The sequence below is a fragment of the Amycolatopsis sp. genome, from assembly GCF_035276945.1.
GTDB lineage: Bacteria > Actinomycetota > Actinomycetes > Mycobacteriales > Pseudonocardiaceae > Amycolatopsis_E.
The window spans coordinates 1-55,816 of the sequence record NZ_DATELF010000159.1; the positions used below are offsets into that span (position 1 = coordinate 1).

At 69.2% G+C, this 55,816-nt stretch carries 53 protein-coding genes, 1 tRNA gene, 2 pseudogenes and 1 riboswitch (1 of these 57 cut by a window edge); of the genes and pseudogenes, 33 read left to right on the forward strand and 23 right to left on the reverse strand.

Translation table 11 applies throughout. From position 1 onward, the window contains the following. Positions 1-233, forward strand: a pseudogene (locus VJT49_RS35620) (transposase); the annotation flags it as partial. An 831-nt stretch (positions 234-1,064) separates the two neighbouring features. Then, complete coding sequence (locus tag VJT49_RS28725) at positions 1,065-3,242, forward strand: hypothetical protein (RefSeq protein WP_324168079.1); 2,178 nt, start codon at positions 1,065-1,067, stop codon at positions 3,240-3,242. 15 nt (positions 3,243-3,257) lie between these two features. Here VJT49_RS28725 and VJT49_RS28730 read toward each other — a convergent pair whose 3' ends face one another. From VJT49_RS28730 to VJT49_RS28740, 3 genes are all read right to left on the reverse strand, one after another. Further along, entirely contained in the window at positions 3,258-4,310 is a 1,053-nt protein-coding gene (locus tag VJT49_RS28730) for an ISL3 family transposase (RefSeq protein WP_324168081.1), read from the reverse strand. Further along, positions 4,286-4,639: a hypothetical protein gene (locus VJT49_RS28735; RefSeq protein WP_324168082.1), complete on the reverse strand. Its 354-nt coding sequence runs from the start codon at positions 4,637-4,639 to the stop codon at positions 4,286-4,288. Before VJT49_RS28735 ends, VJT49_RS28730 begins: the two co-directional genes overlap by 25 nt. An 899-nt stretch (positions 4,640-5,538) precedes the next feature. Further along, positions 5,539-5,615 (reverse strand) — tRNA-Leu (locus VJT49_RS28740). A 262-nt stretch (positions 5,616-5,877) separates the two neighbouring features. Between VJT49_RS28740 and VJT49_RS28745 the strand changes: the two genes are divergently transcribed. From VJT49_RS28745 to VJT49_RS28770, 6 genes are all read left to right on the forward strand, one after another. Next, on the forward strand, positions 5,878-6,495 hold the full coding sequence (locus VJT49_RS28745; RefSeq protein WP_324168083.1) for an ANTAR domain-containing response regulator: 618 nt from the start codon (positions 5,878-5,880) through the stop codon (positions 6,493-6,495). A gap of 268 nt (positions 6,496-6,763) precedes the next feature. After that, on the forward strand, positions 6,764-7,939 hold the full coding sequence (locus VJT49_RS28750) for a branched-chain amino acid ABC transporter substrate-binding protein (RefSeq protein WP_324168161.1): 1,176 nt from the start codon (positions 6,764-6,766) through the stop codon (positions 7,937-7,939). A 76-nt stretch (positions 7,940-8,015) separates the two neighbouring features. Then, a complete protein-coding gene (locus tag VJT49_RS28755) occupies positions 8,016-9,011 on the forward strand; it encodes a branched-chain amino acid ABC transporter permease (protein ID WP_324168084.1) in 996 nt (331 codons plus the stop codon). 235 nt (positions 9,012-9,246) lie between these two features. Continuing rightward, the gene (locus tag VJT49_RS28760; protein ID WP_324168085.1) at positions 9,247-10,326 is read left to right on the forward strand and encodes a branched-chain amino acid ABC transporter permease; all 1,080 of its coding nucleotides are present in this window, start codon (positions 9,247-9,249) and stop codon (positions 10,324-10,326) included. Positions 10,327-10,438: 112 nt separating this feature from the next. After that, positions 10,439-11,356 (forward strand): ABC transporter ATP-binding protein, encoded by a 918-nt coding sequence (locus VJT49_RS28765; RefSeq protein WP_324168086.1) that lies wholly within the window; start codon positions 10,439-10,441, stop codon positions 11,354-11,356. After that, positions 11,343-12,056: an ABC transporter ATP-binding protein gene (locus VJT49_RS28770; protein ID WP_324168087.1), complete on the forward strand. Its 714-nt coding sequence runs from the start codon at positions 11,343-11,345 to the stop codon at positions 12,054-12,056. Before VJT49_RS28765 ends, VJT49_RS28770 begins: the two co-directional genes overlap by 14 nt. 163 nt (positions 12,057-12,219) lie before the next feature. Here VJT49_RS28770 and VJT49_RS28775 read toward each other — a convergent pair whose 3' ends face one another. After that, the gene (locus VJT49_RS28775; protein WP_324168088.1) at positions 12,220-12,657 is read right to left on the reverse strand and encodes a hotdog fold thioesterase; all 438 of its coding nucleotides are present in this window, start codon (positions 12,655-12,657) and stop codon (positions 12,220-12,222) included. Between the two features lie 63 nt (positions 12,658-12,720). Here VJT49_RS28775 and polA point away from each other — a divergent pair, with 63 nt between their 5' ends. Next, on the forward strand, positions 12,721-15,453 hold the full coding sequence (gene polA / locus VJT49_RS28780; protein WP_324168090.1) for a DNA polymerase I: 2,733 nt from the start codon (positions 12,721-12,723) through the stop codon (positions 15,451-15,453). Between the two features lie 372 nt (positions 15,454-15,825). Continuing rightward, on the forward strand, positions 15,826-16,440 hold the full coding sequence (locus tag VJT49_RS28785; RefSeq protein WP_324168091.1) for a hypothetical protein: 615 nt from the start codon (positions 15,826-15,828) through the stop codon (positions 16,438-16,440). 72 nt (positions 16,441-16,512) lie between these two features. Here VJT49_RS28785 and VJT49_RS28790 read toward each other — a convergent pair whose 3' ends face one another. From VJT49_RS28790 to VJT49_RS28810, 5 genes are all read right to left on the reverse strand, one after another. After that, positions 16,513-17,079 (reverse strand): TetR/AcrR family transcriptional regulator, encoded by a 567-nt coding sequence (locus tag VJT49_RS28790; RefSeq protein WP_324168092.1) that lies wholly within the window; start codon positions 17,077-17,079, stop codon positions 16,513-16,515. Further along, positions 17,076-18,956 carry a YhgE/Pip domain-containing protein gene (locus VJT49_RS28795; RefSeq protein ID WP_324168093.1) on the reverse strand — a complete coding sequence of 627 codons (1,881 nt, stop codon included), beginning with the start codon at positions 18,954-18,956 and terminating at the stop codon, positions 17,076-17,078. The genes VJT49_RS28790 and VJT49_RS28795 overlap by 4 nt, the downstream gene beginning before the upstream one ends. Then, complete coding sequence (locus VJT49_RS28800) at positions 18,953-19,591, reverse strand: ABC transporter ATP-binding protein (RefSeq protein ID WP_324168094.1); 639 nt, start codon at positions 19,589-19,591, stop codon at positions 18,953-18,955. The genes VJT49_RS28795 and VJT49_RS28800 overlap by 4 nt, the downstream gene beginning before the upstream one ends. 274 nt (positions 19,592-19,865) lie before the next feature. Then, positions 19,866-20,783, reverse strand: coding sequence for a GNAT family N-acetyltransferase (locus tag VJT49_RS28805; RefSeq protein WP_324168095.1), 918 nt, complete (start codon positions 20,781-20,783; stop codon positions 19,866-19,868). After that, positions 20,780-21,619: a class I SAM-dependent methyltransferase gene (locus tag VJT49_RS28810; RefSeq protein WP_324168096.1), complete on the reverse strand. Its 840-nt coding sequence runs from the start codon at positions 21,617-21,619 to the stop codon at positions 20,780-20,782. Before VJT49_RS28810 ends, VJT49_RS28805 begins: the two co-directional genes overlap by 4 nt. 273 nt (positions 21,620-21,892) lie before the next feature. Between VJT49_RS28810 and rpsA the strand changes: the two genes are divergently transcribed. After that, positions 21,893-23,401, forward strand: a complete 1,509-nt coding sequence (gene rpsA / locus VJT49_RS28815) for a 30S ribosomal protein S1 (RefSeq protein ID WP_324168097.1) — start codon at positions 21,893-21,895, stop codon at positions 23,399-23,401. 54 nt (positions 23,402-23,455) lie between these two features. On the opposite strand, the gene VJT49_RS28820 is transcribed toward rpsA, so the two are convergent. After that, positions 23,456-24,088 (reverse strand): TetR/AcrR family transcriptional regulator, encoded by a 633-nt coding sequence (locus VJT49_RS28820; protein ID WP_324168098.1) that lies wholly within the window; start codon positions 24,086-24,088, stop codon positions 23,456-23,458. A 194-nt stretch (positions 24,089-24,282) separates the two neighbouring features. Between VJT49_RS28820 and folP the strand changes: the two genes are divergently transcribed. Together folP and VJT49_RS28830 are read left to right on the forward strand one after the other, a co-directional pair. Then, on the forward strand, positions 24,283-25,095 hold the full coding sequence (folP, locus tag VJT49_RS28825; RefSeq protein ID WP_324168162.1) for a dihydropteroate synthase: 813 nt from the start codon (positions 24,283-24,285) through the stop codon (positions 25,093-25,095). 273 nt (positions 25,096-25,368) lie between these two features. Next, positions 25,369-27,480 carry a putative bifunctional diguanylate cyclase/phosphodiesterase gene (locus tag VJT49_RS28830; RefSeq protein ID WP_324168099.1) on the forward strand — a complete coding sequence of 704 codons (2,112 nt, stop codon included), beginning with the start codon at positions 25,369-25,371 and terminating at the stop codon, positions 27,478-27,480. A 1-nt stretch (position 27,481) separates the two neighbouring features. Here the strand turns inward: VJT49_RS28830 and VJT49_RS28835 are convergent, their stop codons facing one another. Both VJT49_RS28835 and VJT49_RS28840 read right to left on the reverse strand, forming a co-directional pair. Beyond that, a complete protein-coding gene (locus tag VJT49_RS28835; RefSeq protein WP_324168100.1) occupies positions 27,482-27,970 on the reverse strand; it encodes a hypothetical protein in 489 nt (162 codons plus the stop codon). Between the two features lie 82 nt (positions 27,971-28,052). Further along, the gene (locus tag VJT49_RS28840; RefSeq protein WP_324168101.1) at positions 28,053-28,811 is read right to left on the reverse strand and encodes an IclR family transcriptional regulator; all 759 of its coding nucleotides are present in this window, start codon (positions 28,809-28,811) and stop codon (positions 28,053-28,055) included. 39 nt (positions 28,812-28,850) lie between these two features. Here VJT49_RS28840 and VJT49_RS28845 point away from each other — a divergent pair, with 39 nt between their 5' ends. Together VJT49_RS28845 and dmpG are read left to right on the forward strand one after the other, a co-directional pair. Further along, positions 28,851-29,750 carry an acetaldehyde dehydrogenase (acetylating) gene (locus VJT49_RS28845; RefSeq protein WP_324168102.1) on the forward strand — a complete coding sequence of 300 codons (900 nt, stop codon included), beginning with the start codon at positions 28,851-28,853 and terminating at the stop codon, positions 29,748-29,750. Positions 29,751-29,907: 157 nt separating this feature from the next. Then, positions 29,908-30,942 (forward strand): 4-hydroxy-2-oxovalerate aldolase, encoded by a 1,035-nt coding sequence (gene dmpG, locus VJT49_RS28850; protein ID WP_324168103.1) that lies wholly within the window; start codon positions 29,908-29,910, stop codon positions 30,940-30,942. Here dmpG and VJT49_RS28855 read toward each other — a convergent pair. After that, the gene (locus VJT49_RS28855) at positions 30,912-31,604 is read right to left on the reverse strand and encodes a TetR family transcriptional regulator (RefSeq protein ID WP_324168104.1); all 693 of its coding nucleotides are present in this window, start codon (positions 31,602-31,604) and stop codon (positions 30,912-30,914) included. The genes dmpG and VJT49_RS28855 overlap by 31 nt on opposite strands. A gap of 49 nt (positions 31,605-31,653) precedes the next feature. On the opposite strand from VJT49_RS28855, the gene VJT49_RS28860 reads away from it, so the two are divergent. The 3 genes from VJT49_RS28860 to VJT49_RS28870 all read left to right on the forward strand — a co-directional run bounded on the left by VJT49_RS28860 (position 31,654) and on the right by VJT49_RS28870 (position 35,069). Then, the gene (locus VJT49_RS28860) at positions 31,654-32,625 is read left to right on the forward strand and encodes an oxygenase MpaB family protein (protein ID WP_324168106.1); all 972 of its coding nucleotides are present in this window, start codon (positions 31,654-31,656) and stop codon (positions 32,623-32,625) included. Beyond that, a complete protein-coding gene (locus VJT49_RS28865; RefSeq protein ID WP_324168107.1) occupies positions 32,622-33,647 on the forward strand; it encodes an LLM class F420-dependent oxidoreductase in 1,026 nt (341 codons plus the stop codon). Before VJT49_RS28860 ends, VJT49_RS28865 begins: the two co-directional genes overlap by 4 nt. A gap of 93 nt (positions 33,648-33,740) precedes the next feature. After that, positions 33,741-35,069, forward strand: a complete 1,329-nt coding sequence (locus tag VJT49_RS28870; protein WP_324168108.1) for an MFS transporter — start codon at positions 33,741-33,743, stop codon at positions 35,067-35,069. A gap of 15 nt (positions 35,070-35,084) precedes the next feature. Here the strand turns inward: VJT49_RS28870 and VJT49_RS28875 are convergent, their stop codons facing one another. Next, positions 35,085-35,996 carry an effector-associated domain 2-containing protein gene (locus VJT49_RS28875; RefSeq protein WP_324168109.1) on the reverse strand — a complete coding sequence of 304 codons (912 nt, stop codon included), beginning with the start codon at positions 35,994-35,996 and terminating at the stop codon, positions 35,085-35,087. Between the two features lie 73 nt (positions 35,997-36,069). Here VJT49_RS28875 and VJT49_RS28880 point away from each other — a divergent pair, with 73 nt between their 5' ends. The 5 genes from VJT49_RS28880 to VJT49_RS28900 all read left to right on the forward strand — a co-directional run bounded on the left by VJT49_RS28880 (position 36,070) and on the right by VJT49_RS28900 (position 41,270). Continuing rightward, positions 36,070-36,738 carry a Crp/Fnr family transcriptional regulator gene (locus VJT49_RS28880; protein ID WP_324168110.1) on the forward strand — a complete coding sequence of 223 codons (669 nt, stop codon included), beginning with the start codon at positions 36,070-36,072 and terminating at the stop codon, positions 36,736-36,738. Positions 36,739-36,815: 77 nt separating this feature from the next. After that, the gene (locus tag VJT49_RS28885) at positions 36,816-37,073 is read left to right on the forward strand and encodes a hypothetical protein (RefSeq protein WP_324168111.1); all 258 of its coding nucleotides are present in this window, start codon (positions 36,816-36,818) and stop codon (positions 37,071-37,073) included. A gap of 301 nt (positions 37,074-37,374) precedes the next feature. Next, a complete protein-coding gene (gene cobA / locus VJT49_RS28890) occupies positions 37,375-38,589 on the forward strand; it encodes a uroporphyrinogen-III C-methyltransferase (protein WP_324168112.1) in 1,215 nt (404 codons plus the stop codon). A 112-nt stretch (positions 38,590-38,701) separates the two neighbouring features. Continuing rightward, positions 38,702-39,520, forward strand: coding sequence for a crotonase/enoyl-CoA hydratase family protein (locus VJT49_RS28895; protein WP_324168113.1), 819 nt, complete (start codon positions 38,702-38,704; stop codon positions 39,518-39,520). Between the two features lie 58 nt (positions 39,521-39,578). Further along, positions 39,579-41,270, forward strand: coding sequence for an AMP-binding protein (locus VJT49_RS28900; RefSeq protein WP_324168114.1), 1,692 nt, complete (start codon positions 39,579-39,581; stop codon positions 41,268-41,270). 1 nt (position 41,271) lies between these two features. Here the strand turns inward: VJT49_RS28900 and VJT49_RS28905 are convergent, their stop codons facing one another. Both VJT49_RS28905 and VJT49_RS28910 read right to left on the reverse strand, forming a co-directional pair. Beyond that, positions 41,272-41,619 carry a hypothetical protein gene (locus VJT49_RS28905; RefSeq protein WP_324168115.1) on the reverse strand — a complete coding sequence of 116 codons (348 nt, stop codon included), beginning with the start codon at positions 41,617-41,619 and terminating at the stop codon, positions 41,272-41,274. 105 nt (positions 41,620-41,724) lie between these two features. Further along, on the reverse strand, positions 41,725-42,216 hold the full coding sequence (locus tag VJT49_RS28910) for a hypothetical protein (RefSeq protein ID WP_324168116.1): 492 nt from the start codon (positions 42,214-42,216) through the stop codon (positions 41,725-41,727). Positions 42,217-42,351: 135 nt separating this feature from the next. Here VJT49_RS28910 and VJT49_RS28915 point away from each other — a divergent pair, with 135 nt between their 5' ends. From VJT49_RS28915 to VJT49_RS28940, 6 genes are all read left to right on the forward strand, one after another. After that, complete coding sequence (locus VJT49_RS28915) at positions 42,352-42,552, forward strand: hypothetical protein (protein ID WP_324168117.1); 201 nt, start codon at positions 42,352-42,354, stop codon at positions 42,550-42,552. 10 nt (positions 42,553-42,562) lie between these two features. Then, positions 42,563-43,186: a CDP-alcohol phosphatidyltransferase family protein gene (locus tag VJT49_RS28920; RefSeq protein ID WP_324168118.1), complete on the forward strand. Its 624-nt coding sequence runs from the start codon at positions 42,563-42,565 to the stop codon at positions 43,184-43,186. Between the two features lie 41 nt (positions 43,187-43,227). Then, complete coding sequence (gene gcvH / locus VJT49_RS28925; protein ID WP_324168119.1) at positions 43,228-43,617, forward strand: glycine cleavage system protein GcvH; 390 nt, start codon at positions 43,228-43,230, stop codon at positions 43,615-43,617. Positions 43,618-43,729: 112 nt separating this feature from the next. Next, a complete protein-coding gene (gene garA / locus VJT49_RS28930; RefSeq protein ID WP_324168120.1) occupies positions 43,730-44,194 on the forward strand; it encodes a glycogen accumulation regulator GarA in 465 nt (154 codons plus the stop codon). Continuing rightward, positions 44,191-44,940: a MerR family transcriptional regulator gene (locus VJT49_RS28935; protein ID WP_324168121.1), complete on the forward strand. Its 750-nt coding sequence runs from the start codon at positions 44,191-44,193 to the stop codon at positions 44,938-44,940. Before garA ends, VJT49_RS28935 begins: the two co-directional genes overlap by 4 nt. 246 nt (positions 44,941-45,186) lie before the next feature. Continuing rightward, the gene (locus VJT49_RS28940) at positions 45,187-45,660 is read left to right on the forward strand and encodes a bifunctional nuclease family protein (protein ID WP_324168122.1); all 474 of its coding nucleotides are present in this window, start codon (positions 45,187-45,189) and stop codon (positions 45,658-45,660) included. Positions 45,661-45,664: 4 nt separating this feature from the next. Here VJT49_RS28940 and VJT49_RS35495 read toward each other — a convergent pair whose 3' ends face one another. Together VJT49_RS35495 and VJT49_RS35500 are read right to left on the reverse strand one after the other, a co-directional pair. Beyond that, positions 45,665-45,937 (reverse strand): hypothetical protein, encoded by a 273-nt coding sequence (locus VJT49_RS35495; RefSeq protein WP_414636110.1) that lies wholly within the window; start codon positions 45,935-45,937, stop codon positions 45,665-45,667. Positions 45,938-46,124: 187 nt separating this feature from the next. Beyond that, positions 46,125-46,259: pseudogene (locus VJT49_RS35500) on the reverse strand (TetR/AcrR family transcriptional regulator); the annotation flags it as partial. 266 nt (positions 46,260-46,525) lie between these two features. Between VJT49_RS35500 and VJT49_RS28950 the strand changes: the two are divergent. Both VJT49_RS28950 and VJT49_RS28955 read left to right on the forward strand, forming a co-directional pair. Then, complete coding sequence (locus VJT49_RS28950; protein WP_324168123.1) at positions 46,526-47,092, forward strand: MerR family transcriptional regulator; 567 nt, start codon at positions 46,526-46,528, stop codon at positions 47,090-47,092. 71 nt (positions 47,093-47,163) lie between these two features. After that, positions 47,164-47,259: riboswitch (glycine riboswitch) on the forward strand. 478 nt (positions 47,260-47,737) lie between these two features. Next, a complete protein-coding gene (locus tag VJT49_RS28955) occupies positions 47,738-48,568 on the forward strand; it encodes an aldo/keto reductase (protein ID WP_324168124.1) in 831 nt (276 codons plus the stop codon). Positions 48,569-48,602: 34 nt separating this feature from the next. On the opposite strand, the gene VJT49_RS28960 is transcribed toward VJT49_RS28955, so the two are convergent. The 4 genes from VJT49_RS28960 to VJT49_RS28975 all read right to left on the reverse strand — a co-directional run bounded on the left by VJT49_RS28960 (position 48,603) and on the right by VJT49_RS28975 (position 52,860). After that, a complete protein-coding gene (locus VJT49_RS28960; protein WP_324168125.1) occupies positions 48,603-49,394 on the reverse strand; it encodes a hypothetical protein in 792 nt (263 codons plus the stop codon). 214 nt (positions 49,395-49,608) lie between these two features. Continuing rightward, complete coding sequence (locus tag VJT49_RS28965; protein ID WP_324168126.1) at positions 49,609-50,496, reverse strand: 3-methyladenine DNA glycosylase; 888 nt, start codon at positions 50,494-50,496, stop codon at positions 49,609-49,611. Beyond that, on the reverse strand, positions 50,483-51,526 hold the full coding sequence (locus VJT49_RS28970) for a hemolysin family protein (RefSeq protein ID WP_324168127.1): 1,044 nt from the start codon (positions 51,524-51,526) through the stop codon (positions 50,483-50,485). The genes VJT49_RS28965 and VJT49_RS28970 overlap by 14 nt, the downstream gene beginning before the upstream one ends. After that, a complete protein-coding gene (locus VJT49_RS28975; protein WP_324168128.1) occupies positions 51,523-52,860 on the reverse strand; it encodes a hemolysin family protein in 1,338 nt (445 codons plus the stop codon). Before VJT49_RS28975 ends, VJT49_RS28970 begins: the two co-directional genes overlap by 4 nt. A 256-nt stretch (positions 52,861-53,116) precedes the next feature. Between VJT49_RS28975 and VJT49_RS28980 the strand changes: the two genes are divergently transcribed. Next, a complete protein-coding gene (locus VJT49_RS28980; RefSeq protein WP_324168129.1) occupies positions 53,117-53,713 on the forward strand; it encodes a TetR/AcrR family transcriptional regulator in 597 nt (198 codons plus the stop codon). Here VJT49_RS28980 and VJT49_RS28985 read toward each other — a convergent pair. Further along, positions 53,710-54,303, reverse strand: a complete 594-nt coding sequence (locus VJT49_RS28985) for a helix-turn-helix domain-containing protein (protein WP_324168130.1) — start codon at positions 54,301-54,303, stop codon at positions 53,710-53,712. The two genes, VJT49_RS28980 and VJT49_RS28985, sit on opposite strands and share 4 nt — an antisense overlap. 239 nt (positions 54,304-54,542) lie before the next feature. Between VJT49_RS28985 and VJT49_RS28990 the strand changes: the two genes are divergently transcribed. Next, positions 54,543-55,816 carry the 5' portion of a glutamate-cysteine ligase family protein gene (locus VJT49_RS28990; RefSeq protein WP_414636111.1) on the forward strand. Its footprint extends 61 nt past the window's final position, so the window shows 1,274 of its 1,335 coding nt (coding positions 1-1,274); it begins with the start codon at positions 54,543-54,545; the stop codon falls past the right edge of the window.

Sequence of the window (55,816 nt, forward strand, 5' to 3'; positions counted from 1 at the left end):
GCGCTGTCCACTGGCCGAGGCCGCCCGCCCAAGCCTCGCTACCCCGACGAACCAGTCCCCCTGCGGGAACTGGCTCTGTCCGCAGGACGTGCCGCCTGCCGCCGGGTCACCTGGCGCAACGGCACCAGGAAAACCAAGGACAACCCGACCGCGGCGATGCGCTCGCACTTCCTGGCGTCCGCGTACGCCCCGCCAACCGGCACATCCCCCGCGCCGCTGACGGCAGCCTGCCGGTCGACCAAATGCGCCAGATACTCATCCACCAGCCCGAACCGCGACGCGGCCGAACCGACCAACGCCCAACCGTCATCCCGTTCCTCAAGCCGAAGACCGGCCTCGTCACTCATACGGAACAGACGTACCAGCACCGACCACACCCACCCGGCACGCTGCGGACCAGTCCAAACGCGACTATTAGCCGGTTAAGAGGGGGTCACAGGTCATGGCGACACTGAGAAATGCTGCCGCTGCGCTTCTTCGACTGAACGGCCTCAATGCAATCAAGAAAACCACCGAGTGGATCTGTCGGGACCGGAATCGGGCACTACCACTACTCGCTACCTAGAGTGACAGTACGCTACATACTGCGAACGTGACGTTGCCCTGCCCAACGAGACCTTCCGAAAAGCCATCTCAACCGTCATTGCTCCATACTTTGGCTGGCCGGTTGAATAACCCTCCGTGACCTGGCGGTCGGACACACTGAGCCTTTCCGGGTAACGGTTCGTTGCTGTGGGTGATCATGTTGTGCGGTCGTAGTCGATGTGGAGGATGACGAGGGCGGCTTTGACAATGGTGCCGATGCGCCACGGCCAGAGGCTGATGTTGCGGGGCGCCTTGAATGTGTTGCGCCAAAAGGGTGGTAGCCGCACAGGCGAGTGGGTGAGGTCGGTATGGTGAGGCGACATGAGTGGAGTGTTGTCACCACTGGGCTATTGTCGCCCTTCCAAGTCCGGGCCGATGGCGCCGTACACGCGCCGCGCGGCGCAGGTGTTGTCACGATGAGCAGACGGTCAAATAGGCGACTCAAGTCGGTCGCCTGGGGATGTGGCGCTGCGATAGGTGTGACGCTGTTCGGATTGGGTGTGGTATTAGCTGCGACAGGTTTGCCAACCGCAGTTCAATGGGGCAGTCTTGTCAGCGCGCTCGCCGGCCTGCTCGGGCTGTCGGTGGCCGCTGCCGGACTGTGGGGAAACACACGGCAGCGTCGGCAGCAGACCGCATCTGGAGCTTCCGAACACAGTCCGGAGATCCTGGAAAGGCTAGCCTCGGCGATCGAGGTCCAATGGCGCGCCGAGACGGAAGTGCGACAGTTGAATCGTTTGCTGCCACTGTCCGTGCGGTGGCGGTCCGCTGCTGCGGATCTGATGGACAGGCTCGACACTATCGCCGGAGTGGCGGTTGATCCCCGCGATGAGGAACTGATGCGACAATTCTACCTGTCCGGCGAACTCACTGAAGTGGGGGATGCGTTCGAGCGCCTTCCCAGCCACCGGCTCGTGATACTCGGAGAGCCGGGAGCTGGAAAGTCCGCCATCGCCTTGCGGTTGACCCGAGAACTGCTCCTGCGACGTCACTCTGGTGAACCAGTGCCGGTGCTACTCACACTCGGTTCATGGAATCCTGCCACAGAACATTTCTACGCCTGGGTCGCAAGGTGCCTGGAGGAAACTTACCCCGTGCTGCGTGTGGCTACGGAGTCGGGTGAGAGTGTGGCACAGCACTTCGTCAATACCCGGCGCGTGCTGCCCATCCTTGATGGCCTCGACGAGATGAGCGATGACGTTCGGGTTCAGTCGATCGGCGCGCTCAACCGGGCGCTGACCGATGATGACCCACTGGTGCTGACCAGCCGAACCCGGGAATACTACACAACCGTGAGGTCCCCCGATCCCTCACGGCCCACGTCCTTACCTCATGTGCACACGAGTGAGGTGCTCGCGGCTGCGGCGGTCATCGAATTGTTGCCGCTACTGCCCGCCGAGGTGGAAAACTATCTGGGACAAGCCACACCCGTTTCCCACGTCGATAAGTGGACCCCAGTGTTCGCGCAACTGCATCGGGAACCTACCGGGCCGTTGTGCTCGGCCTTGTCCACGCCTTTGATGACTTCTCTTGCTCGCGTTGCCTACTGCAACACTACGGCCTCCCCCGCAGAACTCCTCGACAGGCGTCTCAGCGATCGTCGGACTATCGAGGCTCATTTGCTGGACCGCCTCATCCCGTCGGTATATGAAGACCGGCCGCCCCCCTCCGGTCGCAGTTCGTGGAACGTCGCCCAAGCGAACGCGTGGCTGCGGTTTCTGGCCGTTCACCTTGACAGGCTCGGTACCAGGGAACTTGCATGGTGGGACCTTCGCAGGCTCACCCCTCGACTTTCTGGCGGGATTGGCATAGGACTCCTTACCGGTCTGTCAGCCAGTCTCCTGATCACACCGATTTATGTGCTCGCCTGGGGACTGCGATTAGGTATAGTCGGCGGGCTCACCTTCATGCTGATTTCCTCGGTGGTGTACGGTCTCATCGTTCGGTTTTCGGCAGTATCGACGCCATTGCGGGTGAATGTTCGTCAATACGTTGACCTCAGACGTCGTTTCACGGGGCTCAAGGTTGGATTGAGGGCGGGTAGTAGAGCGGCGCTCGTGTCCGGCCCTTCGGTTGGTATCGCGGTGGGTTTGGTCGACGGCTTCATCTATGGGTTGGTTGCGGGGCCAACAGCTGGGGCCGGGATCGGACTTGCCACGGGAGTCGCTGTTGGACTTGCGGACGCGTTCTCGGTCGGACTCGCCGTCGCGCTCGTGTATGTACTCGATGTCCCCGCAGATGTTTCGAGAGCAGTTAGTCCAAGTTTCCTGCACAACGTCGACCGCGTTGCTGCGCTCATTCGAGCAGTTGTGGTCGCGGTCGCTATCGGGCTGGCCACCGCGCTTGTCGCCGGACTACTTGTGGTCGAGTTCGCCAGTGGGTTTCCCGCGGGACCTCGACAGGCTAGCCTGGTTATCGGCGGATACGCTGGTGGCTTGGTGTTCGGACTTGGAGCAGGCTTGGCGGCCGGGCTCGCCACCGCTTACGGCAGGCTGACTTTGGCCCGCGTATGGCTCGCCGCTCGCCATCGCCTGCCGTGGGCTCTGATGGCGTTCCTCGATGACGCCCACCACCGTGGGGTACTGCGTCAGGTAGCCGGTACTTACGAGTTTCGCCACAGCCAATTGCAGAATCGCCTCATTGCAAGTGTCGCCTAATTGGGCTCTTCGAAGTTAGCCGGGGTCGTGTTGTTCGTTGATCACTGTTGGTGATCTTGGTGTGGTGACCGTGGGTGGTCGTCGGCTGGTGCGGGTGGTGGCGTAGCGTAGGCGTCGGCGCTGGTTGGTGGTGTTGCGGAAGCCGTAGGCCTTGCGGCCTTCCAGTTTGATGACTCGGTTGAGTCCTTCGGATTTGGCGTTGGACACGCCGAGTTCGATGGCGGTGATGATCGGGTCGCGCCAGCGGTCGATGGTCTGGGCGAGGCTGGTCAGTTCGGGGATGTGGTTGTAGGTGGCGCACCAGGTGAAGAATTCGTGGAGGTGGTGGCGGATCCGCTCCGGGGTGGGGTGGGTGCCGCAGATGGGTTCCCGCAGCCGGATCAGGTCGCGGAGTTTCTCCTTGGCGATCCAGGCCAGCAGGATCTGCTGACCGGCCGTGTCGCCGTCCAGAGTGGAGGGGATCTTGTCGAATTGGCCGGGTGTGATGTGTTCACGGTTGCGTAGCAGCAGGTTCTTGACCCCGTACTCGCCGTCCCCGGACCGGCCACGGCGGCCGTATTTCTCCCGGACCACCCGCCGACGCACATCACCGATCATCTTCGTGGCCAGTTGCACGACGTGGAACGGGTCGACCGCCGGCCGGGCGTGCGGCAGCATCCGGCGGACGGCGCTGGCGTAGATGGTGGACATGTCGATGACCACGACCTGGACCCGGGCCCGCCAGGCGGGCCCGGCGTGGTGTAGCCAGTACGCGGTGTCATCGGCGGTGCGGCCCTCGACCTGGCCGAGCAGGCCCTGATCACCAGCGAGGTCGACGAACCCGGTGTGCCAGCGGTCAGCCAGCAGCACAGTGCGGTCGGTGTCCGGGTCACGCGTGAACCGCGGCCGGCCCCGGCGGGTCTCGTCGATGCCCAGCACCTCCACCGGCTCAAGCCGGGTGTCCAGTACCGGATCGATCCGGTCGATCAACGCTTGGTGCGCGCTCGGCCAGGAGATGCCCACCTGCGTGGCCGCGGTGCACACCGGTATCCCCGCCTCGCCGATCAACTGTGCGGCATGGTCCCGCACCCGCTCGACCAGCCGGGCACCGGCGGAATCTGGGGCACCGACTCGGTAAACGTCGCACGCGCACAGTCCGGATTACCGCATCGCCATCGCCGTTTGGCCCACACCACCGCAACCCGCTCCACCCCCGCGGCCGCGGCAGCGGCCGGGCGGGGCAGCGGCCGGGGCCGGGTCAGGACATACTCATGCACCCGAGTCGAGGCCACCCCACAGTCCGGACACACCGGAACCACCCCGGGATCGGTGGCCAGCCACACCGTCACGCCACCATCGGCTTCAACATCCACCTCGACAACCACCACGCCCTGCACACCGAACAGGGTCGAGGCCATATCCTGATCCACGGTGCCCGCGACTTTCTCCCGATCATGTTTTCCTTCGCAAGATCCATGATCCCGACCGTCGCGGGCACCCCGATCACCACCTCGCCGCTACCGGCATCCCCATCCCGCCACCACCCAACCCCACACGGACACGATCCGCAGCCACCACGATGTAACACACAGTAACAGACAATCACACAACCCCGCTCAAGTTCGAACAGCCCCATATCTCGAAACCGCAGCTTGGGTCAAGGGTCGATTGACGCTGGTCAAAGCCATGCCCGGCGTGGCTCGGGCCTTCGCCGCCCGCTTCAGACGCTGATCCATCGAGGCCCGCTCGTCCCCTTCACGCCGCCAGCTTCCCCGTCGACCTGACAGGACTACCGCGCGCGCTGCCACAGGTCCCAGTGTCCGGGCGCGAGGACCCTCACCTGCTGCGAAGCACCGCGCTGCGGGGTCTCCTCGCCGCGCGATGGTGCCGTGATGCCAGTCGCGACGCCGTCAGCGCGATCCAGCCCAGCGACGCCAGCAGCGCCCTGGTCCGGCCACACCGGAGCGGCAGGCAGTGAAACAGCTCTCCGTTCGGGTACTGACGGGGGATCGTCGACCCGCCTGCGCGCCGGAGGTGGGCGCCAACGTCGAGCACCGGGCCACCCCGCCGGCCGCACCGGTGGGCCGGATTTCACCACCGCCCCGGCAGGTATGTCGCCGCCCGCTACCGTCGTCTCCGGCTCCCCGGATCATGGAACGGGCGGATGGGTACACGCCCGTCCGAGGCCACGGATCCGGAAAAAGTAGACCGCGAACAGCCGTAGCCGACCGGTTCCCGCCGTACACAACCGGACATCGCGGCGCTGATCTCCCCTCGGATCCGGCCTGCTCAGGAACCTGTTTCCGCAGGCCAGAGGTGGTGCCCCCGGAGAGATTCGAACTCTCACTACACGGGTTTTGAATCCGTTGCCTCTGCCAGTTGGGCTACGGGGGCCGGTACGAGGGCGATACTACGAGGGGCGCCATCCACGCCGGGCGGCGGGGGTAGCTCTACGTATCCGGTCAGCCGCGCCGAAGCGGGGGTGGGCGATGGGTTTGTCGTGAGGTGGGGGTGGGAGACAGCTCCGGGCTGTACACGGAACCATCCGCTCACACCACGTGGTGAACGCCATCTCAGGATGCCGCAACGTTGCCGGTAGGCTCGGGTTTCGCGGTACGCCGCATTCCTATTCCGTCGAGCACGCAGGAGGACCCCGGTGACCGAACAGGCTGCCGAGGCCAACGGTGTCGCCACCGCGCCGCAGCGTCGGGTGCTCGTCGCCGAAGACGAAGCACTGATCCGGCTTGACCTCGTCGAGATGTTGCGCGAAGAGGGCTACCAGGTGGTGGGTGAGGCCGGCGACGGCGAAGAGGCCGTCAAGCTGGCCAACGAGCTCAAGCCTGACCTGGTGATCCTGGACGTCAAGATGCCCAAGCTGGACGGCATCGAGGCGGCGTCGAAGATCACCGGTGACCGGGTCGCACCCGTCGTCATCCTTACCGCGTTCAGCCAGCGAGACCTGGTCGAACGCGCCCGGGACGCGGGCACCATGGCCTACCTTGTGAAACCGTTCGCCAAGCGCGATCTGGTTCCGGCCATCGAACTGGCGATCAGCCGGTTCGCCGAGTTGCAGGCACTCGAGGCCGAAGTCGCCGGTCTGACCGACCGGCTGGAGACCCGCAAGATCATCGACCGGGCCAAGGGGCTGCTGATGACCCAGCAGGGGCTGTCCGAGCCGGACGCCTTCCGCTGGATCCAGCGCACCGCCATGGACCGGCGCACCACGATGAAGGCGGTTGCGCAGGCCGTGGTCGAAAGTATCGGTCAGCGTTAGTTCATCACCTACTCGGACGAGTGGGTGCTTACTGGTTGTTCATCACCCGGTTGTTCCACTGTGGCAACCGGGTGTTAACCGCGCCTACACTCAAGTGACGCCCGTCATGCAGCCGAAACCAGACATTCGTAACTATATGCGACGTGACGTCATCCGGTTACTGTCAGTACCCGGGCCATGTCCCTGGGGGCAACGGTCCGCCGAACAGCGGGTCGATCGGTAACGGGAGGAATTACGAGTGTCGAAGGCACGACTTACCGGGGTCATCGTGCTGGCAGCAGTGGCCTCGCTCGCGCTGGGTGGGTGCGCGGCCCGCAACCAGGGGACGTCGGCAGGGGGCAACACCCCGTCGGCGGCCGCCCCGCAACAGGCGGCGAACGCGGCCGACCCGCGAGGCGACGGGAACGGCCGGTGTTCCGGAGTTTCGCTGGCCTACGCCGGCACCATCAACGGCAACAGTGCCGCGCTCGGGGTGAACATCCTCAAGGGCGCGGACCTGGCCATCAGGCAGCACAACCAGGCCAACCCGAACTGCCAGGTCACCCTGAAGCAGTTCGACACCGAAGGCAAACCGGACAAGGCGCCCGGTGTGGTCACCCAGGTCATCAACACGCCGGACATCCTCGGTGTCATCGGCCTGCCGTTCTCCGGTGAGTCGAAGGCGTCCGGCGACCTGTTCGACAACGCCGGCCTGGCCACCGTCACCCCGTCGGCCACCGCGGTGTCGCTGACCACGCACGGTTGGAGGACCTTCTTCCGCGGCATGGGCAATGACGGGGTGCAGGGTCCGGCGGCGGCGAAGTTCCTGACCGACACGCTGAAGGTCAACAAGGTCTGCGTGGTCGAGGACGATTCCGAGTACGGCACCGGCCTGGCCGCCTCGGTCGTGCGGTCGCTGGGTGGCAAGACCTCCTGCACGGACAAGGTCAAGAGCGGCCAGACCGACTTCTCCGCCGTGGTCAACAAGATCTCCACGGAGAACCCGGACGCCGTCTTCTACTCCGGGTACTACCAGGAGGCAGGTCCGTTCGCGCAGCAGTTGAACGACAAGGGTGTCACAGCCAGGTTCGTCGGCCCGGACGGCGTGAAGGATCCGGAGTTCATCAAGGGCGCGGGCGCGGCTGCGGCGGCGAACACCTACTTCACCTGCCCATGTGTCCCGGTGGAGAACTTCACGGACTTCGTCACCGCGTTCACCGTCAACGAGGGACAGGCGCCCGGCACCTACTCGGCCGAGGGCTACGACGTCACCACGATCCTGCTCAAGGGCCTCGACAAGGGCATCAGTGACCGAGCCGGGCTGCTCGACTTCGTCCGGAACTACGACGGCCAGGGCCTGACCAAGCACTTCAAGTGGGACGCGCAGGGCGAACTGTTCGACAAGCCGGTGTGGAGCTACAAGGTGCAGGGTGGCGCCATCGTCAACAACGGTCAGATCTCCTAGCAACGGCTGAAGAGCGGGCATGCACCCGGCCGATCGGGGACGTGCGTGCCCGCTCGATCCCAGGACAGAAAAAGCGATGAGCGCATCTGTGATGCAGGCCGAAGGCTGGATCTCCTTCGACGTCCACGGCCTGGCCGAGCAGTTCTGGAACAACACGGTGGACGGGCTGGCGCAGGGCGGCATCTACGCCCTGGTGGCGCTCGGCTACACCCTTGTCTACGGCGTGTTGAAGTTGATCAACTTCGCCCATTCCGAGGTCTTCGTCGTCGGTGCGTTCGCCGCGTGGCTGGCGTTCTATGCGCTGGGTTTCCGCGCCGGCGGAACGCCCGAGCTCTCAGCGATCGAGATCATCGGGTTCCTCGCCGTGGCGGGCCTGGCCGCGATGGCGGCGTCGGGCGCGGTCGCCGTGCTGCTGGAACGGGTGGCCTACAAGCCGTTGCGCAAGCGGAACGCGCCGCGGCTGGTGTTTCTGATCACGGCGATCGGCGCGTCGTTCGCCATCCAGCAGACGCTGAAGCTGATCTTCGGCCTCAACCCGCAGCCACAGATCCGGCTGCTGCAGCCGCACAAGGTGTTCGACGTCTTCGGTGCGGCGGTCACCAACGTCTACCTCGTCGTCTTCGTGGCGGCCATCCTGTTGTGGTTCGTCACGGACTGTTTCGTGAACAAGACCAGGTTGGGCCGGGGTATCCGCGCCGTCGCCCAGGACCGGGACACCGCCACCTTGATGGGGGTGAACTCGGAACGGGTGATCATCGTGACCTTCCTGGTCGGCGGGTTGCTGGCCGGTGCGGCGGCGCTGTTCTACCTGATGAAGATCCCGCAGGGTGCGGTCTACAACGGCGGGTTTCTCCTGGGTATCAAGGCGTTCACGGCCGCGGTGCTGGGCGGGATCGGGAATCTGCGGGGCGCGCTGGTCGGCGGGCTGCTGCTGGGCCTGGTCGAGAACTACGGGCAGTCGCTGTTCGGCGGCGAGTGGAAGGACATCGTGGCGTTCGTGGTGCTGGTGGTCGTGCTGATGTTCCGGCCGACCGGCATTCTCGGCGAGTCGCTGGGGAAGGCGCGGGTATGAGCGGCCGAAGGCCGAGTCGTGGCAGTCGAGGTGACCACAAGGCGCGCGCTTTGCCGTCAGGCCGGCTGTCGGGGCGGCAGGGCGCTCTTCCCAGCGAGGGGGCTGAGGCGATCTCGGCTCGGAAAGAGCGCCCTGTCGACATGATCAAGGGGGTCTGGGGGCTTGCCCCCGGCCGGGGTGTGGGGGCTGAGCCCCCGCGAGACACCGTCGCGCGTGAAATCGCGGAAGGGCGCGTATGAGAAACATCAGCGAGCGCTGGAACAATCTGTCCCGGCCGGCGCAGTGGGCGGTCCTCGTCCCGCTCGTCGTGCTCGTCTACCTGCTGCCGGTGCTCAATCCGCCGCTGATCGCGACGACGGGCACCGACTTCCCGACCGCGATGTTCGACGTGGCCCGCTACGCGCTGGTCGCGGTGGGCCTGAACGTCGTGGTCGGTCAGGCGGGCTTGCTCGATTTGGGCTATGTCGGGTTCTTCGCGGTCGGGGCGTATGTTTCGGCGCTCTTCACCAGCCCCAGCTCGTCGCTGCACAAGCTGCCCTACCTGTGGACGCTGCCGTTGGCGATGGCGGTCACGATGGTCTTCGGGATCATTCTGGGCACGCCGACGCTGCGGTTGCGGGGTGACTATCTGGCGATCGTGACGCTGGGTTTCGGGGAGATCATCCGGCTGCTGGCCGACAACGTGGAACCCCTGAACGGGCAACGCGGGTTCGAGCGGGTGGGCAGCGACAACGCGGGCAAACCCCTGTTCGGTGACGCCACCCAGTGGTATTGGCTGACGGTCACCATCATCATCGCGGTGCTGTTGCTCGTCGGGAACCTCGAGCGGTCCCGGGTGGGCCGGGCGTGGGTGGCCATCCGCGAGGACGAGGACGTGGCCGAGATCATGGGCGTGGCGACCTACAAGTTCAAGATCTGGGCGTTCGTGATCGGCGCGGCGATCGGTGGCCTGTCCGGCGCGCTGTACGCGGGCAAGCTCGGGTTCGTCAACAACCAGTCCTTCGACGTGGTCACATCGATGCTGTTCCTGGCCGCGGTCGTGCTCGGCGGAGCGGGGAACAAGGTGGGCGTGCTGTTGGGCGCGGTCGTGGTGGCCTACCTCCCGCTGCGGTTCGTGCAGATCGCCGAGTACAACTACCTGATCTTCGGCATCGCCCTGATCATTCTGATGATCTTCCGCCCGCAGGGCCTGCTCGGCGCCCGCCAGCGATTGCTGGCCCGGGGCCGCCAGGCCTACCAACGGCTCCTCGGTCGGGGTGAGCAGGTCAGTGGCGACAGCGTGCTGGCGCCCGAACTGACCGGGGGCAAGTCATGACACCCCAGGTGTCAACCAGCGGCCGCCAGGCCGGCGACCGAGCGTGCCTCGGCCCGAAAGGTCCTCGTGCACCGCAGGGGCACAGCCCCCACACCCACGCGGAAGAACAGCCATGAGCCAACGCCAAGACGACGTGCCCACCGAGGGTGGCCTGGTCGCCGAACTGGCGCACATGACCGCCGAGGAGCGGGTCCAGCACGACGCCGAGGTCGCCGAGGCGGTCGCCCCGGGCCGGGAGATCGGGGTCGAGGTCGGCGAGACGCTGTTGGAGCTGCGTGACGTCACGTTGCGGTTCGGTGGGGTGAGGGCGCTGGATTCGGTGTCGTTCGGGATCCGGCGGGGGGAGATCCTCGGGTTGATCGGGCCGAACGGGGCGGGGAAGACGACCTGTTTCAACGTGATGACGGGGGTGTACCGGCCGTCCTCGGGGCAGGTGCTGCTGGAGGACCGGCCGTTGGGCAAGGCGTCCCGGCACCGGATCACCCGGCTCGGGATCGCCCGCACGTTTCAGAACATCCGGTTGTTCGCGGAGATGACGGCGCTGGAGAACGTGGTGGTCGGCGCGGACGCGCGGCACCGGACGAGCGTGCTCGGTGCGTTGTTGCGGCTGCCGGCGCACCACCGCGAGGAGCGGGAGGCGGTGGACCGGGCGATGGCGCTGCTGGAGTTCGTGGGGATCGCCGATCGTGCCGCGGACAAGGCGAAGAACCTGCCGTATGGCTACCAGCGACGGCTGGAGATCGCGCGCGCTTTGGCCACCGAGCCGAAGCTGCTGTGCCTGGACGAGCCGGCCGCCGGGTTCAACCCGGCGGAGAAGGAGGAGCTGATGGGGCTGATCCGCAGGATTCGCTCCGATGGCTACACCGTTCTGCTCATCGAGCACGACATGCGGCTGGTGATGGGCGTGACCGACCGGATCGTGGTGCTGGAGTTCGGCAAGAAGATCGCCGACGGGGCACCGGCCGAGATCCGCGAGAACCCGGCCGTGATCGCCGCCTATCTGGGAGTGGGAGAAGATGACGCTGCTTGAGCTGGCCGGTGTGTCCGTCCACTACGGACGGATCGAGGCGGTGTCCGGGCTGTCCATCACGGTCGGCGATGGCGAGATCGTGGCCATGATCGGCGCCAACGGCGCGGGCAAGTCCACCACGATGCGTGCGATTTCCGGGATCCGGCCGGTCTCGGCGGGCCGGATCGCCTTCGCCGGTGAGGACATCACCCGGCTGCGCGGGGATCTTCGCGTGGTGCGCGGTATCTCGCAGGTGCCCGAGGGACGCGGCGTGTTCCCGGGGATGACCGTCGCCGAGAACCTGGACATGGGCGCTTACGCCCGCAAGGACCGCAAGAACCTCGCACCTGACCTGGACCGGGTGTTCGAGCTGTTCCCGCGGCTGGCCGAACGGCGGACCCAGCCCGGTGGCACGCTTTCCGGCGGCGAGCAGCAGATGCTGGCCATCGGCCGCGCGCTGATGGCCCGGCCCAAACTGCTGCTGCTGGACGAGCCGTCGATGGGTCTGGCACCCCAGTTCATCGCGCAGATCTTCCGGATCATCACCGAGATCAACCAGCGGGGCACCACCATCCTGCTGGTCGAGCAGAACGCCCAGCAGGCGCTGTCCCGCGCCCACCGCGCCTACGTGCTGGAAACCGGCCGGATCACCAAGACCGGCACCGGCCGCGAACTCCTCACCGACACCGCGATCAAGGATGCCTACCTCGGCGTTGCGTGACCGGGCGGTTTCCAGGGGCACACGGTGACCGTCCGGCGCGCCGCCGGCCCGCCACCACCCTCAACGGTGGCGCTTCGCGCCACAGCGCTGATTCGGAACGAGCGGGCGCTGATTCGGAACGAGCCGAACGTCACATCGGGCCCCATCCAGCGGCGTGGCGGGCTCAGACGGCGGGGCGGTCGCGGATGATGCAGGACAGGCGGGCCGTGCAGGTGCGGCGGCCCGCCTCGTCGGTGAGCACGATCTCGGTGGTGATGGCGCCCCGGCCGACGTGCACCGGGGTGGCCACCCCGGTCACCAGGCCATCGCGGACGCTCCGGTGGTGCGTGCAGGAAAGCTCGAACCCCAGCGTCATCTTGTCCGGGCCCGCGTTGAGCCCGGCCACGGTCGACCCGAGCGCCTCGGCGAGCACGGCGTTCGCGCCGCCGTGCAGCAGCCCGTAGGGCTGGCGGTTGCCCTCGACCGGCATCGTCCCGACCACCCGCTGCGCGCTGACCTCGACGAACGCCAGCCCGATCTTGTCGTTCAGCTGCTGGTCGGCGACGGTCGGGTCGATACCGGCGACCTGCTCGCCGACGAGTTCGGGCAGGTGATCGCTCACGCACGGCTCCTTTACACACACGAGGGGGCAAGACTGTCAGACCCTCACCCTAGACTCGCTGTCGTGAGCCCCAGCGAAAACCAGTCAGTTGCGAACACCACAGGCACGGGCACCGCCGACCGGCCCAAGCTGCTGCTGATCGACGGCCATTCCATGGCCTACCGCGCGTTCTTCGCCATCCCGGCGGACAACTTCCGGACCTCGACCGGTCAGGTGACGAACGCGGTCTTCGGGTTCACCTCCATGCTGATCAACCTGCTCCGCGACGAGCAGCCCACGCACCTGGCCGTCGCCTTCGACGTCTCCCGGCAGACCTTCCGCGCGGCCACCTACGCGGAGTACAAGGCGAACCGGACCAGCACCCCGGACGAGTTCAAGGGTCAGGTCGGCCTGGTCCAGGACGTGCTGGGCGTGCTCGGCATCCCTGTGCTGGCGAAGGAGAACTACGAGGCCGACGACATCATCGCCACGCTCACCACACAGGCCGTCGAGTCCGGCTACGAGGTGCTCATCTGCACCGGCGACCGGGACGCGCTGCAACTGGTCACCGACGCGGTGACGGTGCTGTACCCGCGCAAGGGCGTTTCCGACCTGGTCCGCTACGACCCGGAGGGCGTGACCGGCAAGTACGGGCTGACGCCCGCCCAGTACCCGGACTTCGCCGCGCTTCGCGGCGACCCGTCGGACAACCTGCCGGGCATTCCCGGGGTGGGGGAGAAGACCGCCACCAAGTGGATCCAGCAGTTCGGCTCGCTGGCCGAGCTCATCGACCGGGTGGACGAGGTCAAGGGCAAGGTCGGCGACGCACTGCGGGCCAACCTGCAGTCGGTGATGCTCAACCGGCAGCTGACCGAGCTGGTCCGGGACGTGCCGCTGGAGATCACCCCGGACGAGCTCGCGCTGCGGCCGTGGGATCGCGACGCGGTGCACCGGCTGTTCGACGAACTCGAGTTCCGGGTGCTGCGAGACCGCCTGTTCGCCACGCTGTCCAGCGCGGAGCCGGAGGCGGAGGGCGGGTTCGAGGCCGTCGGCGCGGCGGTCGCCACCGGTGCGCTCGCCGGGTGGCTGGCCGAGCACGCGCGGGCGGGCGCTCCGGTCGGGCTTTCCTTCCGCACCACCGGTTCCTCGGTGTCCTCGGACGTGCGGTCGATCGCCCTGGCCGCCCCGGACGGCGAGGGCGCCTACCTTGATGTGTCCACAATGGATGAATCGGACGATAAGGCGCTGCTGGCCTGGCTGGCCGACCCGCGGATGCCCAAGGTGGGGCACTCGCTCAAGGTGCCGCTGCACGGGATGCTCGCCCGCGGCTGGACGCTCGCGGGCCTGACCATGGACACCGCGCTCGCGGCGTATCTGGTGCGGCCAGGCCAGCGCTCTTTCGAGCTCGACGATCTCGTGCTGCGGTACCTGCAACGCGAACTGCGGTCCGAGGCCGACTTCGGAGACGGCCAGCTCTCCCTGCTCGACGCCGACGACGGCGACCAGAAGCTGGTCGAGGCCGAGTTGGTGCGGGCGAGGGCGGTGGCCGAACTGGCCGCGGCCCTGTCCGCCGAACTGGGCAAGATCGGCGGCACCAGGTTGCTGGCGGAGATCGAGCTGCCGCTGCTGGAGGTCATCACCGAGTTGGAGGCCGCCGGGGTCGCGGTGGACCTCGACCAGCTGACCACGCTGGAAGCGCACTACGCCGCGCGGGTGAAGCAGGCGGAGGAGGACGCGTTCCGCGTCATCGCCAAGCAGATCAACCTCGGCTCGCCGAAGCAGCTGCAGGTGGTGCTGTTCGACGAGCTCGCCATGCCGAAGACCAAGCGCACCAAGACCGGCTACACCACCGACGCGGAGGCGCTGCAGACCCTGTACGAGAAGACCGAGCACCCGTTCCTGCAGCACCTGCTCGAGCATCGCGACGCGAGCCGGCTACGGTCCACAGTGGAGGGCCTGATCAAGGCGATCGCGCCGGATGGCCGCATCCACACCACGCTGCACCAGACGATCGCGGCCACCGGGCGGTTGTCCTCGGTCGATCCGAACCTCCAGAACATCCCGATCCGCACCGAAGAGGGGCGCCGCATCCGGGACGCGTTCGTGGTCGGCGTGGGCTATCGCGAGCTGATGACCGCCGACTACAGCCAGATCGAGATGCGGATCATGGCGCACCTGTCCGAGGACGCGGCGCTCATCGAGGCGTTCCAGTCGGGATTCGACTTCCACGCGGCCACCGCGGCGCGCGTTTTCGGGGTCGATCCCGGCCAGGTCGACGGTTCGCAGCGGGCGAAGATCAAGGCGATGAACTACGGTCTCGCCTACGGCCTGTCCGCGTACGGGCTTTCCCAGCAACTGCGGATCTCCACCGAGGAGGCCCGCGAACTGATGGAGGAGTACTTCGCACGGTTCGGCGGAGTGCGGGACTACCTGCAGAGCGTGGTCGCGGAGGCCACCAAGGTCGGTTACACCGAAACGATCTTCGGGCGCCGCCGCAACCTGCCCGACCTGACCAGCGACAACCGGCAGCGCCGGGAGATGGCCGAGCGGATGGCGCTCAACGCCCCCATCCAGGGCAGCGCCGCCGACATCATCAAGGTCGCCATGCTCAACGTGCAGCGAGGGCTCACGGAGTCGGACCTGAGCAGCCGCCTGCTGCTCCAGGTGCACGACGAGCTTGTGCTGGAGGTCGCCGACGGCGAACACGACGCGGTGGAAGCCATGGTGTGCAAGGAAATGGGTTCGGCCTACGATCTCGCGGTGCCGCTGGAGGTGTCGGTCGGGTTCGGCCGTTCCTGGAACGAGGCCGCGCACTAGCCGGGTATTCCGCACATGAGCCGCTGACCTGCGGTGATATTCAGGAGATCATCTTGGTGCAGCCCGCTGACCAGCCGAAACGTGTCCATGTGCGGAAAACGGGACTAGCGATGGGCACCCGGGCCCCGGCGGTGGCGTACCAACTGGTCGCGGTGGCGCACTGCTCGCGCTGGCACCTCATGCGCTCGTTCGCCGCCGCTGCGGGCTCGGGGAACTGGTTCGGTCTCACTGAGCGTCACGGATTGGACCTTTCCAAGGGGTGTGAGTCCAGCGGAGATCACTCTGAGTAGAGTTGTGAACTCCACGTTTCCAACCGGACAGAGCAGTCGTGTCACCCGGCGCGTGGATTAGTCGAACGGTAGCGTTGGGCGTATGACAGGCGGGCGAGTGCTGATTCTGGCGGGCACCGGAATGCTTTCGGAGGTGGCCGAAGTTCTGGCCCGGGAAGGCTGGCACGTAGTGTTGCCGAGCCGCCGCTACAGCCCGATCGCCGTGCCCGAGACCAGGCCGGGGGTCGCCGCGCTGAGGGCCCTGCGGCCGCCCGGCCACGTCCGCCAGGCCACCGGTGGCAGTACGGACAGGCAGGGCCGCGCGATCTGGGTCGAGGCCAGCTGGGACCGGCCCCGCGAACTGGCGAGGAAGGCCGAGGCCGCGCTCGGCGGCCCGGCCGACCTGCTCGTGGCCTGGGTCCACGACCAGTACCGTCGCTCGGTGATGGGCGCGATCGAAAAGCTGCTCACCGAGGACGCGCCGGTCGTCGAGGTGCGGGCCGTGGAGTCCGGCGGGCTGCTGGTGGAACCGGAACCGCTACTGGTCACGCATCCCACGCAGCTGGTGCTGCTGGGCACCGCGTCGGAAAACGACCCCGGCCGCTCGCTGGCCCACGGCGAGATCGCCGGAGGCGTCATGGCCGCCGTTCGCCGCGCCATCGAGGGCCACCCCACCTCGCTGCACCAGGTCGGCCTCACCCGGCCGCTGGTCCGCTGAAGAGTATTTCGACGTGGTTCGGGGCGGCGTGGGTTGCGTGCCTCGCCCTAAGCGGCTCAGCCATGGTCTGCCTCAGCGGGCGAGGCCGCCGCGGGCCAGTTGCATCACTGAGGCCAGGATGTCGGCGCGGGCACGTTCGGGGTGGAAAACCTGCCAGTCGAGAGCGATGACGAGCAGGGTGCCCAACAGGCCGGCCGCGGCGACCGGGATTTCGATCTCGTCACGCAGCAACCCCGCGTCGGCCACTCGCTGAAGCTGTTCCTTCACGACCGAAATGATCTCCTCGCGCAGCAGCGCCAGCGTTTCGTGCCACTGCCCGGGCGTCCGCCACATCTCGCTGACCAGAAGCTGGGAAAACCCGCGGTATTCCGCGATGAACTCGAGGCCGGCGTCCACTACGGACTCCAGCGCCGCGGCCGGATCCTCTCCGCCGGCCGCGGCACGCAGGCGTTCGGCGAGCAGGCCGACGCCGTGGCGCAGCAACTGGTCGATCAGCCCGTTCTTGCTGCCGAAGTTGTAGTACACCGTGCCCTTGGCCACCCCGGCCTCCGCGGCGATCTCGTCCACGGTGAGGCCGATCAGGCCGCGGCTGCCCGTGAGCCGCAGGGTGGCCTCGAACAGTTTCTGCTTGCTGGTCACAGGCTCAGCTCCGGCTTCAGCTTGCTGACTGTCCAAACGCGCTGTTTCCGGGCCGCGAAGGTGGACACCGCGATGGCTCCGGCGAGGTAGGCGCACAACACGCCGACATCTGCCAGGCTCTGCGGTGACGCGCCGGTGTAAAGCAGATGCCGCAGCCCGTCCACCACGTAACCCATCGGCAGCACGACGTGCAGCGGGTACAGGGCGTCGGGCAGCGTCTGCCACGGGAACGTGCCACCCGCGCTGACCAGCTGGAGTACCAGCAGGACCAGCCCGAGGAACTTGCCGACCGCGCCGAACATCGCGTTGAGCGCGTGCACGATCGCGGTGAAGGTGAGCGAGGCGAGTACGGCGAAACCGACCGCCGCCAGCGGGTGTGCCACGTGGATGCCGACCAGCCAGGTGACCGCGCCGAACAGGACGAGTACCTGCGCGGTGCCGAGCAGGGCGGCGGCCAGCCAGCCACCGACCGCGACCCGCACCGGGGCGGTCCCGGCGGCGAGCGCCCGCGCCGACAGCGGCCGCAGCAGCAGGAACAGCACGAACGCGCCGATCCAGGTGGCCAGCGAGATGAAGAACGGGGCGAGCCCGGCCCCGTAGGTGCCCGCGTTGGCGAGGCCGGCCGAATCGATGGTCACCGGGTCCGAAATGGTGTCCGCGGTGGCGGTGCGCGTGGCGTCGCTGGTGTTCGGAATCTGCCGCAGGCCCTCGTTCAGCCCGTCGCGCAACTGGCCCGCGCCGTTCGACAGGTCGGTCGCGCCGTTCACGGCGGTCTTCTCCCCGTCGTTCAGCTTCGCCGCTCCGGTGGCCAGGCTGTTCGCGCCGTCGGAAGCCTGGGCGATTCCGTTGGTGAGCGCGGGGGTGGCGTCAGCCAGCGCCGCCGCACCGGCCGCCACCTGGCGAGAGCCGTCCGCGAGCTGGTTGAGCTCGGCCGAAGCGTTCTGGACCTGCGTGTTGGCGTTGTTCACCGGGGCGCGCAGGTCGGCCAGGACGGTCAGCACCTGCTGGACCTGAGCCTCGGGCACACCGGCGGCGCGCAGCCGCTGGGCCAGCTGGTCGTTGACGTTGTCGAGGTCGTTCTGCAACTGGGCCGAACCATTGGCCAGCGTGGTGCCCACGGCCGCGACCTGCGCGTTGCCCGCGGAAACCCGGGCGGCGCCATCGGCGAGTTGCCTCGTCTGCTGGGGCAGTGCCGACGTGCTGGTCCTCAACGTGGTGAGCCCGCTCGCGAGCCGGCCGCTGCCGGCCGCCAGCTGTCCGGCGCCGTCGGCGAGCTGCCGCTGTCCGGTCAGGAGTTGCCCGGCGCCGTCGGCGAGCTTCGTGGCACCCGTAGCCGCTTCCTGGGTCTTGCCGTAGATGGTGGAAAACCCGATCAGGAACCGGCTCGCCGCCTCGGCGCCGACCTTTTCCGCGATCGTGGCGCGGATCTGCTCGGCGACCTGGTTGGCGATGGTGTGCGAGAGATAGTTGTTGGCGTCGTTGGTGGTCAGCCGGATGGTGGCCTGCTCCGGGGCGAAGTTGGCGCTCGACAGCAGCGCCGCGGAAAAGTCTTTCGGAATGGTGATCGCGAAGGAGTAGGTGCTGTCCTGCACGCCCTTTTGCGCCTGCTCCGCGGAAACCTCGTGCCAGTCAAAGGTGCCTGACCTGACCACGGCGCCGGTGACCTCGCGGCCCACGTTCCGGTCGCCGGACCCGGCGTCCTCGTTCACCACGGCGGCGGGCAGTTTGCTGAGCCTGCCGTAGGGGTCGTAGTTGGCGTAGAGATAGAACGACGCGTAGAGCAGGGGCACCAGCACGAGCGCGGCGATGGCGAGCTTGGGGAGCTTGCCCGCGGTGAGCCTGCGCAGCTCGCCTGCTGCGATCCGGAAACTGGTCACGACTCGTCGTCTCCTTGGTCCGTGGGGGCCCCGAGCCGTACCGGCTCGACCGGGAGCGCGTCCGGCGGGGTGGTGGCGGTCAGCACGACCACGGCCAGGCCATGCCCGGTGTGTTCGTGTGCGAGCTTCGACCAGCTCTCGACATCGCTGGTGTGCCGGTCGGGCCGGTCCAGCACGAGCATCCGCACGCCGCGGCGGTGCGCGGCGAGTTCGGTGAGCAGCCGCGTTCGCATTGCGGGTTTGAGGTTTTCGAAGCGGGCGTTGGCCAACCCGGCGAGATCGTGCTCGGCGAGCCAGCGCGTGACGTCCGCCTTGCCGGCGGGGCGGCCGCCGAGGGCGAGTTCTTCGCCGACAACCACGCGCAGCGGGAGTGCCTCGTCCGGCTCGCTGACGCCCACGGCGTCGACCACCGCGGTGACCGCGCGAAGCTTGGCGGCGTCGGCGTCGCCGTCCAGGGTGACGGTCCCGGTGGTGGGGCGCAGCCTGCCGGTCAGCGCGAGCCCGAAGGCGGTGACGCCGGGACCCGGCTCGCCGTGCGCGATGACGAAGTCGCCTTCGGCCACGGTGAGGGAGGTTGGCGGCAGCAGCGTGCCGTGTGGCCCTTCGACGGTCACCCGATCGCCTCGTACTTCCACCACGACTCCTCTTTGTACTGACTGGTCAGTACAAAGATATCAGTGGTCTTGACCGCGATGTTTTCGGGCCGGGTACCGGTCTGGGCCACGTGCCAAAGGACTGGCAGGGCTCGATGCCCGGGGAACTGGTCGCGCTGTCCGCCCGACCGTTGATCAGGACCACTGGTCGGTCATGCCGGTGCGTGCTTCGACTCGGGTGGTGTCCACGGCGGTCCTTGCGGCACCTGTCATGCTCCTGCCACCGACACCTGAGCCGGTGACCATCGGGAGATCGTCAGCGGAGCGCGGAGGCGGGGCGGACCTCCCAGTAAGTCCACAGTGGACGATAGCCCTGCCGTGGCCAGAACACCGAGGCCAACGGGTTGGTCGGGGTGTAGTAGAGGTAGGTGCCGGTGGCGCCCATCCGGTGGAACTCCCGGTGCACCACCGCCATCAGCGCCCGGCCCACCCCGCGCCCCCGCCAGCCCGCGGCCGTCGCCACGTTGTTCACATACCCCCAGGTGCCCGGCGGCAGAAGTTCCGCCGCCCAGGTGCCCGGCGCCGAGGTCACCCAGCCGCAGTCGGCCACGGCGATCGCCACCCCGTCGCGCTCCGCGAGCCAGATCGGCGCGCCCGCGGCCAGGTTGCGGCGGAGCTGGGGAGTGATCAGCTCTTCGGCGCCGGGCCGGCCAAACCCGACCAGAGCGGTGTAGGCGAAGGTCTGCGCGGTGAGGGCGAGGGTCTCTTCGAAGTCCTCCGGGCCGGCCTGCCGGATCACGAGGTCACCCTCGGGCCGCGGGGGTGGCGGTTCCGTACGCAGTGCCAGCGTGGAGATCGGGACCATTCCGTGGTCGAGGAAGGCGTGGATGGCCTCGGCGTCGTGGCTCGGCCAGGTCACCGAGCAGGACGAGTCGGCCGGCGGTGACTCGGCGTCCATCCGGTGCCGCCAGGCGCGCAGGAGCGCGTCCATGCCTTCGGTGCCGGTGGCGCCGACGAACGGGAAGAGCTGCCACACCCGCGCGGCCGACCACAGCAGATCCAGGGAGCCTGGCTGGTGGGTGCGGGTCTGCAGCAATCCGACCACCTGGTCGCCGCCGGCGGTGGCGGCCGTCAGCGTTTCCCCCGAAGGCGGGCCCGCGGGTTCGGGCAGCAGAGGGTCGACGGCCACGAACCGGGCCCGCTGGGCGGCGAGCAGCGCTTCGCCGGTCGTCATGTGTTCTTGCGGGTGCGGAAGATCGCGGTACCGGGGAAGAGCTTGCCCCGTAACGGACTCCACTGCCCCCAGACCCGGGTGTGCCCGGCCGGCCACTCCGGCTCGATCAGGTCGTCGAGCCGGAAACCGGTGGCGGCCAGCGCGCGCACGTAGTCGCCGAGCGTGCGGTGGTACTCCACGTAGGTGGCCCGGCCCGCCGCGTCCACTTCGACGTAGGGGGTGCGGTCGAAGTACGGCTGGGTCGCGGTGAGCCCGTTCGGGCCGGGATCGTCGGGGAAGATCCACCGCATCGGATGGGTCACCGAGAACACCCAGCGCCCGCCCGGCCGCAGCACGCGGTGCACTTCGGCGAACACCGCGTCGAGCGAGGCGACGAAGGGCAGCGCGCCGAACGCCGAACACGCGGCGTCCACAGTGGCCGGCCGGAGCGGGAGCGCCTCGGCGGTGGCCTGGATCAGGGGAATATCGAGCCCCGTGCGGGCGTTGGCCCGTTTCGCATGACCCAGCATTCCCCCGGAGAGATCGACACCGATCGGGTACGCGCCCGCGGCGGCGAGCCAGCGAGAGCACGCCGCCTGGCCGCACCCGACTTCGAGCACCCTCAATCCGCGCACGTCGCCCAGCAGCGCGGCGTCGGCCTCGCGGAGCCCTTCGGGGCACCAGACGAAATCGGCGTCGCCCAGGAACTCGCCGTGTTCGGCCTGGTAGTCGTCGGCGTCGGCGTCCCACCAGGCAAGATTGGCCATGGTGGCCTCGTCCCGGCCCACCGGGCGGTGGGCGATACCGACCGTGCCCAGCCGGCGTTCGGCGCCGGCGTGCCTGTCCTGCGGTGTCACACCGGCATTCTTCCGCAGGCACAGGCCGAGATCGCCTCGCCCGACCCTGTTTGTGCGGCATACATCCAGCCGCGTACGATACCCGTAGCGCAGTGGGTTTCGCGCTACCTTCCGTCCGGCAACGTTCGCGCCGGGCCACGGGTCGCGCACACCTCGGCGGTGGTGCTCGAGCCGTTCGTCACGAACGCTTGGTCGGCCAGCTCCGCCGGTTCCACTCGCCGTACGACAAGTGCACACCCCTGAAACCAAGCCGTGACCGGAGCAACCCACCTAATGACCACCGACACCACCACCGTCCCGACGACCGAGGCGCAGGCCCAGCAGGTCGCTGTCAACGACATCGGGTCGGAGGAAGACTTCCTCGCCGCGATCGACAAGACGATCAAGTACTTCAACGACGGGGACATCGTTGAGGGCACCATCGTCAAGGTCGACCGCGACGAGGTGCTGCTCGACATCGGGTACAAGACCGAGGGTGTGATCCCCTCGCGTGAGCTGTCCATCAAGCACGATGTCGATCCCGGCGAGGTTGTCAGCGTCGGTGACGAGGTCGAGGCGCTCGTTCTCCAGAAGGAGGACAAGGAAGGCCGGCTGATCCTGTCCAAGAAGCGCGCCCAGTACGAGCGCGCCTGGGGCACCATCGAGGAGCTCAAGGAGAAGGACGAGCCCGTCCGCGGCACCGTGATCGAGGTCGTCAAGGGCGGCCTGATCCTCGACATCGGCCTGCGGGGCTTCCTGCCCGCGTCGCTGGTGGAGATGCGGCGCGTGCGCGACCTGCAGCCCTACGTGGGCCGCGAGCTCGAGGCCAAGATCATCGAGCTGGACAAGAACCGCAACAACGTGGTGCTGTCCCGCCGGGCCTACCTGGAGCAGACCCAGTCCGAGGTGCGCAGCGAGTTCCTCAACGCGCTCGCCAAGGGCCAGGTGCGCAAGGGTGTCGTGTCCTCGATCGTCAACTTCGGTGCCTTCGTGGACCTCGGCGGCGTCGACGGCCTCGTGCACGTCTCGGAGCTGTCCTGGAAGCACATCGACCACCCGAGCGAGGTCGTCGAGGTCGGCCAGGAGGTCACCGTCGAGGTGCTCGACGTGGACATGGATCGCGAGCGTGTGTCCCTGTCGCTCAAGGCCACCCAGGAAGACCCGTGGCGCCAGTTCGCCCGCACCCACGCGATCGGCCAGATCGTGCCGGGCAAGGTCACCAAGCTCGTCCCGTTCGGCGCGTTCGTCCGCGTCGAGGAGGGCATCGAGGGCCTAGTGCACATCTCCGAACTGGCCGAGCGCCACGTGGAGATCCCGGAGCAGGTCGTGCAGGTCGGCGGCGAGGTGATGGTCAAGGTCATCGACATCGACCTGGAGCGTCGCCGGATCTCGCTGTCGCTGAAGCAGGCGAACGAGGGTGTCACGCCGGAGACCGAGTTCGACCCGACCCAGTACGGCATGGCCGCCGAGTACGACGAGCAGGGCAACTACATCTACCCCGAGGGCTTCGACCCGGACACCCAGGAGTGGCAGGAAGGCTTCGAGAAGCAGCGCGAGGAGTGGGAGCGCCAGTACGCCGAGGCGCAGACCCGCTACGAGGCGCACATGCGCCAGGTCACCAAGGCCGCCGAAGCCGATGCCGCCGCCGCGGCGGACGCCGCGACCGGGGTCGAGGGCGGCGAGGGCAGCTACAGCTCCGCGCAGTCCGACTCGGGCTCGAAGGGCAGCAGCGGCAGCGGCGGCACGCTCGCCAGCGACGAGCAGCTCGCGGCCCTGCGTGAGAAGCTCTCCGGCGGAGCGTAAGCAACAACCCGGAACCGGAGGGCGCTTTCCCGGCGAAAGCGCCCTCCGGTTTTTCTATGCGAGCACACCCAGCCCGCGCATGACGGCGGTGAGGCCTTCGGTGAACACGCGGCTGTAGGAGTCGTCGCCGGGGTCGAGGAACCAGCCGGGCGGGGAAGTGCGCTGGCGGTTGGTCAGCTCCACACTGACCAGGCCGTGCATGGTCGTCCACACCAGGTACGCGGCGACCCGGGCCGCCATGTCGGGCGGTGCTGCGGCCCGTATCCGGTCCACGAGCAGGTCAAAGGTGTGCCGCTGGGCGTGCGCGCGGAGATTCGGGTCAGGATCGAAACCCGGCACCGGCCGCTCGAACATGAACCCGTACCGCGCCGGGCTTTCCAGCGCGAACCGGCGGTAGGCGCGGGCGAAGGCGAGGATATCGCCGGCCGTGCGGCCGGTGCGCTCGGGTAGCCGCACGAATTCCTGGTGCAGCAGTTCGAAAGTACGCTCGTACAGCGCGTCGAGCACACCGGAGCGGCCCCCGAAGCGAGTGTAGACGCCGACGGTGGAGCTACCCGCCGCGTCCGCGAGATTACGCACGGTCAGCCCCGCCACGCCCTCCTGTACCAGGATCGTCAAAGCGGCCTGCAGGAAACGCTCCCGGCTGTGTGTCTCGGCTGGTCCCGGGTGACTGTGTCGGGTGGCCATGGCACCCCCTTCGAGTCTCGTGCGAGTCCGCGCGAGGACTTGAACTGTGTTCAGCAGTGCGCGCTGGGGTTGGTCGAGCGGGAACACAGGGTATAACGCGCATCATCGGCAGACACCCGGGCAGGCATGATGGAGACGTGTCCATCGAGCTGGAATTTCGTGGCCGCCGGATCGTGCGCGATCGCGCGCTGGTGATGGCGATCGTCAACCGCACCCCCGACTCGTTCTACGACCGGGGTGCTTCCTTCGCCGACTCCGACGCGCTGGCGGCGGTGGACCGCGCGGTGGCCGAGGGGGCGGACATCGTCGATGTCGGCGGGGTGAAGGCGGGGCCGGGCAGCGAGGTCGGGGCCGCCGAGGAGATCCGGCGGGTGGTCCCCTTCGTCGAAGAGATCCGGCGGCGCCACCCCGGACTGGTGATCAGCGTGGACACCTGGCGGCACGAGGTGGGGCGCCTGGCCTGTGAAGCGGGCGCGGACCTGCTCAACGACACCTGGGCCGGGTTCGACCGGAAGCTCGCGGAAGTGGCGGCCGAGTTCGGCGCGGGCTATGTCTGCTCGCACACAGGGGGAGTGGTTCCGCGCACCCGCCCGTTCCGGGCGCGCTACGAGGATGTGGTGGGCGAGGTGATCGAGGAGACCACCCGCCGGGCCGAAGAGATCGTCGCGCTGGGGGTCCCGCGGGGCGGGGTGCTGATCGACCCGACCCACGACTTCGGCAAGAACACGTGGCACAGCCTGGCGTTGCTGCGCCACGCGGACAACCTGGTCGCCACCGGCTGGCCGGTGCTGATGGCACTGTCCAACAAGGACTTCATCGGCGAGACCCTGGGCGTGGGGCTCGAGGAGCGCCTGGACGGCACCCTGGCCGCGACCGCACTGGCGGCCCGCGATGGTGCCTGCGTCTTCCGGGTGCACGAGGTGCGCCAGACTCGTCGTGTGCTGGAGATGGTGGCGGCGATCGAAGGTTCACGGCCGCCTGCGCGAGCGGTGCGCGGTCTGGCCTGAGGTCGAGATCCGAGCGCGTCGACGGCCGCCGGCACCGGTGAGCGGGCCTGTTCCGGCCAGGCGATGAGGACCGGTACGTCGAATTCAGAGAATCGCACTCGGGCGAAAATCGGACCAGCAGGGAAGCGTCGCTGTCGTCCCCACACGCCCGGGAGCAGTGGTGTACTGCGCCGAAAAGACGTATCGGCTCAAGAATCGGTGCAATTTCGTGATTATGTCGATATCCTTCGGACCTCAATCCGCCGCCGAATCCGCCAGGATGGGTCCCACGCCATGAGCCCGTCGCTCGCCGAAAACCCGCCGCTGCCCGCTGCCGGGCACTGGCGGCGCGACCTGGCCAGGAAGTGGGCATATCTGCTCGCGTCCACGGCTTACCTGCCGGTGTCGCACACCGAACTGGAACACCGTCTTCTGGCGCTGGTCGGCAAGCTGGCCGACCTGCTGACGGCCGAGCGACCCGGCGCGGACCAGGCGGCGGAGATCGGCGCGCGGCTGGTGGATCTGGAGTGCACCGGCAAGGACAGCCTGCGGCGCACGCTCGACGTGCTCGGCCGGGACCTGCTGGCCGCGCCGGAGCTGCGCGAGGTTCCTGGCCTCGCGCAGCGGGTCATGGCGATGCTGGGTGAGGTGGCGTCCGGGTACAGCGAGGCGCTGCGGATGTGGGTCTCCGGGCAGCAGGAGACAATCCACAACTCCGTCGTCGATGTGCTGCGGCAGACCACCCGGAGCCTCGTGGCGAGCGAGGAACGATTCACCGAACTGTGCCGCCTCTCCGTGGGTGGCGTGGCGATCACCGACCTCGGCGGACGGGTCGTCTGGGCCAGCGGCGCGTTGTGCCGGATACTGAGCCGCCCCATGGAAGAACTGCTCGGCCGCGCTTTCCTCGATCTCTTCGAACCCGAGGAAAGCGACGCGATCCGCGCCGCCTGTGCAAACCTTGCCGAGGGCCGGTTTTCCTCGTTCCGCCGCCGGCGTTGCGCCCTGCGCCGTGACGGCGACCTTGCCCTGGTCTCGTTGTCGGTTTCGTCGCTGCGCGGTGGCGGGCCGGACAAGTTGCTCACCGTCGTCGCCGACGAGACGGAACTGAGCCTGCTGCAGGAGCGGCTGGCACACCAGTCGCTGCACGACGTGGCGACCCGGCTGCCGAACCGCCAGCTCTTCACGACCAAGCTGGAAAAGGCGCTCCGGCGCGCGGATCCCGAGTTCGGCGTCACCTTGTACCACCTGGGTCTGGACGCCTTCTCGGTGGTCACCGACGGTCTGGGCGGTAAGGCCGGCGACCTGTTGCTCCGCGAGGTCGCCGCCCGGCTGGGCGAGGTGTTCGCCGGCGAGCGGGCGGCGCTGGCGCGGCTCGGTGCCGACGAATTCGGTGCGCTCGTGCGGAATTCGGCCACGACGCCCAACGTCGTGACCATGGTGGGCCGGATCAACGAGGCGCTGGCCGAACCGCGTTACGTCGGCGACGACGGCATCGCGCTCTCGGTGTGCATCGGCGTGGTGGACCGCCCGCCGCTGTCCATCCAGCCGGAGGAACTGTTGCGCGCCTCGCGGATCACCCTGCGCCGGGCTCGTACCGCCGGCAGACGGCAATGGGCCCGGTATGACCCGGCGGAATATGGCAGGGATCGCGAGACCGACCGGCTCGCGGCGAGCATGCCCGGCGCGTGGGAAAACGGCGAGATCCGTGTGGTGTACCGGCCGGTGGTGTGGCTGCCGGGCAACCGGACCGCGGCGGTCGAAGCCCAGTTGCGCTGGGATCACCCGGAACTCGGCGCGCTGCCGCACGAGCGGTGCGTGGCGCTGGCCGAACGTACCGGGCTGATTCTGCCGCTTGGCGCCTGGGCGATGCGGATCGCCTGCGAGGAGATCGCCGGGTGGGCCGACGTTCCGGTCGCGCTGAGCCTGTCGAAGAGCCAGGCCGCCGACCCCGGCCTGGCCGCCACCGTACTGGCCGCGCTGGAGGAAATCGGCCTTCCAGGTAAGCGCTTTCTGCTCGCGATGCCGTTGAGCGCGCTGATCGCGAAGCACGGCGAGGCCGCGGAAGGCCTTGAAGTGCTGGTGGGTATCGGCGTCAGCTTGGCGGTCAACGACTTCGACGGCGGCCCGGCCGATCTCGCCTGTCTCGAGCACCTGCCGGTGCGGGCGGTGCGGTTGACCCGGCGGCTCGTCACGGCTCAGGCCGCCGGCCTGTCGCGCCCGGTGGAGCGGGCACTGGCCGCGCTGATCGACTGCGTGCAGGCCACCGGCAGACGCGTGGCCGCGGAAGGCATCGAGACGACCGAACAAGCCGAATGGTGGGGCGAGGCCGGTGTCGACCTCGGAGTGGGGCCCCTGTTCGGCAGCGGCGCCGATCTGGCGACCCTGCTCGGCCCGAGGACGAGTTAGTTCAGCCGTTGGCGGAGCGGTTCAGGCCGTAGAGAACCCGGTGCAGGATCTGGGAATCCGAGGTTTCCTCCGACCCCGGCGAGATTTCGGCGACCGGGGATCGGCCGGGTGACCGGCGCGGCAGCGCGGCGGTCATGCCGGTGGGCAGCGGCAGCTCGATCCAGACGTTGCGGCGCCCGTCGGGCAGCGACACCGCGCTGATCGTCCACCCCTCGAGTTCCGGCGGCTCGCCGGGCCGGTCGTCGTCGAGTTCGATCACCACGCAGTCACCGTGCAACCGGAGCCGGACGGTGAGAAACCGCGGACGGGACCGGGTCGCGCCCGCGATCGACGACTTCACGATGTGCCGGGTGACGAGGGTGGCCTCTTCGATCAGCGGACGCAGGGACCACTCGAAGAGCGCGAAGCGGACGAACATCTCGGCGCAGTTGACCGCACTGGGCAGCGCGACGAGCCTCAGGTCATCGACCTGGGTGGTCTGGGAGATCACAACACCCTCCGTTCACCTGGGTCAGGCGGAACCCGAGTTTTCGTATCTAGCACATTGTCCGCAGCCGCACGTGCACTGGGTGTCAAGATAGCGTGCGAGACAGCGTAAGGGCAGTGGTTCTGACCGCGGGAGCGACCCTGCCCGGCCGCACCCGGTTGCTCCAGCCGGAAATCGATATCCCCGCCCGCGGTCTGCCGTCGCCGTCCAGCAGCGGGCTGGCCACGCAGACGACCCCGACGCGGGACTCTTCCCGGTCGTGTGCCAGGCCGTCGGCGCGCACCTTCGCCAGGCTCCGCCGCAGCAGCCCGGGCGCGGTGATCGTGCGGGGCCCGATGCGGGGCAGGCCGGTGGCGATCACCTTCTCCAGCACGGAGTCCGGCGAGAACGCGAGGATGGCCTTGCCGACGGCGGTGGCGTGCGCGGGAAACCGGCCGCCGATCCGGGACGGCAGGTTCGGCGCGTCGGGGCCGCGCACGATGTCCAGATAGACGACTTCGGTACCTTCCAGGACGGCCAGATGCACGGTGTTGCGGGTCGCCTCGCGAAGGTCGGCGAGGTAGGGGCGCGCCGCGTCGACCAGGCCGCGCTGCTGGGTGGCCAGCTGGCCGATTTCGAACAGCTTGAGGCCCAGCCGGACCGCGCCGTTCTCGCGGTCCAGCAGACCCTGGGCGACCAGGTGCCCGACCAGCCGGTGCACCGAGGACTTGGGCACCCCGGTACGGCGGGACAGCTCGGAGACACCGAGCATGTCATCGCCGGGCCGGAATGCGGTGAGCAGGGCGGTGAGGCGGGTCGCGGTGAGGCCGGCGACATCCTCACCGTTCCGCTGAGCGGCACGCATGGGTTGAGTGTGCCCGATCGGGGCGCGCAGGGTAAGCGCATGGGTAAAGCCACCGCGGCGATCGTCGGGCCGGGCAACATCGGCACCGACCTGCTCGCCAAACTCCGCCGCAGCGAACATGTCGAGGTGCGTTACATGGTCGGCGTCGATCCGACGTCCGACGGCTTGGCGCGCGCCGCGAAACTGGGCCTGGAGACCTCCGCCGAAGGCGTGGACTGGTTGCTCGCCCGGGACGAGCTGCCAGACCTGGTCTTCGAAGCCACTTCCGCGAAGGCGCACCTGGCCAACGCCCCGCGTTACCAGGAGGCGGGCATCCGGGCGATCGACCTGACCCCGGCCGCGATCGGCCCGTTCACCTGCCCCGCGGTGAACCTGCCGGCACAGTTGGACGCACCGAACCTCAACATGATCACCTGCGGCGGCCAGGCCACGATTCCGATCGTGCACGCGGTCTCCCGGGTGACCGAAGTGCCGTACGCGGAAATCGTCGCGTCGGTGTCCTCGCGGTCGGCCGGGCCGGGGACGCGGGCGAACATCGACGAGTTCACCGAGACCACCGCGCGCGGCATCGAACTCGTCGGGGGTGCGGCGAAGGGCAAGGCGATCATCATCATCAACCCGGTCGAGCCGCCGATGATCATGCGGGACACGGTGTTCTGCGCCATCGACCCCGGCGCCGACCGCGACGCGATCACCGCCTCGATCGAGCGGATGGTCGCCGACGTCCAGGCGTACGTGCCGGGCTACACGCTCAAGGCCGCGCCGCAGTACGACGATCCCCGTCCCGGCTGGAACGGGCAGGCGCGGGTGGCCGTGTTCCTGGAGGTCGCGGGCAACGGCGACTACCTGCCGAAGTACGCGGGGAACCTCGACATCATGACCGCCGCCGCGGCCCGCGTCGGCGAACTCCTCGCGCGGAAGGTGACGGTGGCCGCATGAGCGTTCATGGGTTGAATCACGGCGAACAAGCACACAGGGCGCGCCCTTTTCCGCTGTCACGGCGGCAAAGCGCCCGTCTCGATCAGGTTACCCGGATTCTTGGAAAGCGCCCCGCCGGCACGATCGTGGTGGCGCGCGAAGCCGCGGAGGAGACAGTATGACGTGGGATGACGTGGACCGCGAAGTCCGGATCGTCGACACCAGCCTGCGCGACGGCAGCCACGCGATGGCGCACCAGTTCACCGAGGAGAACGTGCGCGACACGGTGCGGGCGCTGGACGCCGCCGGGGTTTCCCTGATCGAGGTCACCCACGGCGACGGCCTCGGCGGCTCCACCTTCAACTACGGCTTTTCCCTTGTGGACGAACGGAAGCTGATCGCCGCCGCGGTCGACGAGGCGAAGCGGGCGAAGATCGCGGTGCTGCTGCTGCCCGGCCTGGGCACGGTCGCCGACATGAAGGCCGCCGCCGATCTCGGTGCGGGCGCCGTGCGGATCGCCACGCACTGCACCGAGGCCGACGTGTCCATCCAGCACTTCACCGAGGCCCGCAAGATCGGTCTGGAGACCGTGGGCTTCCTGATGCTCTCGCACATGTCCACCCCGGAGCAGCTGGCCGAACAGGGCCGGATCATGGTCGAGGCCGGCTGCCAGTGTGTGTACATTGTGGACTCCGCCGGCGCGCTGATCCTGGAGGACGCGGCCGAACGGGTCGCCGCGCTGGCCGCGGAGTTCGGCGACCAGGCGCAGGTCGGCTATCACGGGCATCAGAACCTGAGTTTCGGTGTCGCCAACTCGGTACTCGCCTACCGGGCCGGTGCCCGGCAGATCGACGGCTCGCTCGTCGCGCTCGGCGCGGGCGCGGGCAACTCACCGACCGAGGTGCTGGCGGCGGTCTTCGATCGGCTGGGCGTCCGGACCGGGGTCGACAAGGACCTCCTCATGGACGCCGCGGAGAACGTGGTCAAGCCCTACATCACCCGGCTTCCGGTGATGGACCGGTCGTCGATCGTGCAGGGCGTCGCCGGGGTGTATTCGAGCTTCCTGCTGCACGCCGAGCGTGCCGCGGAACGTTACGGCGTGCCCGCGCACGAGATTCTTTACCGGGTGGGCGAGAAACGCTATGTCGGCGGCCAGGAGGACATGATCATCGACATCGCGCTTCAGCTGGTCGCGGAGCGATCCGGTTCGTGACCGGGCGTTCCCGCGCGGGCGAGCATGCCGACGCAATGGCCGATCAGGCGTTCGCGGGGGACCGGCAGGGCGCCGCTGAGGTAGGCGGTGAACAGGTTGGCCAGCGCGCCGACGAGACCGGTCGCGGTCAGCGCGCGCTCGGTCTCGTCCAGCTGCGCGGGCAGATGGTCGCGGATCAGCGCGGCGAACGAGGGAAGCAGCGCGACCCCGCGTGCCGACAGCGCGGGGTCGGTGATCGGCGCCAGTAGCAGCACCCGGCCCTTGCGCGGATCGTCCACCATCAGTTCGACGAACGCCGTCACCGCCGCCTCGGCGCGTTCCAAGGCGGTCTGGGGGCTTGCCCCCGGGTGGGGTCCGGGGGTTGTACCCCCGGAGGGCAGCGCTGCGCGGTGCGTGGCGGGTGCGGCGTCGACCAGCGCTTGGTGCGTCTCGGCGGCCACCCGTTCGTAGATCGCGACGACGAATTCCTCCCGGTCGGCGAAGTTCTCGTAGAAATAGCGCTCGGTGAGTTTCGCGTGCCGGCACGCCGCCCGCACGCTCGTGGCGGAGCTTCCTGCTGTGCCCAGCAGGTCGAGACCGGCGTCGAGGAGCCGCTCCCGGCGGGCCGCCCGGCGGTCGTCGAGCGTGGTGCCCGCCCAGGTCCCTCGTGCCGCGTTCGCCATGCGGTTCCTTCAATTGACTACGGGTGTTGTCAATTGTAGCGTGATCGGCATGGCACCGCAGCCGCTCGGTCCCGACTCGTTGACCTGGAAGTACTTCGGAGACTGGCGCGGGCTGTCGCTCGCGCTGTGGGCCGGGTCCATGCAGAACATGCATCCCCGGCTCGGCCTGGCCGTCGAGCAGCATTCACGGTTCTTCGCCGAGCGTTGGCAACGCCTGTTCCGGTCGCTGTATCCCATCGGCGGGGTCGTCTACGACGGCGCCCGCGCGGCCGAGACCGCACGGGCCGTGCGCGGCTACCACGACACGATCCAGGGTGTCGACGCCGAAGGGCGCGGTTATCACGCGCTCGAACCGGAGACCTTCTACTGGGCACATTCGACGTTCTTCATGCTCACCGTGCTCATCGGCGACCGGATGTGCGGTGGCCTCACCGAGCACGAGAAGCGGCGGCTGTTCGACGAGCACGTGCGGTGGTACCGGCTGTACGGCATGAGCATGCGGGTGGTTCCCCGTTCCTGGGACGAATTCCAGGACTACTGGGACCGCATGTGCGCCGAAGTCCTGGAGGACAACAAGGCCACCCGCGACGTGCTCGACCTGCGCGAACTGGCGAAGCCGACCGGCATGCCCGCGTTCGTCTGGCCGGTGCTGCGGCCGGTCGTCGCGCGCACCTTCCTGTGGTGGACCGTCGGTCTCTACCACCCGGCCGTGCGGCGGTTGCTCGGCTTCCGCTGGTCGGCACGCGACGAGCGGCTGCACCGGTTCCTCGGGCGCACGATCAACGCGATTTTCCGCCTGGTGCCCCACGATCGCCGGTATCACCCGCGGGCCCGCGCGGCGTGGCGGCGCGCTCGTGGCGAAATCGCGGAGGACACACCGCTGGTCGAGACGCCCGCCCGCAACCTGCCGCCCCCGGGGGAACGCGACCGGCCCACCCACTACTCACCCAAGCCGCCTTTCAAGGGCGGAACAGTACCGCCTCACGAACCCCGTCCAATCCGCTTCAGGAGGCTCACTTGAAGCTCGGTTATCACCTCGGTTACTGGCACTCCGGCCCGCCGGAGGGCGCGTTGGAGGCGGTCAAGACGGCCGAGGAACTCGGCTTCGATTCGGCATGGACGGCCGAGGGCTACGGCTCCGACGCGTTCACGCCGCTGGCGTGGTGGGGCGCCTCGACGAAACGGATCAAGCTGGGCACCGACATCGTGCAGATGTCCGCGCGCACCCCGACCGCGGTCGGCATGACCGCGCAGACGCTGGACCACCTCTCGGGCGGAAGGTTCGTGCTGGGCCTGGGCGCGTCGGGGCCCCAGGTCGTCGAGGGCTGGTATGGCCAGCCGTATCCGCGCCCGCTCGCCCGCACCCGGGAGTACGTGGAGATCGTGCGCCGCGTGATCGCCCGCGACGAGCCGGTGACCTTCGACGGCGAGTTCTACCAGCTCCCGTTGTCCGGCGGCACCGGCCTCGGGAAGCCCCTGAAGTCCACTGTGCACCCGGTGCGCCGGGAGATCCCGATCTACCTCGCCGCCGAGGGACCGAAGAACGTCGCGTTGTCGGCGGAAATCTGCGACGGCTGGCTGCCGTTGTTCTTCTCGCCCAAGAACGACGCCTTCTACCGTGCGGCACTCAAAGAAGGCTTCGCCCGCCCCGCCGCCCGCCGAAAGCCCGAGGACTTCGAGGTGGCCGCGTCGGTGCCGGTGATCGTGCACGACGACGTGGAGGCCGCCGCCGACCTGATCAAGCCTTCGCTCGCGCTCTACATCGGCGGGATGGGCGCCAAGACGGTCAACTTCCACCACGACGTGTTCGCGCGCATGGGCTACGAGGAAATCGCCGACCGGGTCCAGGACCTCTACCTCGCCGGGCACAAGGCGGAGGCGGCCGCGGCGATCCCCACCAGCCTCGTGGAGGACACGTCGCTCATCGGACCGGCGGAGAAGATCCGCGACGAGTTGGCCCGGTGGGAGGAAAGCGTCATCACGACACTCCTGCTCCGCGGCGACGCGGCCGGCCTCCGCCGCGTCGCCGACGTCCTGGGCTGAGTCGCCAGTGGAGCCGGGCGTGACCGGGATAATCTGTGCGCGCAATCACGCGCACAACGGGCGAATTCGTTCGCCGACAGCCCGAGGAGGACCATGGCCGCGCTTCCGGCTTCGACGAGGTTGGGGTTCTCCCTCGGCTCCTTCACCACGGGGGCCTTCGGCACCGTGCCCGGCCTTCTCCTGCTGCCCTACCTGACCGACACCATGGCCGTGCCCGGCGCGGTCGCCGGCGCGATCGTGCTGGTGCCCAAGGCGTGGGACGTGGTGTTCAACCCCGTCGCGGGGCGCCTTTCCGACGCGAGCCTGGTCAAGCGGGGCAGCCGCCGCCCGTTCCTGCTGTTCGGCGGGCTGGGCGTGGCGCTGCTGTTCGCCGCGATCTTCGCCCATCCCGGGTTCGGCAACGTACCGCTCGACGCGGCCTATGTCGTGCTCACCTTCCTGCTGTGCGCCACCGCCTTCGCGTTCTTCCAGGTGCCCTACAACGCGTTGCCCGCCGAGCTCACCGATTCCTACGACGAGCGGACCAGGCTGACCAGCTGGCGGATCGGGCTGCTCGCGGTCGCCGTCCTGATTTCCGGCGGGGTGGCCCCGGCGATCACCAACGGCATCGGCGGGGTCTCCGGGTACCGCCTGATGGGTGTGGCGATGGCGGCGGTCATCGTCCTCGGCACGATCGGCGTGTACCTGGGCACGCGCGGCGCGCCCGTGGGGTCGCGGCGGCCGACCACACCGGGGTGGCGGGAGCTGCTGGCGACCATGCGCGCCTGGCGTTCGTTCCGGTGGCTGCTCGGGGTCTACTTCGTGCAGGGGCTCGGCCTGGCGACGCTCCTCGCCGGGGTCAGCTACGCGGCGCGGTACGTGTTCGGCAGCGCGGACCTGCAAACCGGCCTGTTCGTCGGGTTCGTGGGGCCGGCGTTGCTGACGATGCCGGTATGGCCGCGGATCGGCGCGAAGTGGGGCAAGCTGTGGGGCTTCCGCGCGGCGTGCGTCATCTTCGCCGTGGGGGCGCTCGGGCTGCTGGCCACCCAGGTCATGCCGCTGGCGGTCGCGTTCTGTTTCGTGGCGGTGGCCGGCGTCGGCTACGCGGGCTTCCAGGTGTTCCCGCTGGCCATCCTGCCGGACCTGATCAGCGCGGAGGAGGAACGCACCGGCGCCACCCGGGCCGGGATCGCGGCCGGGGTGTGGACGGCGGCGGAGACGCTCGGTCTCGCGCTGGGCCCTGGCCTGTTCGGGCTGGTGCTGTCCGCGGGCGGCTATGTGTCCTCTGTGGACGCTTCAGCCGCGCAGCCGGGGAGCGCGGTGACCGCGATCCTGATCGGCTTCTCGCTGCTGCCCGCGGCCTTCGTCCTGCTGGGCGTTCCGTTGCTGCGGCGGTCGGTTCTCGAAGACCGGCCGTCTCGTTCGGAGCACGTGGGCGGGTAGGGTCCCGCCTGGCACTCAGCACTGCCGCTGGATGACCTCGGCCAGCTTGCGCACGGCCGGGGAGTCGTCGCCCTCGAAGGCCCGGACCACCTCCAGCAGCTCGATCAGGCCGCCATCGTGCGCCTCGCAGGTTTTGACCAGCGACAGCAGGTACAGCTTGGGCTGGGCGTGGTAGGGCACGGTCCCGGCGATGCTCGGCCGCAGCTGGCTGACGAGCAGCTGGCGGTTGGCGTCGTCGCGCAGCGCCGCCATCTCCAGCAGCGCGTTGACCATCTCGAACGCGTCGTTGCGCTGCCAGGTCCGGCGCGGGAGCTCCGGTGTGGCCAGGTCCGCGCCGTCGTGCCCCGGCAGCCGTAGCCAGGCGCTGACCCGTGTTTCCTTGACGGAGACGTCGATCTCGCGGTACAGCGACGGGGCGGCGGCCGGATCGTGCTGGATCACGTCGCGGTAGAAGGAGTCCGTGGCGATCAGCGCGAGCATGCCGCCCACGCGTTCCAGCGCCAGCTTCGCCGGGGGAGCGTCGACCACCCGGCAGGCCAGGTTCACCGCGTGGCTGACCACACCGTTGTCGTTCTCGTAGATCTGGCCGGCGTTGAGCGCGACCCGAAGCTGGATGCGCGCCTGGTTCGAGTGGTTCGCGTTGTGGCGGCGCAGTTCCGCGAGCAACCGGCCCGGCAACTGGTCGACCAGTTGCCGGGCGGGAAATTCCGGCGGTATGTAGATGATCGCGCCGTCGCCGCGGTCTTCGGCCCGGCACTGCTTCCAGTGCACGCCGGAATCGTCGAAGGACACACGCAGGATGTCGTACAGGCTTTCCTGCACGGTGCGCTGGTGATGCTCGGTGCGGGCCGGATCGGTGAACCGTGCCACGTCGACCACCATGATCGTGCGGAACCGGTAAGCGGATTCCGGAAGCTTCTCGGACACGGCTCGCCCTCCCTGGTCCACTTTAGCGGCGGTGCCGTTGTGCGGGGCAACAAAAACCAGCACGCTGGCAGGTATGCGGGGTGCGGACGGCTTCTGGTTCCGGCTCGGGCCGGCCGAGCGCGCGGTGATCGAGCGGAACTCGACCCGCCGCACCTACGCCGCCGGGGACTACCTGTGCCATCAGGGGGACCGGTCGCGGCATGTCCTCGTGGTGCGTTCGGGAAACGTCCGCGTGCTGTCCACCGCGCCGGACGGGCGCGAGGTGGTGGTCGCGGTCCGCGTCTCGGGCGACGTCCTGGGCGAACTGGCCGCGCTGGACGAGGGCCCGCGATCGGCGTCCCTGCAGGCACTCGACGAGGTCGAGGTGCTCGCGCTGTCGGGCGCCCGCTTCGCCTTGCTGTGCCAGACCCAGCCGCGCCTGGCGTGGGCGCTGCTGGGCGTGGTGGCGGGGCGGCTGCGGGAAACCGGGCGGCAATGGGCGGAGTTCGGCGGCGGGGGATCGGCGGTCCGCCGGGTCGCCTCGCTGTTGCTGGAACTGGCGGTGCTGCACGGCAAGACGACCAGCGAGGGCATCGAGATCGTCCCGCCCGCCACCCAGGAGGAGCTGGCGTCCACGGCGGCGATGTCCCGGGAGTCCTACGTCCGGGTGCTGCGCGAACTGCGGGAGCGCGGGCTGATCAGCACCGGCAGGCGGCGCGTGATCCTCCACCAGCCCGAGGAACTGCGGCGCCTCGTTCGCTGATTTTGTGGCAGATGACGCAGAACTGGCCCGCCGTTCGCGGTTTGCTTGGCCTGTCGAAGTCAGAGGGGAGCAAGAAAATGGACCCGTTCCTTCCCGCACCGCAGCCGAGGCGCTGGCGCCGGAGCGTCTACGCCGCGAGCCTCGCGCTGCCGTTCGCCACCGTCCAGGTCTGGGCCGTGGTCATGCTGCTGTCCACGGTCACGGTGAGCGGGCCTGCCGTGCTCGCCTTGCCGCTGGTGATCGGCGGCGCGGTGGTCGCCGCGTTCGAGGGCCTGCACTGGGCCTGGCGGCTCGGCTCGTTCGAACCACGTCCCAGCCTCGCGTCGAGGCACTGACCAAGGTGGACCGCCGGCCCGAGGGGGGCCGGCGGTTCTACCAGGGTCCGCGAATTCCCGTACGAGTGGGCTCTCGAATTCGTCGATGCGCGAATTGCCGGAATCGAACGTCTCGCCAGGTCGCGGCTGAAGAGATGTCGGCGCGGCTGGTGAAGTTCCGCGCGGAGAGTCTCCTCGGGTGGCCGGCGCCTGCGCACGCCGGCCGCCGCGGACACCGCCCGGACGTTCGGCGTCGCCGGCTCGCTCACACTCCGCGAGGGCTGGCACGGCGGCGCCACCAGCCGGAAGGCATGCTTAGGCCATGCCCGAGGATCACTATCTCGTCGGACTCGACCTGGCCGGCCGTCGCGTCGTCCTCATCGGCGGCGGCACCGTCGCGCAACGGAGGCTGCCCCGCCTGATCGGCGCCGGCGCCGCCATCGAGCTGATCTCGCCGCACACCACGCCCGCGGTGAGCGCGATGGCGGAGGCCGGCGAGCTGGTCTGGCATCGCCGCCGCTACGCCGACGGCGACCTCGACGGCGCCTGGTACGCCCTGGCCTGCACCGACGATCCCGAGGTCAACGCGGCGGTGTGCGCCGAGGCCGAACGCCGGCGGGTGTTCTGTGTCCGGGCCGACGCGGGGGTCGAGGGCACCGCCGTCACCGCGGCCGTCGGCCGCCACGAGGGCCTGCTCGTCGGCGTGCTCTCCGGTGGCGAGCCGCTGCGCTCGGCCGCCGTCCGCGACAACATCGTGGAAGCCCTGCACACCGGCCGCATCGCGGACGGGACCTCGGCCGAGACCGGCGAGCTGCCGGGGGTGGCGCTGGTCGGCGGCGGGCCCGGCGACCCGGAGCTGATCACCGTCAAGGGCCGCCGCCTGCTGGCCAGGGCCGACGTCGTGGTGGCCGACCGGCTCGCGCCCCGGGACCTCCTCGACGAGCTGCCTCCCGGCGTCAAGGTGGTGGACGCGGCCAAGATCCCTTATGGCCGCGCGGCCAGCCAGGAAGTGATCAACACGACCCTGATCGAGAACGCCAGGGCGGGCAAGTTCGTGGTGCGCCTCAAGGGGGGCGACCCCTACGTCTTCGGCCGCGGTTTCGAGGAACTGCTCGCCTGCGCCGAGGCCGGGGTGCCGGTGACCGTGGTGCCGGGGATCACCAGCGCGTTCGCCGCCCCCGCGGCGGCCGGCGTGCCGGTCACGCACCGCGGGGTCGCGCACGAGGTGGTCGTGGTCTCCGGGCACGTCGCCCCCGGGGATCCCGGCTCGCTGGTCGACTGGGCCGCGCTGGGCCACCTGCGCGGGACGATCGTGCTCATGATGGGCGTCGAGCGGCTGCCGTTGTTCGCCGAGGCCTTGCTGGCGGCCGGCCGTCCCGGCGACACCCCGGTGGCGATCGTCCAGAACGGGACAGTGTCCGCCCAGCGGGTGCTCCGGTCCACTCTGGACGCGGTGGCCGAGGAGGCGAAGGCCGCCGCGGTGCGCCCGCCCGCGGTGATCGTGATCGGGCCGGTGGCGGCGCTGCACCCCGGGTGATCGTCTTCGACTCCCCTCGTGGGTCTTGGCGCCGGAGGCCACGGGCGCGGCTTTCCCGGGAAAGTCGCGCCCACCCGGCCGCCGCCGGCGTGAGATGGGTCAAGATGACCGTATGAGTCTTGTCTCGCTGAAGGTCGAACACGTCGGGCAGGTCGCCGAGGTGACGTTGCTGGGCCCCGGCAAGGGCAACGCGATGGGCCCGGATTTCTGGCGTGAGCTGCCGATCGTGTTCGGCGGCCTGGACGAAGACCCCGAGGTCCGCGCGATCGTGCTGACCGGCAGCGGGCGGAACTTCTCCTACGGCCTCGACCTGCCCGCGATGATGCCCGGCTGGGCGCCGCTGCTCGCCGGTGACGCGCTCGCCGCGCCGCGCACCGCCCTGCTCAAGGACATCCGCAGACTCCAGGACAGCGTGAACTCCGTCGCCGCGACCCGGAAGCCGGTGGTCGCGGCCGTGTCCGGCTGGTGCGTCGGCGGGGGCGTGGACGTGATCAGCGCGGCCGACATCCGGCTGGCCAGCGCGGACGCCAAGTTCAGCGTGCGGGAGGCCAAGGTCGCCATCGTCGCCGATCTGGGCAGCCTGCAACGGCTGGCCGGCATCATCGGTGACGGTCACCTGGCCGAACTGGCGCTGACCGGCAAGGACATCGACGCCGCCCGCGCGGAGAAGATCGGCCTGGTCAACGACGTCTACCCGGACCAGGACGCGGTGCTGGCCGCCGCACGGGCGCTGGCCGGGGAGATCGCGGCGAACCCGCCGCTGGTGGTGCAGGGCGTCAAGGAGATGCTGTCGGCCGGCGCCGAGCGGAGGGTCGCCGACGGGTTGCGGTATGTCTCGGCGTGGAACGCCGCGTTCCTGCCGAGCAAGGACCTGGGCGAGGCGGTGCAGGCCTTCCTGGAGCGCCGCGAGCCGGAATTCCGGGGCGAATGACCGCGACCCGGACAGAACCGCGGGACGCGTCCTGAACAGCACGGAGAGGAAACCGAAGGTGAGCAACGCAGCTTTCCGCGAGGCCCGCGACTACCTGCTCGCGCACCGCGAGGACTACGAGACCGCCTGCCGCGGATTCACCTGGCCCCGGCCGGAGCGGTTCAACTGGGCCCTCGACTGGTTCGACGTCATGGCCCGCGATCCCGCGAACACCGAGCGATACGCGCTGTGGATCGTCGAGGAGGACGGCTCGGAGGGGCGCTGGACGTTCCCGGAACTCGCGGCGCGGTCGAACCGGGTGGCGAACTGGCTGCGCGCCCACGGCGTGCGCCGTGGTGACCGGCTGATCCTGATGCTGGGCAACCAGGTCGAACTGTGGGAGACCATCCTCGCCACGATGAAGCTCGGCGCGGTGCTCATCCCGGCGTCCACTTTGCTCGGTCCGGCCGATCTCCGCGACCGGGTGGACCGCGGCACGGCGCGGCACGTCGTGGTGCGCTCCGCCGACACCGCGAAGTTCGCCGACGTGACGGGCGACTACACGCGGATCGCGGTGGGGGAGAAGACCGGGGGCTGGCTCTCCTTCGCCGACTCCTACGACGAATCCGGCGAGTTCGAGCCCGACGGGACGACCGCCGCCAGCGACGAACTGTTGCTGTACTTCACCTCGGGCACCACCGCGCAGCCGAAGCTCGTGCGGCACACGCACCTCTCGTACCCGGTCGGCCACCTGTCCACAATGTACTGGATCGGGCTCGAGCCGGGCGACGTGCACCTCAACATCTCCTCGCCCGGCTGGGCGAAGCACGCGTGGAGCAACGTGTTCGCGCCCTGGAACGCCGAAGCCACGGTGTTCCTGTACAACTACACCCGCTTCGACCCGGCGGCGCTGATGGCGCAGATGGACCGGTGCGGGGTCACCAGTTTCTGCGCCCCGCCCACGGTCTGGCGGATGTTGATCCAGGCCGACCTCACCGCGCTGACCGCCCCGCCACGGAAGGTGGTCGGCGCGGGTGAGCCGCTCAACCCCGAGGTGATCGACCAGGTGCGCAAGGCGTGGGGCGTCACCATCCGCGACGGGTTCGGCCAGACCGAGACCAGCGTGCAGATCGCCAACACGCCGGGCCAGGTGGTCAAGCCGGGTTCGATGGGGCGCCCGATGCCCGGCTTCGCGGTGGCGCTGATCGATCCCATCACCGGGGAACGCGCGCGAGAGGGTGAAATCTGCCTCGAGCTGTCCCGGCCACCGGTCGGTCTGATGACCGGCTACGCCGACGACGAGGAGCGCACCGCGCACGCGTTCGCCGACGGCTACTACCACACCGGCGACGTGGGTTCGACGGACGAGGACTCCTACATCACCTACGTGGGCCGCACCGACGACGTGTTCAAGGCGTCGGACTACCGCATTTCCCCGTTCGAACTGGAAAGCGTGCTGCTCGAGCACGAAGCGGTCGCGGAGGCGGCGGTCGTGCCCGCGCCCGACGAGATCCGGCTCGCCGTGCCCAAGGCCTATGTCGTGCTCGCCGCCGGCCACGAGCCGAGCGCGGCCACCGCCGAGAGCATCCTGGCCTTCGCGAGGCGGAACCTGGCGCCCTACAAGCGAATCCGCCGCCTGGAGTTCACGGAACTGCCGAAGACGATCTCCGGCAAGATCCGCCGCGTCGAACTGCGCACCCGGGAGCGATCCGCGGCCACGCGGCCGCACGGCGAATACCGCGACGACGACTTCCCGGGCCTCAAGTCCTGAGTCAGGCAGGCGTCGTGGCGATCTGGCGGTCGTCTTCCGTGGAGCAGGCGGCCGACAGGGGCGCGCCCGCGTCGCTGCCGCACGTCCACTGGCCGATCACGACAGGCCCCGCGCCGTCGGGTTTGGCCTCCTCGGCCGGGGTCAGCCTGGTGAAGTACTGCGTCAGCAGGGAGGTCGCCTCCCGGCGGCCGACGTCGCCCTCCCGGACGTAGGCCCGCGCCGACCCCAGGCTGCCGGTGACCGTTCCGCAGCGGGTCCCGGTCGCGGACGGACCGGCCACCGCGAAGGTTTCCGGCTGTGGGGTCCGGGCGGGTGCCCGCTGGCCGCCGCAGGCGCCGAGCAGGACCACGCAGGCGGCCGCGGGCCGAGCACACGAAGGACTTTCATGAAGCTTTCAGGAACTCGTCTGGGCTGTGTTGTCCGTACCGTCACGCACACCACGTCGACACGGTCTTCAGTGGGGGACGGTCCGGGCGCGCACGCTGTTCCCCTGCCGGGTGCAGGTGAACCCGCCCCTCGAGGAGGACTCGCACAGCCAGCCATGTACCGAAACGCTGACCGCCCTGGACCCCGCGTGGTGCCTTCCGGCGACCCGTGCGTGGAACTCGGTGACCAGCCGGCGCGCCTCGGCGCAGTCGACGCCGCTGAGCGAGATTTCCAGCACCTCCAGGTTCGGGCCGCTCGCCGCGTGGACGGTACCGCAGCCGCGTCCGGCCCGCTCGGCGGACGCGGCCGGCCGAGGGGGATCGGACTCCTCCTCCGGTCCGGCCTCGGCTCTGACGGATTTCGTGCTTCGGGGAGTGGACGTCGGCCGCGCCCCCGGATCGGGGTCCGAGGTGGACTTCACCACCGTGGACCGCACCTCGACCTCCTGGGTCTTGCAGCCGCCCAGCACCACCGCGGCGGCACCGACGGCGGCCAGCAACGCCGGCCCTGGCACTCCCATGGAAGATCCTCCTCGACGTCGGGGCTGAGAACTGGTCCATCATGGACAGTTACGGACTGTTCACCCCTCACACGCCGTGGGTGAATCCTTGCGAAACCGTTAACATCGAGGCCTTGACTGCCGAAAACCAACGTGATGAGTACCGACGACGAACGCAGCACCACCCTTCCCCCGACCGCGCCCTGCACGGTCGTGTGGAGCCAGGGGCATCCCTACGTCCTCGACACCCAGACCGGCGCCGTTCGCTGGATCGGCGCCGACGACCGTGGGCGCCCGGTTTCCCTTACCCGCGCGGAGTTGCAGCGCCGCGGCTGGAGCCTTCGCCCGGCCAGCTAGGGTGACGGGGGTGGAGAACCCCCGTGCCGGGCGGGCGGAGCGGCCGTTGCTCCAGCAGGCGCTCACCGTGCCGAACATCCTTTCGTTGCTTCGGCTGGCCGGGGTGCCGGTGTTCCTGTGGCTGCTGCTCGGTCCCCACGAGGACCTGTGGGCGCTGGCACTGCTGGTGGCCAGCGCGCTGACCGACTGGCTGGACGGCAAGCTCGCGCGGTGGCTGAACCAGCAGAGCCGGCTCGGTAGTCTCCTCGACCCGGCCGCCGACCGGCTCTACATCGTCGCCACCCTGGTCGCGTTCCTGGTGCGCGGGATCATGCCGTGGTGGCTGGTCGCCCCGCTGGTGGTGCGTGAGCTGATCGTCGGGGTGTGCCTTCTCGTCCTGCGCCGCCACGGTTTCGCCCCGCCCGAGGTGACCTACACCGGCAAGGCCGCGACCTTCGTGCTGATGTACGCCTTCCCCTTCCTTCTGCTCACCCAGGGAGACGGCACGGTGGCCGCGATCGCCCGCCCGATCGCCTACGCCTTCACCGCCTGGGGCTGGCTGCTCTACCTGTGGTCAGGCGCGCTGTACGTGATCCAGACCGTCCTCGCCGTCCAGCGTGACAGGCGGCCCGTCGGGCCGGGAACCCATCTGTAAGACTTCGCGCGAGAACAGCAAGGCAGGGAAAGGGGAGCACGGTGTCCGCTCCAGAAGAATTGCGCTACACCGAGGAACACGAGTGGGTCTCGGCCGGCGCCGGCGACTCCGTCCGGGTCGGCATCACCGAGTACGCGCAGGACCAGCTCGGCGACGTGGTGTTCGTCGAACTGCCCGAGGTGGGCAAGCAGGTGACCGCCGGCGAAAGCTTCGGTGAGGTCGAGTCGACCAAGAGCGTGTCGGAGTTGTTCGCCCCGGTGGACGGCGAGGTGATCGCGGTCAACGAGGCCGTCGCCGACTCCCCGGAGCTGCTCAACAGCGACCCCTACGGCGAGGGCTGGCTGATCGAGATCAGGCTCGACGACCCCGCCGGCCTCGACAGCCTCCTCGATCCGGACGCATACCAGCGCCTCATCCAGGATCAGGGCTGATTATCTCCGGGCCTTACTTGGGGGAGTCCTTCCTCTCGCATCGATCAGGCACGGTACGTTGACAGCACACGTTCTCAGCTAGACGGACACTTCAGTGGTGAGGAGAGCTCAGGTGAGCACGAACGACGGGCCCGGCGTTCCCCCGGAGCGGTCTCCGGAGAAGACTTCGGTTTTCCGGGCCGATTTTCTGGCGGACGCGGAGGGGCAGGAGCCGCCTGCACCCGAGCCTTCGGTCGCCGGCGTCGACGCGCTGCCGGCCGGCTCGGCACTGCTGGTCGTCAAGCGGGGTCCGAACGCGGGTTCCCGGTTCCTGCTCGACCGGGACACCACCAGCGCGGGGCGGCACCCCGACAGCGACATCTTCCTCGACGACGTCACGGTTTCCCGCAGGCACGCGGAGTTCCGGCGCGAGGGCGGCGAGTTCGTCGTCATCGACGTCGGCAGCCTGAACGGGACCTACGTCAACCGTGAGCCGGTGGACCAGGCCGTGCTCGCCGGCGGCGACGAGGTTCAGATCGGCAAGTTCCGCCTCGTCTTCCTGACCAGCCCGGGGCACGGGGGCCAGGGGGCACGGTGACGGCTGCCGGGCGGCCACAGCGTGATGGGCTGAGCATCGGGACCGTGCTGGCGCAGCTACGCGTCGACTTCCCGGATGTCACCATCTCCAAGATCAGGTTCCTCGAGTCCGAGGGCCTGGTGCGGCCCGGCCGGTCGCCTTCGGGCTACCGGCAGTTCACCCCGGCCGACGTGGAGCGGCTGCGGTTCGTGCTGTCCGCCCAGCGGGACCACTACCTGCCCCTGAAGGTGATCAAGGAGCAGCTGGACGCCGCCGACCGCGGCGCCGCCGCGCCGGAGCCGGCACTCGCCCGGCTGCCGCGCAAGCTCGTGTCGCTGCCGGACCGCTCCGGCGACGGGCTGCCCGGAGCCGACGACTTCGCGCCGGGCGCGCAGGTCCGGCTGACCCAGGAGGAACTCCTGGCCGAGGCGGAGATCGACACCGCGACCCTGGCCGAACTCCAGCAGTACGGGCTCCTCCGGCCGGGGCCGGCCGGGTTCTACGACCCGGAAGCGGTGCTGGTCGCCAGGACGGTCCGCGCGATGACCGAGTTCGGCATCGAGCCCCGGCACCTGCGGGCCTTCCGGGCCTCCGCGGACCGGGAGGTCGGCCTGCTGGAGCAGATCGTCGCCCCGGTCTACCGCCAGCGGGACGCGGGCGCACGGGCGCGTGCGGACGAGATGGCACGCGAACTCGCCGCGCTGTCGGTGACTTTGCACACGCTGCTGGTCAAGGCCGGTGTCCGGGCGGTCACCGGAGGCTGTTAGGCGGCCGACCGGGCAAGCTGGTTATCAAGTTCGTCGGTAATGACACTGTTTCATGCCTCTTCCTCACGGCGAAGATGCCGTACGGTTGGTGATGGGTTGCCGGACTGGGAAGTTCGCACTCGAGTCCAGGACAGTCAGGACAGGCGAAAAGCGAGCCGCCCGTATGACGGGTAGCGTCGGGAATGTCGATGCGGGATCCTCGAAGCAGCGTTGCGGCCCGCGCACAGGAGAGGGAGGCGAAGCCCGATGAGCGAGATGCGCGTCGTCGGCGTGCGGGTGGAGCTGCCCGCGAATCAGCCGATCTTGTTGCTGCGGGAGACCGAGGGCGAACGGTACCTCCCGATCTGGATCGGCTCGGTGGAGGCCACCGCGATCGCGCTGGAGCAGCAGGGCGTCCGCCCCGCCCGGCCACTGACCCATGACCTGCTCAAAGAGGTCATCGGGGCGTTGGGCCGGGAGCTCAAGCAGGTCGTGATCACCGACCTCCGCGAAGGCACCTTCTTCGCGGAGCTGGTGTTCGACGGGAACGTGCGGGTCTCCGCGCGGCCGAGCGACTCGGTCGCGCTGGCCCTGCGGGTCGGGGTGCCCATCCACGCCGTGGACACGGTGCTGGAGGAGGCGGGCCTGATCATTCCCGACGAGCAGGAGGACGAGGTCGAGAAGTTCCGCGAGTTCCTCGAGTCGGTGTCCCCCGAGGACTTCCGCGGCGCCGACACCTGAGTTCTCAGGAGGCCGTGGCCTTTTCGAAGAGCGCGGCCAGTTCCCGCCCGTAGGCGTCGAGGTCGAGGTCCGGGTCCTCGGCCAGTGCGGTCGCCGCACCGTCGATCCCGTGCGCGATGGTGCGGGCCATCACTTCCGGGGTGAACGGTCCGAACATCCCTTCCCGTTGCCGTTGCCGCAGTTGCCGGGCCAGCCGCCCGACCCGGAGGTCGGCGAGCAGCGCCTCCGTGATCGGGTCTCCGGCCGTGTTCCGCGCGATCTCGTTCAGCGCACGCACGGCGTCCGGGTGCGCGCAGGAAAACCACTTCGGCCTCGGGGTAGGCCCGCAGCATCGCCTTGCGATCGTCTGCCCGCCCGGCACGTTCCGCCGTGAACTGGTCCTTGACGTGCACGATCGTCCCGAGCACGGCCGTCATCAGGTCGGCCTTGGTGCCGAAGTGATAGGTGATGACCCGAGTGCTGCCGAGCCCGGCCCGTGCCCGGATGCGCTCGAAGGACGCTTTGGGGTAGCCGTGTTCGGCGATGGTGTCGATGGTGGCGCCGAGGATCTGGGCCCGGCGCGCCGCCTCGGTCACACCGAGGCCGAGGTCCGGCTGCATCTCCGCTGTTATCCGAACAAGTAAAAAATAACATGGACGTGTAAATCCCCGCTGGCCCGGGTGAACTCACCAGAAGGGTTTGAGCTGCACCGCGCGTCGCGTTGACCTCCAGACCGCGCACGCTTACGGTCGAAGTCGGGAAATCGCGTGGGTGTGATTAGGCCGAGTGGGGCACAACCTGCGCGGTTGCCACTGCCAGGGATCCCGCCCCCGGGATTCGGGTGCTTGTTTCGACCGGCCGCCCGGCCGGTTGAGGGGAGGCATGCGTGGTCGACGAAAGGCCGGTCAGGGCGGTCGACGGGGAGCAGGGCGAGCTCTTTCCTGACTCCTCCCTGCCCGATGAGCTGGTCGGGTACCGGGGACCCGCGGCCTGTCAGATCGCCGGCATCACCTACCGCCAACTCGACTACTGGGCGCGGACGAAACTCGTCGCGCCGAGCGTGCGCAGCGCACATGGCTCGGGTTCGCAGCGCCTGTACTCGTTCAAGGACATCCTGTCGCTCAAGATCGTGAAGCGGTTGCTGGACACCGGCGTCTCGCTGCAGAACATCAGAGTGGCCATCGAGCACCTGCGCAAGCGCGGGGCGCGCGACCTGGCCAACGTCACGCTGGTCTCCGACGGCACCACCGTGTACGAGTGCACCTCGCCCGAGGAGATCGTCGATCTGCTGCAGGGCGGCCAGGGCGTGTTCGGCATCGCGGTCAAGGTGCACATGCAGGAGATCACCGGCACGCTGCACGAGTTCCCCGCCGAGCGGGCCGACGGCGGGCCCGTCGAGCCGGAGGTGCCCGACGAACTGAGTCAGCGGCGGAACGGCCGGCGCACGGGGTGATGGCGCCCACACTGGCTGCCGGGTGAAAGATCTTCGCGTCCGAGGCTGGGTAGGCTGCCATTCGCAGTCGCCGAAGCCGTGCGGGAGAGTTCGAACCCTTACCCGGGTTCGGCGCCGAAGGAGCAAGTCCCCCGAACCTCTCAGGCACCCCGGACCGTGCGGATGAGACGCCTCTGGAAAGCGGGTCGACCGGCCACAACCCGATGACCCCGCCGACGGTGCAAACCCGGCTCAACACACGGGTGAACCTCTCAGGCGCCCCTTGAGGGCATGGACAGAGCGGGGAAGGGGACCCGGGCACCCGCGTGGTGTCCGGGTCCGCCCAGAAGGCCGAGCAGGATCCGGTCGTTCTCGACCACCACCATGGCGAAGCGATCGCAGCGGTTCGTCCGCGCCCTGCTGCGGGCCCGGATACGACGAGAACCCGGCGATGTCGTGGTGCCCGTCGGCCGTGCCGTCGAGCCTGAACGTCGGCCCGGCGAACCGAAGCCGCGCCCCCGCCACGAACTGGTCCACACCATCCCGCCGCCCTCCGGCGCCCGGCCGACCCGCGTACCGGGGAGTACCTTCAGCACCCGCCGAAGGGCAGTGGCAGGATCTGCGGTGGATCGAAACAGACGCACCCGGAGTAAAGGAACGCATTTGATGGTCACCGTTCCCGCCATCGTGCTCAACAACGGCGTGGAGATCCCGCAGCTCGGTTTCGGGGTGTGGCAGGTGCCCGCGGACGAGACCGCGAAGGTGGTCGGCCTGGCGATCGAGGCCGGCTACCGGAGCATCGACACCGCCGCGGCCTACCAGAACGAGGCCGGGGTCGGCGAGGCGATCCGCGCCTGCGGCCTGCCCCGCGAGCAGCTGTTCGTCACCACCAAACTGTGGAACTCCGACCAGGGTTACGACTCGACCCTGCGCGCTTTCGACACCAGCCTGGCCAAGCTGGGCCTGGACTACCTCGACCTGTACCTGATTCACTGGCCGCTGCCGCAGCGCGACAAGTACGTGGACACCTGGCGTGCGTTCGAGAAGCTGCACGCCGACGGCCGGATCCGCGCGATCGGCGTGTCGAACTTCCAGATCGCGCACCTCGAGCGGTTGTCCGGCGAGACCTCGGTGGTGCCGGCGGTCAACCAGATCGAGCTGCACCCCCGCCTGCCGCAGGCGGAGCTGCGGACGTTCCACGCCGAGCATGGCATCGCCACCGAGGCGTGGAGCCCGCTCGCGCAGGGTGCGCTGCTGGCCGACCCGGCGGTCACCGGCCTGGCCTCGAAGTACGGCAAGACCCCCGCGCAGATCGTGCTCCGCTGGCACCTGCAGCTCGGCAACATCGTCATCCCCAAGTCGGTCACGCGCACGCGGATCCGCGAGAACATCGACGTCTTCGACTTCGAACTGGCCGACGACGACCTGATGGTGCTCGGCGAGCTGGACAAGGGTACCCGCACCGGCCCCGACCCCGAGACCTTCAACCTCGCCTGAGCAGGTAAGGCCGGCCCGGCGGCGTGGCCGGGCCTCAGGTACCGGTGGGGGAGAAGGCGGACTGCTGGGCCGGTTGCATCAGGAAGTCGCGGAAGACCTGGGCCGCGCGGACGGCTACCTCGTCCACGGCCGAGCCGCCGAGGCCGATGTAGGTGTACCCGGCGGTGAGCTTCTCGGCGGGGGAGCCGATGAGGTCGGGCCGCGCGGCGGCGAGGCGGTCGCCCCAGTTTCCGGCTTCGGGGATCCATGCCGCGGGGATACCGCCGATGGCGTCGGGGTTCTGTCCGGTCAGCGCGCTGTAGACGTGGTCCGAGGCGAAGGACTGGACGTCGATGCGGACGCAGTAGGAGTGCACCACCGTCTTGGCCTCGTTCCACTTGGCGGCCGCGGCCGAAACCGGCTGCACGGCACCCGGGGCGACCACGACCTTCATCGTCGAGTCCCCTTCGGTGCAGGCTTTGGCCTGGGCTTCGGTCCGGCTGTCCAGTACGTTGTTGGCCCAGCCCCAGCCGAGCATGCCGAGCCCCAGGAGCAGGACCAGGACACCGGTCACGATCGGCCACTTGGCGATCCGCCGCCGGCCGGCGGCGGTGCCGACCGCCCGGTGATGCCCGGTGGCGACCGTGCCGTCGGAGCCTTTCGAGGGGGTCTGGGGGCTTGCCCCCGGCCGGGGCCGGGGGGCTGAGCTCCCGGACAGCACCGCGCCCGCGGCCGGCTCGGGCCGCCGCTCGGCCTCGGTAGGACCGGGGGCGGGCCGCTTCTTGCCTGGCCGCGGACGGTTGCCTGGCTGGGGGTCGCTGGGTGCCTGCGGACGGCGGATCCGCACGGTGGTCTCGGCGGGCCCGGGCTGTGGAGCAGGAGGGACACGTCCACCGGGCATGGTGTGGTACCCGCTGGTTCTCTCAGCCGGCCAGGGAACAGGGTCCTCGAGCATGCTGTGACGACCCATCGATGTCCCTTCCACTCTCCGTGCCCGCCAGTCAAATGCATTCACCCTAACAGGGGTACGTCGTTAGGGAAACGTGATACTTCCCCAAAGATCACTCCCGCAGCGTGAGCAGAGATGCGCAGTGAGCCATAAGGCGAGCGCGGAGCGGCTCCGCACGACGTGCGAACCCGGCCTGCGCACGGACGTACTCCGCCCGGCCGGCCCCCGTCTCGACGGCGACCGGTGCGTACCCGAGTTCTGTCAGGTCATACGGACTGGCCCGCATGTCCAGTTCACGAATTTCCGCGGCGAGTTCAAAGCAGTCGGCGACCAGCTCGGCGGGGACGAACGGATCGAGCTTGTAGGCCGCGCGGTAGAGGTCCATGTTGGCGTGAAGACAGCCCGGCTGCTCGTGTTCGGCCTGCGTGGCCCGGGTCGGCTGGAGCTCGTTGCGGGGGCGGGCGGCGCCGGTGAAGAACCGGAACGCGTCGTAGTGCCCACAGCGGATCTCATGCGCCTCCACCACCGAATCCGTCCCGGCCGTGCCGAGCCGGAGGCGCAGCCGGCCGTGCCGGATCTCCCGGGCCGGCTGCCGGTGGACCATGGCCCACTCGTGCAGGCCGAAGCAGTTCAACCGGGGTTTCCGGGCCGCCGTCGCCCTCAGCAGGGCCAGCGTCGACCGCGCGGTGCGGGCGTGCTTCTCGGTGAAGGCGCTTTCGTCGAGCACGACCCCGCCGTCGGCTTCGCGATAGCCGCCGCGCGCCAGGAACTCGCGGGCGCCGGGGCCGCCGAGCACCACGCCCGGACCTGGCTGCCAGCGCTCCAGGTGCGACGGCCGGTGCCTGTAGTACTGGAACAGGAAGTCGTACACGGGATGCCTCTCGCCGCGCGACCGCCGTTCCAGGTAGGGAAGGGTCCATCGCCGCATCCGCCCGGCGTGCGCGCGCTCCCGTTCGCGCCAGGTGTCCTCGGCCAGCCAGGTGCGCTCAGGCCGTGACATGGGTGCCGTCCCGGACCGTGCCGACGTACTCCTCGACCAGGTCCTCCAGGGCGACCACACCCACGGGGGTGCCGGTGGCGTCGAGGGCGCGGGCGAGGTGCGTGCCTTCCTTGCGCATCGCGGACAGCGCTTCGTCCAGACGGGCGGTCACCGGCAGTTCCGTGAGCGTCCGCGTCTTGGTGGCCGGGACCGTGGTCGATGGGTCGTCGCCGATCTGGTCGAGCACGTCCTTGACGTGCAGGTATCCGATCAGCTCGCCGGAGGAGGCGCACAGCGGGTAGCGCGAGAAGCCGGTCATGGACACCGCCTGCTCGACCTGGCCGATGGTGGGGGTGGCGGGCAGGGTGGTGAGCAGACCGATCGGCACCAGCACGTCGCCGACGGTCTTTTGCACCGACGACAGCGTCTGGCTCAGCCGCTCGTGCTCGGACTGTTCCAGCAGGCCTTCCCGGCGCGACTCGCTGAGCAGTTCGGCCAGCTCCGCGGATGTGTAGGCGGTCTCCAACTCGTCCTTCGGCTCGACCTTCACCAGGCGCAGCATCGAGTTGGCGGCGAAGTTCAGTAGCCAGATGAACGGGTTGACCAGTTTCACCCACGCGACGTGCGCCGGCACCAGCCACAGCGCCAGTCGTTCCGGGTCGGCAATGGCCAGGTTCTTCGGCACCATTTCGCCGATCAGCACGTGCGCCACGGTGATGAACGCGAGCGCGATCGCGAACGAGAACGGGTGCAGCAGCACCTCCGGGATGTGCAGCAGCGCGAAGAAACCGGCGAGCCGGTGCGCCACCGCGGGCTCGCCCAGGCGGCCCAGCAGCAGCGAGCAGATGGTGATGCCCAGCTGGGCGCCGGCGAGCATGAGCGAGACATGCCGGCTGGCGTTGATCACGATCTTCGCGCGGATCTTGCCCTGTTCGAGCAGCGCTTCCAGCCGGTCCCGGCGGGAGGAGATCAGGGTGAACTCGGCGCCCACGAAGAACGCGTTGGCCAGCAGCAGGAGCACGACCGCGAAGATGGCGAGCCAGTCGTTCATCGGCTCTCCTCCTGGCCTGTTTCCGCTTCGGCCAGCCGGCGCACGCTCAGTTCGGCGATGCGGTGCCGGTCCATGGTCATCACGGTCAGCCGCCAGCCGTCGATCTCCACCGAGTCACCCGCGATCGGAAGCCTACCCAGCCGCTCGAGCACCAGACCCGCGATGGTTTCGTAGTCGCCCTCGGGCATCCGGAAGCCGGTGATCTCGGCGATCTCGTCGGCCCGGAGCTGGCCGGAGACCATCCACGTGTCGACGTCGAGTTGCTGCGACGCGGGCGCCTCGCCCTCGTCGTGCTCGTCGCGAACGTCGCCGATGATCTCCTCGACCACGTCCTCCAGCGTCACCAGCCCGGCCGTGCCGCCGTACTCGTCCACGACCATGGCGATCTGGAAGCGCGAATCACGCAGGCGCGAGAGCAGCGCGTCGCCGGGCAGAGACTCCGGCACGGTCGGCACGGGCCGCATGATGGAGCCGATCCGCACCGTGTCGCGGTCGCGGGCGGCGACCGTGAACACCTGCTTGACGTGCACCGCGCCCTGCACGTTGTCGAGGTCCTGGGTGTACACCGGGAAGCGGGAGAACCCGGTGCGGCGGGAGGTCTCGATCAGGTCGCTGATCGAGTCGCCCACGGTCAGCGACTCGATCTGCACGCGCGGGGTCATCAGTTCCTCGGCGGTCCGGCCGCCGAACCGCAACGACTTGTCGAGCAGTTCGGCGGTGGACGTGTCGAGGGTGCCGCTCTCGGCGCTGGTACGGACGATGGACCCGAGTTCCTGCGGCGACCTGGCCGACCGCAGTTCCTCCTGCGGCTCCACCCCGAACTTCCGGACGAGGAAGTTGGCGCTGTTGTTCATCAGCGTGATCAACCAGCGGAACATGGCGGAGAACCGCGAGTGGTAGCCCATCACCGCCCTGGCTGTGGGCAGCGGGCGCGCCACGGCCAGGTTCTTGGGGACCATCTCGCCGAGCACCATCGACAGCACGGTCGCCAGCAGCAGCGCGACCGCAACCGAGGTGCCCTCGGCCGCGCCTTCGGACAGCCCCAGCCCGGTCAGCGCCGGGCGGACCAGGTCGCCGATCAGCGGCTCGGCGACATAACCGGTGAGCAGGGTGGTCAGCGTGATCGCGACCTGGGCGCCGGAGAGCTGGAAGGACAGGGTGGCGTGGGCCTTGCGGACGGTGTGGGCCCGGCGGTCGCCGACCTCCCGGACGTTGGCGTCGACGGTGCTGCGCTCGAGCGCGGTCAGTGAGAACTCCGCGGCGACGGCGAGGCCCGTCGCGACCGTCAGCAGGATGAAGAACAACACGCCGAGGGCGGACAGCAGCGCACTCATCGGCCGCTCGCCGCCTTCCGGGAGGTGGCCGGCACCTCGGGGGCCGCTACCGCGGCGCCGGGATGGTGTCCGGGTAAGCCGGGTTCGTCACCCGGCCCAGTACTGTCACCAGGTGACTGCGCATCGCGCACGGAAAAGAGTCACTCCTCGAGGAAAAGGCTGCGGTGGGATCAATGATACCGGCCACGCCGGCGGCACCGCCCGGATCTGGGTGCGGAAAGGTGCTCGAACCTCTAGCAATGCTAGAATCAAGCGGATGTCCGTTCAGGAACGCCGGGCGCGGGAGCGCGCCGAACGCCACCGGCTGATCATCAGGGCCGCCCGGGAGCTCGCGGAGGCCGAGGGCTGGGACGCGGTGACCACCCGTCGCCTCGCCGAGCGGATCGAGTACAGCCAGCCGGTGCTGTACAGCCACTTCAAGGGCAAGGACGCGATCGTCGAGGCGGTCGCGGTGGAGGGGTTCGGCGAGCTCGCGGTCGCGCTGCGGAAGGCAGCGGAAGAGGCGTCGACGCCGGTCGGCGCGCTGTCGGCGGTCGTGCGGGCCTATGCGGAGTTCGCCGACCACAACCCGGTGCTGTACGACGCGATGTTCGCCCGCACCACCGACCTTCCGTTCGGCCGCCCGGACACGCCGGAGGAGCTGCACGCGGCCTTCGCGGGGCTGCTCGAGGCGCTGGGGCCGCTGGCGGGTGGGAGGGATCCCGGCACGTTCACGGAACTCGGCTGGAGCGCGCTGCACGGTTTCGTCACGCTCCACCGCGACGGCCGCCTGCCGCCCGAGCACCGGGAGCAACGCCTGACCATGCTGATCGAGACCCTCGCCGGAGGTGGCGGCGCGGGCTCGGAACTCTAGGAGCCCTGAACCGCGCCGACGCGGTGGCGGCGGACGCTTTCCTCGACGAGGTTGAGCACTGGGCCGAGGTCGTCGGCGGGCAAGCCCATCGCCAGGTGCGAGACCAGCCCCTCGAGCACCAGCTCCAGATAGGACGTGAGCACGTCGACGTCGACGTCGTCGCGCAGGACCCCGGCCTCGCGCTGGCGCAGCAGCCGCTGGCGGGTGGCGATGGTGAGCTGCTGGGAGCGTTCGGCCCAGCGGGCGCGGAACTCCGGGTCGGTACGCAGCCGCCGCGACACCTCCAGCCGGGTGCCGAGCCAGTCGGCGGGCTGCTCGCCGGCGCCGGCCAGCAGGTCGCGCATCACCTGAACCAGGCCCTGTGCGGCGATGACGTCGGCCATCCTCGCCGCGTCCTCCTCGGCGAGCGCGAGGAACAGGGATTCCTTGTCACGGAAATGGTGGAAGATCGCTCCACGGGACAGGCCGGTGGCTTCCTCGAGGCGACGGACCGTGGCACCCTCGTAGCCGTAGCGGGCGAAGCAGACCCGCGAGCCGTCGAGGATCTGGCGTCTCCGCGCATCCAGGTGATCCTGGCTGACCCGTGGCATTCTGTGATCCTGTCACCCCAGGAAGTTCTCACGCAATCCGTACGTACGTACTGTACGACTGGTGACGCGGTGACGGCGGTCGGGAAGATGATGGCAGAGCACGCCCTGGCCGGTCGTTCGGGTCGCGCGCTGGCCGGGCGACAACGGCGGTAACTCCCGATTCGGAGCCTGAAATTGTCTTAGCCCGCGTGTAGCGTCCGAAGACAAGTGCTCCCCCTAGGAGATCGGACGGGTACGAGATGACCGCGATTCGGCCCCGGCAGCATGTGCCGGGCACTGGAGAGGCGGTGGTCGAGCTGACCACGGAACGCGGCAACGACGTGGCCGCCTTGTCGGCGAAGGTGATTTCCGATCGCGCGGAGGGTGAGGCCTACGTCGCCTCGGTCTGCTTCAAACACGGCCCACCGCGGCTGCTCGGCGTCGAACTCGAATACACCGTGCACTACGCGACCGACCCCCGAAGACCCCTCGACCCCGATGATCTCGCCACCGCACTGGGCCCGCACACGCCGCGGACCCTTCGCTCCGACAGTCCCGCGCAACCGCTACCCGATGGCTCACCGTTGACCCTGGAGCCCGGTGGCCAGGTGGAGATCTCCGCGGTCCCGCAGCCGTCGCTCGGCAGGCTGCAGCAGGCCGTCTCCGCCGATCTCGCCTATCTGAAAGACCTCCTCGCCCGTGCCGGGTTCACCCTCGGCCACACCGGGATCGACGCCTTCCGGCCGCCGGTGCGGGTACTGGACACCAAGCGTTACGCGGCCATGGAGCGCCGGTTCGCCCCGCTGGGCACCGGCGGCGTCACGATGATGTGCAGCACCGCGGGGCTGCAGATCTGCGTGGACAGCGGCGAGCGGGACACCCTGGAAGCCCGCTGGGCCGCCGTGCACGCCCTCGGCCCGCCACTGCTGGCCACCTTCGCCAACTCGCGGCACCACGCCGGGCGGGACACCGGGACCGCCTCGGCGCGGTGGCTGGCCGTGCTGGCGACCGAGCCGTGCCGCACCTTCGCCACCCCGCCGTCCCCGGACCCGCCGGGCAGCTGGGCGAGCCGGGTGATGGACACCCCGCTGATGGTGGTGCGGCGGGGCGGCCGGTGGGATGCGCCCCCGGGGGTGACCTTCGCGGACTGGGTGGAACGGCGCGGCGCGGTGGACCTGCCCGGCCCGCCGACCTTCGCCGACCTCGACTACCACCTGACCACGATGTTCCCCGGCGTGCGCCCGCGGGGCTACCTCGAGGTCCGCTACCTGGACGCCCAGCCGGCGCACCGCTGGCTGCATCCGGTGGCGCTACTCACCGCGCTGCTGCACCGGCAGTCCACTGTGGACACGGTACGGGAGCTCTGCGAGCCGGTCGCCGGCCGGTGGGAACAGGCGGCGCGATGCGGGCTGACGGATCCGGAGATCGCCGCCGTGGCGAGGAAGGTCGTCGACCTGGGCTGTGCGGAGCTGAGCCACACGGGGCTTCCCGGCGGACTGCTCGACGAGATCAGCGAAGGCGTGCGGCGGTTGGT

What these genes read in the sequence shown, in the direction of transcription:
- VJT49_RS28975 (WP_324168128.1), bottom strand. Translation starts at nt 52,860, where the DNA reads ATGAGTGCGCTGCTGTCCGCCCTCGGCGTGTTGTTCTTCATCCTGCTG.
- VJT49_RS28885 (WP_324168111.1), top strand. Translation starts at nt 36,816, where the DNA reads ATGGACCCGTTCCTTCCCGCACCGCAGCCGAGGCGCTGGCGCCGGAGC.
- VJT49_RS28880 (WP_324168110.1), top strand. Translation starts at nt 36,070, where the DNA reads ATGCGGGGTGCGGACGGCTTCTGGTTCCGGCTCGGGCCGGCCGAGCGC.
- VJT49_RS28980 (WP_324168129.1), top strand. Translation starts at nt 53,117, where the DNA reads ATGTCCGTTCAGGAACGCCGGGCGCGGGAGCGCGCCGAACGCCACCGG.
- VJT49_RS28845 (WP_324168102.1), top strand. Translation starts at nt 28,851, where the DNA reads ATGGGTAAAGCCACCGCGGCGATCGTCGGGCCGGGCAACATCGGCACC.
- VJT49_RS28870 (WP_324168108.1), top strand. Translation starts at nt 33,741, where the DNA reads ATGGCCGCGCTTCCGGCTTCGACGAGGTTGGGGTTCTCCCTCGGCTCC.
- rpsA (WP_324168097.1), top strand. Translation starts at nt 21,893, where the DNA reads ATGACCACCGACACCACCACCGTCCCGACGACCGAGGCGCAGGCCCAG.
- VJT49_RS28830 (WP_324168099.1), top strand. Translation starts at nt 25,369, where the DNA reads ATGAGCCCGTCGCTCGCCGAAAACCCGCCGCTGCCCGCTGCCGGGCAC.
- VJT49_RS28915 (WP_324168117.1), top strand. Translation starts at nt 42,352, where the DNA reads ATGAGTACCGACGACGAACGCAGCACCACCCTTCCCCCGACCGCGCCC.
- cobA (WP_324168112.1), top strand. Translation starts at nt 37,375, where the DNA reads ATGCCCGAGGATCACTATCTCGTCGGACTCGACCTGGCCGGCCGTCGC.
- VJT49_RS28840 (WP_324168101.1), bottom strand. Translation starts at nt 28,811, where the DNA reads ATGCGTGCCGCTCAGCGGAACGGTGAGGATGTCGCCGGCCTCACCGCG.
- VJT49_RS28895 (WP_324168113.1), top strand. Translation starts at nt 38,702, where the DNA reads ATGAGTCTTGTCTCGCTGAAGGTCGAACACGTCGGGCAGGTCGCCGAG.
- VJT49_RS28855 (WP_324168104.1), bottom strand. Translation starts at nt 31,604, where the DNA reads ATGGCGAACGCGGCACGAGGGACCTGGGCGGGCACCACGCTCGACGAC.
- VJT49_RS28805 (WP_324168095.1), bottom strand. Translation starts at nt 20,783, where the DNA reads ATGACGACCGGCGAAGCGCTGCTCGCCGCCCAGCGGGCCCGGTTCGTG.
- VJT49_RS28770 (WP_324168087.1), top strand. Translation starts at nt 11,343, where the DNA reads ATGACGCTGCTTGAGCTGGCCGGTGTGTCCGTCCACTACGGACGGATC.
- VJT49_RS28785 (WP_324168091.1), top strand. Translation starts at nt 15,826, where the DNA reads ATGACAGGCGGGCGAGTGCTGATTCTGGCGGGCACCGGAATGCTTTCG.
- VJT49_RS28820 (WP_324168098.1), bottom strand. Translation starts at nt 24,088, where the DNA reads ATGGCCACCCGACACAGTCACCCGGGACCAGCCGAGACACACAGCCGG.
- VJT49_RS28985 (WP_324168130.1), bottom strand. Translation starts at nt 54,303, where the DNA reads ATGCCACGGGTCAGCCAGGATCACCTGGATGCGCGGAGACGCCAGATC.
- VJT49_RS28760 (WP_324168085.1), top strand. Translation starts at nt 9,247, where the DNA reads ATGAGAAACATCAGCGAGCGCTGGAACAATCTGTCCCGGCCGGCGCAG.
- VJT49_RS28755 (WP_324168084.1), top strand. Translation starts at nt 8,016, where the DNA reads ATGAGCGCATCTGTGATGCAGGCCGAAGGCTGGATCTCCTTCGACGTC.
- VJT49_RS28765 (WP_324168086.1), top strand. Translation starts at nt 10,439, where the DNA reads ATGAGCCAACGCCAAGACGACGTGCCCACCGAGGGTGGCCTGGTCGCC.
- dmpG (WP_324168103.1), top strand. Translation starts at nt 29,908, where the DNA reads ATGACGTGGGATGACGTGGACCGCGAAGTCCGGATCGTCGACACCAGC.
- VJT49_RS28735 (WP_324168082.1), bottom strand. Translation starts at nt 4,639, where the DNA reads ATGGCCTCGACCCTGTTCGGTGTGCAGGGCGTGGTGGTTGTCGAGGTG.
- folP (WP_324168162.1), top strand. Translation starts at nt 24,283, where the DNA reads ATGGCGATCGTCAACCGCACCCCCGACTCGTTCTACGACCGGGGTGCT.
- VJT49_RS28965 (WP_324168126.1), bottom strand. Translation starts at nt 50,496, where the DNA reads ATGTCACGGCCTGAGCGCACCTGGCTGGCCGAGGACACCTGGCGCGAA.
- VJT49_RS28955 (WP_324168124.1), top strand. Translation starts at nt 47,738, where the DNA reads ATGGTCACCGTTCCCGCCATCGTGCTCAACAACGGCGTGGAGATCCCG.
- VJT49_RS28860 (WP_324168106.1), top strand. Translation starts at nt 31,654, where the DNA reads ATGGCACCGCAGCCGCTCGGTCCCGACTCGTTGACCTGGAAGTACTTC.
- VJT49_RS28940 (WP_324168122.1), top strand. Translation starts at nt 45,187, where the DNA reads ATGAGCGAGATGCGCGTCGTCGGCGTGCGGGTGGAGCTGCCCGCGAAT.
- VJT49_RS28910 (WP_324168116.1), bottom strand. Translation starts at nt 42,216, where the DNA reads ATGGGAGTGCCAGGGCCGGCGTTGCTGGCCGCCGTCGGTGCCGCCGCG.
- VJT49_RS28970 (WP_324168127.1), bottom strand. Translation starts at nt 51,526, where the DNA reads ATGAACGACTGGCTCGCCATCTTCGCGGTCGTGCTCCTGCTGCTGGCC.